The following is a 57,671-nucleotide window of genomic DNA, read 5'->3' on the forward strand; positions in this document are numbered from 1 at the left end:
GGCGGGTGGTATCCCCGCCGCCTTGGCGCGTGAAAGCGCCATCCTCACGCACCCGGTGTTCTCCAGCGTGCAGTCGGAAACCGACATGCTGCGCTACCTGCGCAAGCTGGCCGACAAGGACCTGGCGCTGGACCGCACCATGATCCCGCTGGGCTCGTGCACGATGAAGCTGAACGCCACGGCCGAGATGATCCCCATCACCTGGCCCGAGTTCGCGCTGGTGCATCCGTTCGCGCCCGCCTCGCAGAGCAAGGGCTACGACGAGCTGATCACGCGCCTGTCGGCCGCGCTGTGCGAGATCACCGGCTACGACAACATCAGCCTGCAGCCCAACTCGGGCGCGCAGGGCGAATACGCCGGCCTGCTGGCGATTCGCGGCTACCACCAGGCCAACGGCCAGCACCAGCGCAACGTCTGCCTGATCCCGTCGTCGGCCCACGGCACCAACCCCGCGTCGGCGCAACTGGCCGGCATGGACGTGGTGGTGGTGGCCTCCGACGCCAACGGCAACGTCGACCTGGTCGACCTGCGCGCCAAGATCGAACAGGTCGGCGACAAGCTGGCCGCGCTGATGATCACCTACCCGTCCACGCACGGCGTGTTCGAGGAAGCCGTGACCGAGATCTGCGACCAGGTGCACCAGGCCGGCGGCCAGGTGTACCTGGACGGCGCCAACATGAACGCCATGGTGGGCGTGGCCAAGCCGGGCAAGTTCGGCTCGGACGTGTCGCACCTGAACCTGCACAAGACCTTCTGCATCCCGCACGGCGGCGGCGGCCCGGGCGTCGGTCCGGTGGCGGTGCGCGCGCACCTGGCGCCGTACCTGCCGGGCGTGGTGAACGAGCAGGGCAAGCTGCCCGGCGAAGCCAAGGTTGGCCCGGTCTCGGCCGCGCCGTTCGGCTCGGCCGGCATCCTGCCGATCCCGTTCGTGTACATCGCGCTGATGGGCGCTGACGGCCTGCGCCGCGCCACCGAAGTCGCGATCCTGAACGCCAACTACATCGCCACCCGCCTGCGCGATCACTACCCGGTGCTGTACGCGGGCCGCAACGGCCGCGTGGCGCACGAGTGCATCCTGGACGTGCGTCCGCTCAAGGAAACCAGCGGCATCAGCGCCGAGGACATCGCCAAGCGACTGATGGACTACGGCTTCCATGCTCCCACCATGAGCTTCCCGGTGGCTGGCACGCTGATGGTCGAGCCAACCGAATCCGAAGGCGTGGCCGAGCTGGACCGCTTCATCGAGGCGATGATCTCGATCCGCGAGGAAATCGCCCAGGTCGAGCGCGGCGAACGCGACCGCGAGGACAACGTCCTGAAGAACGCGCCGCACACCGCGCAGATGCTGCTGGCCGAGGAATGGCTGCACGACTACCCGCGCCAGCAGGCCGCCTACCCGGTGGCGTCGCTGCGCGAGGCCAAGTACTGGCCGCCGGTGGCGCGCGTGGACAACGCCTATGGCGACCGCAACCTGGTGTGCGCCTGCCTGCCGGTCGAAGCCTACGCCTGATGCCGCGAGATGGCTCGCCCTTTGGGCGGGTCATCGAGGCCCGCCTGGCGACAGGCAAAAAAAACCCCCATCGCATGATGGGGGGTTTGCTTTTGCGCGGCCGTCTTACTTCCTGGCCGGCGCCGCCGACATCGCGGTGGCGAAGTCCTCGGTGATGCTGAAGTAAGTGTTCAGCAGGATCTGCAGGTTCTTCTTGCCGATGCCGCCTTCGGCATTCATGTCCATCTGCAGCACGGCCTGGTTCTTGTCGTCCAGGTAGGCGCGGGTCCAGCGGTATTCCTGGTTCCAGGCGTTGATGGCCTTGAGCGTGGCCGGCTTCTTGCTGGCGTAGGTCGCGGTGGCGACCAGGTCGTAGCACTTCTCGGAGAAGTCGTTGCACAGAAATTCCAGGCGCAGGTCGGTGGCGCCGGTGCTGCCTGCGTCCAGGATCAGGACCGGGCCTTCGTCGCCGTCGGTCTTGCGCGTGCTGTAGCCCATGTCCTCCAGCATGTGGACGACCGTGTCGACGTCGAACTCGTTCACGACGTCGGCGTTGCTGGTCGCGGCCATGTCGTCGTCCATGGCGGTGGCCCCGGCCGCCGGCTGCGCTTCGTACTCCTCGTCCATGCCTTCCTCGCCGGACATGTCGTCGTGCATCCCGGCTGCGCCCAGCAGGCCCGAGAACAGTTCCTCGGCGGGGATCTTCTTGCCGTTCAGGTCGCCCATGCCGTCGGCGAAGTGGAACTTGCCGACGATGTTGTCGCCGTCGTTCTTGCCGACGTTGAGCATCTCGGCCATGCCGGACATGCTGCGGATGTCGTCGGCGGCTTCGGCCTCGGCCTTGTCGGCGGTCAGGCCGTTTTTCTTGATGGCGTACTGCACCATCAGATCCTGCACCATCGGCTTGGAGATCACCAGGGTGGCGTCGATCTGCTTGATCGCCTTGACCAGGATTTCCTGCGGCGTCAGATCCTTGACGTCAGACGGATTGGCCAGGTCCAGCGTGAAGTTCAGCTTGCTTTCGCCTTTGGCCGTCTTCCAGCTGATCGGGTCGATGCTGAACGACGGGTTGCCGGCCAGGACCTTGCCCGCATTGTCCAGCAGCAACTGGAACTGTTCGTCGTTCAGGCCTTCGTCCTGGGTATCGGCCATGTATTGGCCCATGAACTGGTTGTAGGTATCCGACAGTTGCTTGACCGCGGCGCCGTCCAGCCTGGACAGCTTGATCACGGCCTGGCCATTGCCCAGCACCACGTCGTTGACGTTCAGGTCGCCGGTCTGGTAGGCGGCCTGGATGTTGATGTTCTTGTCGTCTTCGCTGAGCTTGACGGTGTAGCCGAAGTTGTCGAGCACGACCTTGACGTCGGCGTCGGGCTTGACGACTTCGGTGCGCTGGATCTTGATGCCCGAGTCGCCGACCGACAGGCCGAACTTGCCCATGCGGCTGTCCACATTCATGGAAAGACCCGACAGCACCATCTTGATGGGATCGTGGCTCTTGGTGCCGTCCACGGCCAGCGTCTCGGTCGTGGCGTTGGCGGTGACGGCCTGCAGGCCGCGGTCGAAGGTGCCGGTGATTTCCATGCCACTGAAATCGACCGAGTTGCCGTCGTGGGTGACCTTGACCGGCGCGATGCGCGAGGTCGAGGCGGTGTTGCCGCCAAAGCTGATGACCGCATCGGAAACCAGCGGCGGGACATCCTTGGTCAGCTCGAACACCGGCTTGACGTTGTCGGTCTTGGCCAGTTCGGCGTGGACGAAGGCCAGCTTGGGGGCGATGGCGCCGCGCGCCAGCGCGCTCTTGGGGAACGGGCCGTGTTCGATGCGGGTATCGAATTCGATCATGCCGACGGGCATGTCGCTGGGGGATTTGTCGTTCCTGACGAACGACAGTCCATAGCGCGCCTGGGTCGAGAACAGGCCGCGTTGATATTGGAGCTGGTCGATGCGCAGGCCGAACAGGGGCGTGATCCGGGCCAGTCTCTCATTGGTTTCGGCCAGGCGGCGCTGGGTACTTTCCTCGATACGTTTGCCGGTGTACCACGTGGCGCCTACCCAGCTTCCCGCTCCCACTATGACCACCGCAAGGGTGATCGCTACGCTCTTTTTCATCGTTTTGCTTTGTCGTTGATTGTCGAGTCTTGTCCGAGCGGCGCGGCGCCATGGCTAGGCACGGGCGGCTGGGACGCGTTCATCGGCCTGTCAGGACCCGCGGCGAGTATACCGAGGTGGGATGGCGTCTTACCGCGCGCCCAGTTACCGAAGATTTCAAAATGAAAGCCGGCGCCCTCGGGCGCCGGCCGTATTGTCGACAAAGCGGCGGTTAAAGCGGGTCCAGCGGGTAGATCGGCCGGCGCACGTGCTTGAAGTCCAGTTGGGCGTAGTCCGAAGTCGTCACGCCGACCCCCGTGCATTCGATGACCTCGGTGGCCATGGCGGAAAAGCCTGCGCGCCAATGCACCCGGCTCTTGAGCACCACGTAGCGCTTTTGCAGCGGGTCGATCCCCGCCGACAACAGGCAATTGATATCGAAGGGCTCCTGGTGGCGCGACACCACCACGATCTCGACCCGCCCGGTATCGATCACCACGGTCAGGCCGGTGTCGTTGCGTACGCCCCGGTACATGGGGCCGCGGTTCAGGTAGACCCCGTCGAACACCAGCTTGACCCGGCCAGTCACGGTCAGCGGTTCGCCGCGTCGATTGATGGCTGGCATGTCCACCTTGCCGCCCAGGGGCAGGGTAACGGTGCTGCCGACGCCCGCCGTGGCGGCTTCGCGCGCCGCCTGCGGATCGCAGATGGCGTAGAACACCACGTTGTCCAGTTCCTGGCGCAGCACTTCGGCCAGCACCGCGGTGGTGTCCATGGTGCCGCCGGAGCCGGTATTGTCGTAGTGGTCCAGCAGCACCACCGGTCCCTGCTCGATGGCCTTGGCCCGGGCAATGGTGGGCGCCAGCGGCTCGGAATGGAACACCCATTTCGCGCGGTCGTTCCAGGCGCGGTCCAGCAGCTCGTCGCGGTATTGCTCCGCCTGGGCCAGGTTGGCGTCCGTACAGACCACGGCGCTCAGGCCGGCCTCGCGGATGTCGGCGTGGGGGAAACCCACGAACACCGAGGCCGCCAGCACGCCGTCGGCCTCCAGCTGGCGGCAGCGTTCCTGCAGCGACTTGTTGGGATCGGCGTGGGTGCCCTGGCACATGACGTGCGGCAGCATGGGCTTGCCGCCCCAGGTCATCACGGGTTTGATCTCGCCCTTGAGCGTGCGCACGATGACGTTGGCCGCGCGCACGCCGGCCTCGCGGATGTCGACGTGCGGATAGGTATGGAAGCCGCTGATGACGGTGGCGTTGTCGACGATGTCGGCGTAGATGTTGGCGTGCATGTCCAGCGTCACCGCCACCGGCGTGTTGGGATCGATCTCGCGCAGGCGGCGCAGCAGGTCGCCTTCGGCGTCTTCCACGCCTTCGGCCACCATGGCGCCATGCAGGTCCAGCAGGATGGCGTCGTAGCCGCCCTTGCGGACCTCGTCCAGCACCCGCTTGCACAGCAGCTCGTGGGTCTCGGCGCTGGCCGGGCCGCTGGGCCAGGACTCGGCGGCCACCGGCACCACGATCTCGGCGCCGACGCGGCGCGCCACCTCGATGTAGCCGCCCAGGCCGCTGTCGGTGTTCTCGTAGGCGCGGATGGCGCGGTCGCCGGCCAGGATTTCAGGATTGCCGCGGAAAAAGCGCGCGAGCGGGGTCGGCACGGGCGAGAAGGTGTTCGTCTCGTGCTTGATCATTGCCAGAAGCCAACGCATGGAAATTCCTGTGGTTGCCAAAGGGGAAAGGATCAGGCGGCCTGGGGCGGCTGCGGCCAGGGATGCTGCGCCGGGCGCATGCGTTCCCAGGCGCGGGCCACGCGCAGCACGCCAAGGTCGTCGAAACGGGCGCCGGCGATCTGCAGGCCGATCGGCAGGCCGGCGCGCGTGTAGCCGCAATTGACCGACGCGGCCGGCTGCTCGCTCATGTTGTACGGCAGGGTGTAGCCGATGTGGTGCATGGTGGTGGCCACCTCGTTGGTGGGCGCGGCCCACTCGGCGTTGTAGGCCACCACCGGCGCCACCGGCGACAGCACGTAGTCGTAGGGGGCGGTGGCGGCAACGGTCCTGGCGCGCACGTTGAGGGTTTCGTAGTAGCTGCGGAACACGGCCTCGCCGGATTGGCCGCCGCCGCTTTCGGCCCAGGCGCGGATGAACGGCAGGATCTTGTCGCGGCGCGCTTGCGGCAGGGCCCTCAGGTCAATGGCCGAGCGGGTGCGCCAGAAACGGTCGACGCCGTCCAGCATCTCCGGCGTCATCCACGGCTTGAGCGGCGTGACGATGGCGCCGGCCGACTCGAACAGTCGGGCCGCGGCTTCGACGGCGGCGCGGATCTCCGGGTCCAGCGGCAGGCCGCAGCCGGCCTCCAGTTGCAGGCCGATGCGCAGGCCGCGCACGTCGGCATCCAGGTTGAGCCAGTCGAAGTCCTGGAACGGCAGGCTCATGTGGTCGCGCGCGTCGGGTTGCGACAGCACGCCCATCATCAGCGCGGCGTCAGCGATGTCGCGCGTCATGGGGCCGGCGCAGCGGCCCATGAAGGGCGGGTCGATGGGAATGCGGCCCAGGCTGGGCTTGAGCGTGGCGATGCCGCACCAGGCGGCCGGCAGACGCACCGAGCCGCCGATGTCGGTGCCGATGTGCAGCGGGCCGTAGCCCGCCGCCGCCGCCGCCCCGGCGCCGGCGCTGGAGCCGCCCGGGTTTTTGCTCAGGTCCCAGGGGTTGCGCGTCAGCGCATGGAAACTCGACAGTCCCGAGGACAGCATGCCGTAGTCGGGCATGGTGGTCTTGCCCAGCACCACGGCGCCGGCCTCGCGCATGCGCGCCGCCGGCGGCGCGTCGGCCGTGGCGGGCGTCAGGTCGGTGGCGGCCGTGCCCAGCGGCACCGGCACGCCGCGGGTGGCGATGTTTTCCTTGATGGTGGCGGGCACGCCGTCCAGCGAGTAGCCGCCGCAGGCCTGCGGCTCGCCCTTCATCCAGCGCGCCTCGGAGGCGCGCGCCTGCGCCAGTGCCTGGTCGGGATCGAGCGCGTAGGTGGCGTGGATGTGGGGTTCCCAGCGCGCGATGTGGTCGAGCACCGAGCGGGTCGCCTCGACCGGCGACAGGGTCTTGTTGCGATAGGCGGCCAGCAGTTCCTGGGCCGAGAGTTCATGCGGTTGCGACATGGCGGGTTCCGATTGCGTGGGATGCCTGGGTTGATTGGGACGCCTCAGGCGGCGGGGGCCGCCAGCCCGGCCGCCACGGGCCGGAAGTTGCGGAAGTCCCAGTCGCGCCCGGGTGCCGCGTCGATCAGGGCGCGGGTGTACTCGTGGCGGGGATCGGTCAGCACGGCCTGCGCGGCGCCGGTCTCGACGACCTTGCCGCGTTGCATGACCATGATGGTGTCGCAGATCTGCGCGGCAACGCGCAGGTCATGCGTGATGAACAGCACGCCCACGCCGGTGCGCTCGCGCACCTGCTCGAGCAGTTCCAGCACCTGCGCCTGCACCGACACGTCCAGCGCCGACACGGCTTCGTCGGCCACCAGGATCTCGGGGTCCATCACCAGCGCGCGGGCGATGCAGATGCGCTGGCGCTGGCCGCCGGAGAATTGGTGCGGATAGCGCCGCATGGCGTCGGGGCTGAGCCCGACCACCGTCAGGGTCTCGCCAGCGCGTTGCTCGGCCTTGTCGCGGGGCACGCCGAAATTGAGCAGGCCTTCGATGATCGACTCGCCCACGGTGCGGCGCGGGTTGAGCGAACGGTACGGGTCCTGGAACACGATCTGGATGCGCCGGCGCACCGGCCGCAGGGCCGCGCCGGACAGGGTGCTGAGGTCTTCGCCGCCCATCATCATGTGGCCGGCGGTGGGCTCGATCAGGCGCACGATGCAGCGCGCCACCGTCGATTTGCCCGAACCGGATTCGCCCACGATGCCCAGGATCTCGCCCTTGCGCAGCGTCAGGTTGACGTCGGCCGCGGCGATGACGTTCTGCGGCGCGCGGCGCGAGAACAGCGAGCCCTTGCCGCCGTAGGTGCGGCCCAGGCCCTTGACGTGCAGCACCGGCTGGCCGGCGGGCGCTTCGCGGTGCGAGGGCACCAGGCTGGGCACCGACGACACCAGGCGGCGCGTGTACGATTGCCTGGGTTCGGCCAGGATTTCGTTGCGCGTGCCGCTTTCGATCAGGTCGCCGCGGTTCATCACCACGATGCGATCGGCGATCTCGGCCACCACGCCAAAGTCGTGCGTGATGAACAGCACGGCGGTCCGGTGCTTGACCTGCAGTTCCTTGATCAGCAGCAGGATCTGCTTCTGCGTGGTGACGTCCAGCGCCGTGGTCGGCTCGTCGGCGATCAGCAGCTTGGGCTCCAGGATCAGCGCCATGGCGATCACGATGCGCTGGCGCTGGCCGCCCGAGAGCTGGTGCGGATAGGCATCGTAGATGCGCTCGACGTCGGGCAGGTGCACCGAGCGGAACATGTCCAGCACCTTGGCGCGGCGTTCGGCCGCCGACATGCGGCGATGCAGCCGCAACACTTCGTCGACCTGCTTGCCAACGGTGTGCACCGGGTTCAGGGCGGTCATGGGCTCCTGGAACACCATCGCCATGCGGGTGGCGCGCAGCTCGCGCAGGCGGCGCGGCGTGGCGTTGGCCACGTCTTCGCCTTCGACATGGATCGAGCCCGCGCTGATGCGCAGCACGCCCGGCGGCAGCAGGCCCATGACGGCCAGCGAGGTGACCGACTTGCCCGAGCCGGATTCGCCGACCACGCACACGGTTTCGCCGGCATGCACGTCCAGGCTCAGGTTGCGCACCACGCGATTGCCGGCGCCGCCGACTTCCACCGACAGGTTGCGAATGGCCAGGATGGCGGACGAGTTGTCGCCCGCGGGGGGAGTGGGAGAGTAAGTCATCGGCATCAGATCCTGCGCACCATTTTCGGGTCGAGGGCATCGCGCAGCGCGTCACCCAGGATGTTCACGCTGAGCACGGTCAGCGACAGGAACAGGCCCGGGAACAGGATCAGGCCGGGCAGCATGCGGAAGTACATGCGGCCCTCGGACATGATGTTGCCCCAGGAGGCGATCTCGGGCGGGATGCCCGCGCCCAGGAAGCTGAGGATTGCCTCTGTCAGCATGGCCGAAGCGAACACGTAGGTGCCCTGCACGGTCAGCGGCGCGATGGTGCTGGGCACCATGTGGCGCCACAGCAGCAGCGGCAGCGGCGTGCCCAGGGCCAGCGCGGCTTCGACGTACGGTTCGCCGCGCACGCTCAGGATCTGGCCGCGCACCAGCCGCACCACCCGCGGAATCTCGGGGATGGTGATGGCCACCAGCACTGTCGTCAGGCTGGCACCGGTGACCGATACCAGCGCGATCGCCAGCAGGATGCCAGGGATCGCCATGATGGCGTCCATGGTGCGCATGATGATGCCGTCGAGCGAGCGGAACCAGCCGGCGATGACGCCCACCACCAGCCCGATGGCGACACTGACGACTGCCGCGCCCAGGCCGGCGATCAGCGAGACGCGCGCGCCATAGGCCACGCGCGACCAGACATCGCGGCCGAACGCGTCGGTGCCGAACAGATAGTCGGTGAACGGCTGTTTGAGGCGCGCGCCGGGATCGATCAAGGTGGGGTCGACCGTGCCCAGCAGCGGCGCGAACACGGCGATGGCGATGATGGCGACCAGCACTACCAGGGCCAGCATGACCGGCCAGCTTCGCAGGCCCTGGCGGATCTGGCGCCAGGCGGTGACATGGGGCGTGCCGCCGCCGGGGAGGTCGGCGGCCGCTTGCGCGGCGGCGTCGGTTGGCGTTTGCATGGCGTGGCCTCAGTATCGGATACGGGGGTCGAACACCGTGTAGGCGCAATCGACAACCAGATTGATGAACACGTAGACGAAGGCGAAGAACAGGGTCAGGCCCTGGATCACCGGGTAGTCGCGCGCCAGCACGGCTTCCACCACCAGCCGGCCCAGGCCGGGGATGTTGAACACCGATTCGGTCACCACCACGCCGCTGATCAGCAGCGCGATGCCCAGCCCCACCACCGTGGCGATGGGCACGGCGGCATTGCGCAAAGCGTGGCCCAGCAGCACGCCGGTCTCGGTCAGGCCCTTGGAGCGGGCGGTGCGGATGAAGTCCTCGCCCATCACCTCGATGACGCTGGTGCGCGTGATGCGGGCGATCAACGCGATATAGACCGTGGACAGCGCCAGCGACGGCAGGATCAGCCGGTGCAGGAACAGCCAGAAGCCGTTGGCCAATGGCGTGTAGCCCTGCACGTTGAACCAGCCGAGCTTGATGGCGAAGGCCCAGATCAGCAGGTAGCCGGTGACGAACACCGGCACCGAGAAGCCCAGCACCGAAAAGCCCATGACGGCGCGATCCAGCAGCCGGCCCTGGCGCCATGCCGCCAGCACGCCCAGCGGAATCGCCACGAGCAGCGTGAAGACCAGCGTCAGTATGGCCAGGCTCAACGACGGTTCGAGGCGCTGGCCGATGAGCTGGGTGACCGGCACGCCGGACATCAGCGAGGTGCCGAGGTCGCCCTGCAGCAGCTTGCCGCCCCAGATGAAGAACTGCTTGGCCACCGGCTGGTCCAGGCCCATCGTCTGGCGTATCTGTTCGATGCGCTCGGGCGTGGCGCCGTCGCCCGCCATGATGATGGCCGGATCACCCGGGCTCAGACGCAATATCGCGAAGACCACCACCGCGACCATCACCAGCACGGGGATGGTCGCGAGGAGCCGGCGTGAGACGAATGCCAGCATGTATTTCCCCCTGAACTACCTGCCCGTCACGGGGCTTTTTTCACATTCCAGAACGCGAACACCGGCGCATGCACCAGGCCCGAGAGCTTGGTGGAGTAGACGGTGGGCACGGACATCTGGCCCAGCGGCACGTACAGGCCTTCGTCGATGCCGATGCGCTGCAATTCATCGGCGATCTTCTTCTGTTCGGCCGGGTCGGAGGTCAGCGCGAACTTGGTGCGCAGTTCCTCGACCTGCGGGAAGTCGGGCCAGCCGAACCAGGCATTGTCGCCGTTGGCCGCGGCCGGCGCCGAGCGCACCGGATCCATCACGTCGGTGGCGTACCAGTTGGTGTTGTGGATGTTCCAGCCGCCTTCGGCCGGCGCCGCCTTGGAGGCGCGGCGGGTCGCCACGCTCTGCCAGTCCATCGCCGCCAGGTTGACGTTGAAGCCGGCCTTGCGCAGCGCCTGGGCCATCACCACCGGCTGGGCCGACAGCGTGCCGACGTCGGTGGCGTGCATCATCAGGATGGGGGTGTTGTCGTAGCCGGCTTCCTTCAGCAGGGCCTTGGCCTTCTCGATGTTCGAGGGCACCACCACGTCCTTGCCGATGTCCGATTCCAGCGGCGTGCCGCAGCCCCACAGCGAGGCGCAGGTCTTCCAGTACTTGGGATTGCCGACCAGCGCCTTCATCACGTCTTCCTGGCCGATGGCATACATGGCGGCCTGGCGGATCTTCTTGTTGTTGAAGGGCGGGTATTTGAAGTTGAAACGGTACATCGTGAAGTAGCCGACCGGGCTGAGCGACTCCTCCTTCAGGTCCTTGTTGCCTTCGACCATCGGCAGCAGGTCGTAGGGGAACTGTTCGACGAAGTCGATCTCGCCGCCCAGCAGGGCGTTGGCGGTGGTCAGGGCGTCGGGCATCACGTCCCATTCGACCTTGTCCACATTGACCACCTTGCCGCCGGCCAGGCCGCTGGCGGGTTCCTTGCGCGGCACGTAGTCGGTGTTCTTGACGTAGACGGTCTTCACGCCCGGCTTGAATTCGGCCACCTTGAAAGGGCCCGAGCCGGTCATGTCGGTGATCGGTTTGCCGACCGGCTGTTCGGCGATGCGCTTGGGCATCATGAACGGCGCGGTGCCGGTGGGCTTGGACAGGGCGCGCAGCGCCAGGTCCGTGGGTTCCTTCATGACGATGCGAAAGCTCTTGTCGTCGATGACTTCGATCTTGTCGGTGAACTTCAGCAGCGTGCGGCCCATGCCGTCGCCGGCCGCCCAGCGCTTGATCGACGCGACGCAGTCCTCGGCCGTGACCGGCTTGCCGTCGTGCCATTTCTGGCCCGGACGCAGGGTCATGGTGTAGGTCTTGCCGTCGGCCGAGACATCCCATTTTTCCAGCATCTGCGGCTGGATCTTGTTGTCGGCATCGGTGGCCAGCAAGGTGTCGTAGATCATGTAGCCGTGCCACGTCGTGATGTACGCGGTGGTGGCGTGCGGATCGGTCAGGCGCAGCGGCGAATGCATCACCGCCTTGATGACGGTTTCGGCATAGGCGCCATGGGCCATCAGCAGGGTGGCGCCGGCGAATGCGGCCGCGCGGACGAACTTGAGCATGAAATTCCCCTTTTATGCGGAGTGAGCGGCGCGTCTGCCGCTACGTCGTTGACACGCCGCGCCTGCGGGCGGCATGTGAGGGTCAGTCGGCTGCGGCATCGGCAAAGACCGGGCCGCAAGGCGCCATTCTGATGCCGGGACGCAAGCGTGTCCATGGTTGTTTTGCCGCATCCATCAGCATCGAGCCCGGTGCGGCGCAAACCAGGATCGTGTGGGCGATCGGTGTGAAGTCGGCACGGAAATGCGCCGAGCTTTTCACCGCCAGGATGGCCGCGCGGCGCGGTTCGATGCCGGCGAAACGGAACATTTCCTGGTCGGCCATCTGGACCTTGTTGGAAGCCACCACGACGCGCACGCCGCCGATCCGCAGACAGGCGCTGGGCCCCAGGTCCATGTGAAAGCCGCGGTAGAACGCGCCGTGCGTGTCGAAGCGGCCATCGGAAGTTTTTTCCACGACGAACTCCGCGTCCAGCGGTTCGTCGTCGGGAATACCCGAGTGTCCACCTAGTGCAATGCGGACCGTTTTACCAACGCCGGCGCGATGCGCGGCCAGCGCCGCTTGCGGATCGACGATCAGGCCGATGGCGGCATCGCGCGCCTGGTGGCGGATCAGCGCGCGCAGCAGGCCAGTGGTGTCGGAACTGCCGCCCGCGCCGGGGTTGTCCTGCGCTTCGGCGATGACGACCGGCGCATTGGCCTCGCGCGCCAGGCGCAGGGCGGTCGTGACGGCGTCGTCGGGTGAATACAGGGTGCCGCCAAAGTCGCGTTCGGCTTCGAGCACTGCGCGCGCCAGCGTGTCGGCGGCCGCATCGGCCTCGGCCTGGGTAGCGCCGTAGGCCCACACCGCCGGCAGGCAGTCGGGGAAGTCCGCCGCGGGAAAACCGGTGGCCAGCGACGCGCTCTGGGCGCCGCGCGCCTCGATGTCGCCCACCATCTGGTACAGGCTGCGCGCCGGTTCGATGTCGGTCGATTGCCAGCACAGCGGAATCAGGTAGGGCAACTGCCGCAGCGCCACGCAGGGCCGCGGCGCGCCCGCCAGGCGCTGTGCCAGCAGGGCGGCGGCGCGCTGGCCGGTCTCGGCCATGTCGATGTGCGGATAGGTGCGGTAGCAGACCAGCGCGTCGGCGTAACGCACCATTGCCGCTGTCATGTTGGCGTGCAGGTCGAGGCTGGCCACCACCGGCACGTCGGGGCCGACCAGCGCGCGCACGCGCTTGAGCAGTTCGCCTTCGCCGTCGTCCAGGTGCTCGGTGACCATTGCGCCGTGCAGGTCCAGGTACACACCGTCCAGCGGCATGGCCGCTCGCAGGCCCTGCAGGATCAGCGCGCTGATGCGTTCGAACGCATCCTCGGTGACCGGGCCGGACGGGCTGGCCGCGGCCCAGGTTGCCGGCAGCAGCGTGTGCTGTCGCATGGCCTCGATGAAGCCGGCCACGGGAATGTTGGCGCCCGCCACGGCCTGGAACATCGCCGGACCGCTGACCAGCTTCGGCCAGCCGCCGCCCTTGTCGGCAAAGTCTTCCCAGGCCGCGCGCGAGGGCGCGAACGTATTGGTTTCATGCTGAAAGCCGCCGATCCCGATGCGCATCAGGATTCCCCTTGTTGTGTGTCTTTCGGCAAAACCCCGGCCGCCTGGCGGCTCGGGGCGGTGAGAGCGTCTACATGATTACTTGGCCACCGGCATGGTGAATTCCGCGCCCTTGGCGATGCTGTCCGGCCAGCGCTGCATCACGCTCTTGTAGCGCGAGTAGAAGCGGATGCCTTCCTCGCCATAGGCGTGGTGGTCGCCGAACAGCGAGCGCTTCCAGCCGCCGAACGAGTGCCAGGCCATCGGCACCGGGATCGGCACGTTGATGCCGACCATGCCCACCTTGATCTGGCGGGCGAAGGCGCGCGCCACGCCGCCGTCGGACGTGAAGCAGGCCACGCCGTTGCCGAATTCATGAGCGTTGATCAGTTCGACCGCGGCGGCGAAGTCGGGCACGCGCACCACGCACAGCACCGGTCCGAAGATCTCCTCGCGGTAGATGTTCATGGTGGGCTTGACCTTGTCGAACAGCGTGCCGCCCAGGAAGAAGCCCTTTTCGGCGCCCGGCACCGTCAGGCCGCGGCCATCGACCACCAGCTCGGCGCCGGCGGCGACGCCGTCCTCGATGTAGCCGATGACCTTGTTGCGGTGCTGGGCGGTGACCAGCGGGCCCATTTCGGCGTCGCCCTGCATGCCGTCCTTGACCACCAGGGCCTTGACGCGCGGGACCAGGCGTTCGATCACCTTGTCGGCCACGTCGCCCACCGCCACCGCCACCGAGATCGCCATGCAGCGCTCGCCGGCCGAGCCGTAGGCCGCGCCCATCAGCGCGTCGGTGACCTGTTCGAGGTCGGCGTCGGGCATCACCACGAGGTGGTTCTTGGCGCCGCCCAGGGCCTGCACGCGCTTGCCGCGGCGCGTGCCTTCGGCGTAGATGTATTCGGCGATCGGGGTCGAGCCGACGAACGACAGGGCCTCGACGTCGGGGTGCGCGATCAGCGCGTCCACGGCCTGCTTGTCGCCGTGCACCACGTTGAACACGCCCGGCGGCAGGCCGGCTTCGGTCAGCAGCTCGGCCAGGCGCAGCGAGGCCGAGGGATCGCGTTCGGACGGCTTGAGCACGAAGGTGTTGCCGCAGGCGATGGCCACCGGGAACATCCAGCACGGCACCATCATCGGGAAGTTGAACGGCGTGATGCCGGCCACCACGCCCAGCGCCTGGCGCATGCTCCAGTTGTCGATGCCGCCGCCGATCTGGTCGGAATACTGGCCCTTGAACAGTTGCGGAATGCCGCAGGCGAATTCGACCACTTCGATGCCGCGCATCACTTCGCCCTTGGCGTCCGAGAACACCTTGCCGTGCTCGCGCGTGATCAGTTCGGCCAGTTCGTCCTGGTGTTTGTCCAGCAGCGCCTTGAAGTTGAACAGCACGCGGGCGCGCTTGAGCGCGGGGGTTTCCGACCAGGCCGGAAAGGCGGCCTTGGCCGCGGCCACGGCCAGCGCCACTTCGTCGGTGGAGGCCAGCGGCACGGACGTGATGATCTCGCCCGTGGCCGGATTGAAACCGTCGGCGTAGCGGTTGCTGCGGCCATCGTAGGGCTGGCCGTTGATGTAGTGGGAGAGGTTCTTCTTCATGGGAAAGCTCGGAGCGGGGTTCTTTGAAAACGCCGGAGGGCGGCCCGGGGCCGCCCGCCGTGGTGTGCGATGCGCGGCGCCTGCGCCGCGCCGGGGGACTACGCGACTTCCTTGAGCACCTTGCCGATCTGCTCGAAGATCTGGCCGATCTGGGCCTCGTCGATGATCAGCGGGGGCGAGACGGCGATGATGTCGCCGGTGTAGCGCACCATCAGGCCGCTGTCGAAGCACTTCTGGAACACTTCGGCGGCGCGCGCGCCCGGCGCGCCGGCGCGCGGGGCCAGCTCGACGCCGGCCACCAGGCCCAGGTTGCGCACGTCGATGACGTGCGGCGCGCCCTTCAGGCTGTGGGCGGCCTGCTCGAAGGCGCCGGACAGCTTGCGGGCGCGGGCGAACAGGTCTTCGCGGCGGTAGATGTCCAGCGTCGCCAGGATGGCGGCGGCCGCCAGCGGGTGGGCCGAATAGGTGTAGCCGTGGAAGAACTCGATGCCGCCGGCCGGGCCGTTGACGATGGCGTCATGCACCTCGCGGCGCACCGCGACCGCGCCTGCCGGCACGGCGGCGTTGCTGACGCCCTTGGCCATGGCGATCAGGTCCGGCGTCACGCCGAAGAATTCCGACGCGGTGGCCGCGCCGAGGCGGCCGTAGGCGGTGATGACTTCGTCGAAGATCAGCAGGATGCCGTGCCTGGACGTGATCTCGCGCAGCTTTTCCAGGTAGCCCTTGGGCGGGATCAGCACGCCGGTGGAGCCGGCCATGGGTTCGACGATCACTGCCGCGATGGTCGAGGCGTCGTGCAGCGCGATGATGCGCTCGAGCTCGTCGGCCAGGTGCGCGCCCCAGGCCGGCTGGCCCTTGGAGTAGGCGTTCTGTTCCAGGTTGTGGGTGTGGGGCAGGTGATCCACGGCGGGCAGCAGCGCGCCGGAGAAGGTCTTGCGGTTGGTCGAGATGCCGCCGACCGAAATGCCGCCGAAGCCCACGCCGTGGTAGCCGCGCTCGCGGCCGATCAGGCGGGTGCGCTGGCCTTCGCCGCGGGCGCGGTGGTAGGCCAGGGCGATCTTCAGGGCGGTGTCGACCGATTCGGAACCCGAGTTGGTGAAGAACACGCGATCCAGGCCTTGCGGCATGAAGCTGGCGACGGCCGTGGCGGCCTCGAAGGCCAGCGGATGGCCGAGCTGGAAGCCTGGGGCGTAGTCCATGATGCCGGCCTGGCGCGAGATCGCCTCGACGATCTCCTGGCGGCCGTGGCCGGCATTGACGCACCACAGCCCGGCGGTGCCGTCCAGCACCTGGCGGCCGTCGGCCGAGGTGTAGTACATGCCCTTGGCCGACGCCAGCATGCGCGGGTGCGCCTTGAACTGCTTGTTGGCGGTGAAGGGCATCCACAGATGGGACAGGTCGGGCAACTCGGCGGGGGCGTTCATGGTGGCTCCAGGGCAAGGACAAACGCCGGGCCTGCGCCAAGTGGGGCGGGCGGCCGGCGGGATGCGATTGATTCTGGTCCGTCCCGGGAGGAATGAAAATATACAATCCGCGCAAACCGGGCTAACTGTATAGTTGCAGGCATGACAACTGTACAGATAGCGTAGCGCCGTGATCGATTTCCAGCCCGTCCGTGCCCGTGGCCAGGCGCCGACCCTGGTGGACCAGGTGGTGGCGGCCGTGCTGCGTGCCATCGAGGCGCAGTTGCTGCGTCCGGGTATGTCCCTACCTTCGGTGCGCGAGTTTGCCCGGCAACACCAGGTCAGCACCTTCACCGTGGCCAGCGCCTACAGCCGCCTGGTGTCGCTGGGCTGGCTGGCGGCCCGGCCTGGCGCTGGCTACCGGGTGGCCTCGCCCGACGCACCGGCGCGCCGTGGCGAGCCGCAGTCCTGGGAGCCGCCGCGCCTGAACGCGGCCTGGCTGCTGTCGGACATCTTCGCGGACCACTCCATCCCCATCAAGTCGGGCTGCGGCTGGCTGCCGGGCGAGTGGCTCAATGAAGAGGGGCTGCACATGGCGCTGCGGCACATGGGCCGGGTGCCGGCCATGCGCATCGCCAACTACGGCCATCCCTATGGTTACGCGCCGCTGCGCGAAACCATCGCCGCCGCGCTCGGTGCGCAGGGCATGGAGGTCGAGGTATCGCAGGTGCTGCTGACCCAGGGCGTGACGCACGGCCTCGACATGGTGATTCGCACGCTGCTGCGGCCGGGCGACACCGTGCTGGTCGAACAGCCGGCCTACGCCAACCTGCTGCAGATGCTGCGGCTGGCCGGGCTGCGGGTGGTGCCGGTGCCGCGCACCCTGGACGGCCTGGATTGCGAGGCGCTGGAGCAGGCCGCGTCGCAGCACCGGCCGCGGGCGCTGTTCGTCAACACCGCCCTGCAGAACCCGTCCGGCGCCAGCATCAGCATGGCCAACGCCTTCCGCATCCTGCAGTTGGCCGAGCGCCATGGGCTGTGGGTGGTCGAGGACGACATCTCGCGCGAACTGGCCCCGGGCGTGACGCCCATGCTGGCGGCGCTGGACGGGGGGCGGCGGGTGGTCTACCTGGGGGGGTACTCCAAGGTCATCAGCCCGTCGGTGCGGGTCGGCTACGTGGTGGCGCACCGCGACCTGACGCGCGACATCGCGCGCACCAAGATGGCGGTGGGGCTGACGTCGCCGGAGATCATGGAGCGCATCGTGCACCAGGTGATCCGCGAAGGCCGCTACCGGGCCCACATCGAGCGTACCCGCGAACGGCTGGCCCAGGCCCACGCGTCGGTGGCGGGGCTGATGGCGCAGCATGGCTTCGAGATCTATGCGCGGCCCCAGGCTGGATTGTTCCTGTGGGCCAAGGTGGCCGGCCAGTGGCGCGAACGCGGCGCCAACGGCCTGGCCGGATTGGCGCTGAAGGACGGTATCTGGCTGGCGCCGGGATCGTATTTCGAGGTCGACGAGGCCGATACGCCCTGGGTGCGCTTCAACGTGGCGTATTCGGAAGCGCCGGCGCTATGGCGTTTCATGCGCAATGAGGGCGCGGCCTGATCTTGTGGACCGGGTTCGGGCGGCGGGCGCCGCCCGGCGGTCTCAGGCGCGTTCGTACGTCACGAAGTCGTAGCGGTAGCCATTTTCCTCGGGTTGCGCCGCGCGCGCGGTTTCGCGCCACTGGAAGCCGGGCAGCAGCGGAAAGAAGGCATCGCCCTCGACCTCGGCGTGGACCTCGGTGGCCAGGATGCGGCTGGCCAGCGCCAGGGCCTGCGTGTAGATCTGCGCGCCGCCGATGACGAAGGCTTCGGCGCTGTCGCCACAGGCGGCGACGGCGGCCTCCAGCGTCGGCACCACGGTGGCGCCGGCGGCCTCGTAGGCGGGGTTGCGGCTGATCACGATGTTGGCGCGGCCAGGCAGGGGCCGGCCGAGCGATTCCCAGGTCTTGCGGCCCATGATGATCGGATGGCCCAGCGTGCTGCGCTTGAAATGCGCCAGGTCGCCCGGCAGTTTCCAGGGCAGGGCGTTGTCGCGGCCGATGGCGCGATTGGTGGAATAGGCGACGATCAGGGTCAGGCGGGCGGACATGCGGTCGGGGGCGCTCAGGCAAGGGAAGCCGGCGTGGCGGCGGGAAGGCTCCAAGCGTAGCAAATCTGGCGGGCCGGGGCGGGCCGCATTGCCGTGGCGGCGGCCCGCAAGGCGCCGGGAACGGCTCAGCCGGCGGCGTGCTCCAGGAATTTGTCGGCCGGCATCGGCTTGCCCAGCAGGAAGCCCTGCAGCGAATCGCAGCCCAGGCCGGTCAGGAACTTCTGCTGCGCCGAGGTCTCGACCCCCTCGGCCACGATGCGCAGGTTGAGCTGCTGCGCCAGTGCGACGATGGCCGAGACGATGGCGGCGTCCTCGTTGTCGTTGTCCAGTTGGTTGACGAAGCCGCGGTCGATCTTCAGTTCGGTGGCCGGCAGGCGCTTCAGGTACAGCAGACTGGAGTAGCCGGTGCCGAAATCATCGATCGAGATGGTCACGCCCAGCCCCGACAGGCGCTTGAGCACGGTCAGGCTGGCCTCGGCGTCGCGCATGGCGGTCGACTCGGTCACTTCCAGCGTCAGGCAGGAGGGCGGAACGTCGTGGCGAGCGAGCGCGCCGCGCACGGTTTCGACCAGCCCGGAATGGGCGAATTGCAGCGCCGAGATGTTGACGGCGATGGTCCAGTGCCCCTGTCCGGCATTGATCCATTCGCGCATCTGGCGGCAGGCCTCGTTGATGACCCATTCGCCGATCGACAGGATCAGCCCGGTCTTTTCCGCCGTCGGGATGAACTGGTCCGGACCCACCAGGCCGCGGGTGGGATGGTTCCAGCGCAGCAGCGCCTCGGCGCCAATGATGGGGCCGGACGGCGCTTCGTATTTGGGTTGGTAGTGCAGCACGAACTGGCCGCGTTCCTGCGCCAGGCGCAGGTCGTGCAGCAGTTCGATCTGCTCGTGCGCGTCGGCGTTCATCGACGGCTCGAAGAAGCTGTAGCCGGTGCCGCCCAGGCGCTTGGCGTGGTACATGGCGGCGTCGGCATTGGTCAGCAGGGCGTGGGTGTCCTCGCCGTCGTTGGGGTAGATGGCGATGCCGACACTGGAGGTCACCAGCACCTCGTGCCCGTACACCACCACCGGGCGCGCGATCGCCTCGATCAGGCGGTCCGCCACGTTGGCGGCGTCGGTGGGTTCCACCACTTCGCTGAGCACGATGAATTCGTCGCCGCCCAGGCGCGCCACCGTGTCCTGTGTGCGCAAGGTCTGGCGGATGCGCTGGGCCAGGTCGATCAGCAGGGCATCGCCGGTATGGTGGCCGTAGGCGTCGTTGACCGCCTTGAAGCCGTCCAGGTCGAAGAACAGCACGGCGAAATAGCCCTTGCGGCGGCTGGCGCTTTCGATGGCCTGTTCCAGCCGGTCTTCCAGCAGGATGCGATTGGGCAGCTTGGTCAGCGTGTCGTGCAGCGCCAGTTGCACCAGCTCTTCGTTGGCTTCGGCCAGCGAGGAGGCCAGCGCCGAGGTCCGGGCTTCCAGGCGATTGTCCAGCACCGCCACCACCAGGGCGATGGCCAGCACGCTGAGCGTCACGGCGGTCACGGCGATGGCCAGCCATCCAGCCGAGATGCCCGTGTTCGCTGCCATGCAGATGCTGCCTTCCGGGAACCCCGCTGCCTCCATGCCGGTATAGTGCATGCCGACGATGGCCAGCCCCATGACCACGGCCGCCAGCGGCCGCGACAGGGCCACGCGCGGACCGTCCTGGCGCAGGCGGTAGGTGATCCACAGCGCCGCGCCCGATGCCGCCACCGCGATCACGATGGATACGATGAACCAGGCCGGGTCGTAGACGATGCCGGGCGCCATGCGCATGGCGGCCATGCCGATATAGTGCATGGCGGCGATGCCAGCCCCCATCAGCAGGGCGCCGCTGACCAGGCGGCGCCAGGGCAGTTCGTCCTTGCAGACGATCCACAGCGCGAACGCGGAACAGCCCATGGCGATGGCCAGCGACAGCACCGTCAGCGGCAGGTCGTAGCCCATCGGGATGGGCAGGTTGAATGCCAGCATGCCGACGAAATGCATGGACCAGATGCCGATGCCCATGGCCAGCGCGCCGCCCGCCAGCCAGTAGCGCGCCGCCGGCAGCCCGCTCGCCGCCCGCACGCGGTTGGCCATACCCAGCGCCGTATACGACGCCAGGATGGCGACCCCTAGGGATACGAGGACGAGCGAAGGGTTATATGTTCCAACGAGCATTTTTGGGGTCCTGTCCTGAGCGCATACAGCCGCCGCGCCGGCCTCAATTCAAATCAATTAGTAGTCAACGGTTGCAACTTGGCCGCACGGGCATCCTGCTGTTGACGCTGGCGATTCACATACTCTCTTTTAGGGATGGGGGGGTGCGGCGCCGCCCTGCAGGCGGTCGGCGAAACCGGCGAATGATCCGGTGACGCGGCGAGTGGCAGGCACGGCGCGGCAAGGGCCGTTCAGCAGCGACGGCGCGCAGCGCTTGCAGGAAGCGCGTCCGAGGCTAAGGGATGGGTTATACCGAAAACGCGCCTCCAGATGCTCACCAATCTTCACCTGGGCGAGGCGCCGTCGAGCGGGAGCCGGCTCAGACCGCCATGGGAGCGGTCAGGGGGGCGTGATGGGTGTAACCGGCCAGCGAGAAATCGCCCGGTTCGACCTGTTCGAGCCATTGCGGTTCGTAGCGGCCGGTCTGGGCGAAATCGGGAATGCGGTCGGACAGCACCAACCGCGGCGCCTCGTGTGGCGTACGGGTCAGTTGCTCGCGCAGCATCGGCAGGTGGTTTTCGTAGATATGGGCATCGCCGATGAAATACGTGAACCAGCGCGGCGTGTAGCCGGTCAGCCGGCCGACCAGATGCAGCAGGGCCGCGCCTTCGGTCAGGTTGAACGGCGTGCCCAGGCCGACATCGTTCGAGCGGATGTACAGGCACAGCGAGATTTCGCGCGTGGTCGCGTTCGGCAGGAACTGGTAGAGCAAGTGGCAGGGGGGCAGCGCCATTTCCTCGATCTGCGCCCAGTTCCAGCCATGGAACAGGATGCGGCGGTCGCCTGGACGCTCGTGGATGGTGTCCAGGCACTGGCGCAATTGGTCGACCGCCTTGTACAGCAACACCTTGGGCGCGCCATCGGCCTGCAGGTCGGCCACTTTGGTGTAGCCGCGCGCCAGGGCGTCGGCGATCTGGCCCTCGCGGCCTGCGTCCAGCAATTTGTAGGCGGGCCATTCGCGCCATTGCACGCCATAGACCGGACCCAGGTCGTCGATGCCTTCTCGGTAGGGGTTGGCCAGCCACTGGGCATTTTCGTTGGCGTTCTGGTCCCAGACCTTGCAACCCAGTTCACGGAACGCGGCGGCGCTGCGCACGCCGCGCAGGAAGCCGACCATTTCGCCGATGGCGGACTTGAAGGCCAGTTTTTTGGTGGTGACGGCCGGAAAGCCCTGTTGCAGGTCGAAGCGCAGCGAGGCGCCCGGCATGCTCAGCGTGCGTATGCCCGTCCGGTTTTCCTGCCACGCGCCGGTGTCCAGGATGGATTGAACGAGGTCCAGGTATTGTTTCATGGGAACAGAATCAGAAAAGGCTGAAGTGGCGTCGGCGTCAGGCCGCCGCGGGGGCTTCCTGGATATCGACGATATCCACCGAAAAGGTCAGCTCGGCGGTTTTTTCGAGCATGGCGGAAGCCGAGCAGTATTTCTCGTGCGACAACTGCACCGCGCGTTCGACCGCCGCGCGCGGCAGGTTGCGGCCAGTGACGGTGAAAGCGAAATGGATGCGCGTGAACACCTTGGGGTCGACATCGGCGCGGTCGGCCCGCAGCTTGACGCTGCAGCCGGTCACGGCGTGGCGGCCGCGCTTGAGGATCAGCACGACATCATAGGCAGTGCAGCCGCCGGTGCCGGCCAGCAGCATTTCCATGGGGCGGGGCGCCAGGTTGTGGCCGCCGCCATCCACCGCGCCATCCATCACGGCTACGTGGCCGCTGCCGGTGCTGGCGGTAAAGAGCATGCCGTTGGGGCCGCCCCAGTCGATCGTGCATTCCATTTCTCGGATCCTTGTGCTTGAGCGCAGTCAATGGCCGATGATACCCGTTGCGTACAATTCCAGGCGTGAGAGCCCCGCCCCGCATCAGGGGTGTGTGCCGCAATCCAGGAGTTGTCCATGTTCCCCTCCCTGTCCCCCACCGCTTCCGCCAAATTCCCCCGCCGTGCGTCGCCGTTGGACGCACTGCTGGCCGAGGCCGATCGGGCCTTGCGCGTGCTGTCCGGCAGCGCCAGCGCCGGCCGGCCCAACCCGGCCACCGCCGAGGAGGCGCCGGGCACCCTGTCGACGCAGGAAAAGCGCCACGCGGCCGGGCTGATGCGGGTCAACCACGTAGGCGAGGTATGCGCCCAGGCCCTGTATCGTGGCCAGGCCGCGGTGTGCCGCGAACCCGGTCCGCGCAGCCTGTTGCTCGAGGCTGCTGGCGAGGAAGTAGACCACCTGGTGTGGTGCAACCAGCGCCTGACCGAACTGGGCAGCCGTCCAAGTCTGCTCAACCCGGTCTGGTATGCCGGTTCTTTCGCGCTCGGCCTGCTGGCCGGCTATGCGGGGGCGCCGCGCAACCTGGGCTTCATGGCCGAAACCGAGAAGCAGGTCGAGGCGCACCTGGAAGGGCACCTGCGTACCCTGCCCGAACAGGACGCGCGTTCACGCCAGATCGTGCAGAAGATGAAGGACGACGAGGCCCAGCACCGTGCCAGCGCCGAAGCCGCCGGCGGGGTGCCGTTGCCTGGCCCGGTCAAGGCCGCCATGCGCGCGATGTCCAAGGTCATGACGACGACGGCGTATTGGGTCTGAAGGTGGCGATGCGATGCCACGCCTCGGGGCATCAAAATGTTGCGATGCGCAATAATTGCCGCAACATGGTGCCGGGCGCACCTTTTTAGTGCAAATCATAGGGCGGGATTACCCGGTCCAGGCTAGGGTAAATCCGCAAGGGGTAAACCCGTTTGGCAATAACCCGCCTTTTTTGAAGGGCATTGCTGGGTGCGGCTTTGCGGGCGATGGCGGCAGGCGTTGCGGCAAAAATGCAACGCTCGCTCCGACGCCAAGCCGCGCGAAAAAAAATTCTTGCATCGCACAAAAAAACTCGATACTATGCATCTCATCGGATGTTGAAACGCAGTCGGCGCGGTGCAAAACCCCGACAGCGCAGCGAGCAAAACGGCTCCCAACATGCCACGGTTGTCTCCTCCACCCTCCTCCTTTGGTGGATTTAGCCCGAGATCTCACGATCTCGGGCTTTTTTTTAAGGAAAACAAATGCGTCCCCATTTATTGCGGAGCCGTTGCGGGACGCGGCCCGGCAAGGCGCGGGCGAGGATTTTTCCCCCCGGCTGCCGTCCTGATGGCGGACTCCGCGTTTTCCCTTGGATATTTCGCGTGCGCAGGGGCGGAAAGCTCTACAATCATTTGGTGAAATCCGTATTTCCGCAGGCCCGCGGTCGCGTTGCGGAGCCTCCCTTGAACCGGGGGCGCAAGCACACGTGCCAGCCCGGTCCGCGGTCGTTACGTTCTGTCCCGGTGAATTGCACTTCCTTATCCCTCCCATATATGGGCGTTACACCTGCCGCCGATAATGACCGGCCTGTCTCGATAGACCAACCAGAGGTGACCCTGTGACCTGGCTGTACATATGCGTGGTCGCGTTCATGGTGGGGGGACTCATCGTGGCGTCGGAGCGATGGCATGGCGCCTTCACCGGCGACAGCGATCTCAACAAGCCGCAAGCGAACCATTCGCGCGCCACGCCGCGCGTTGGCGGGCTGGCCGTGCTGGCGGGCACGCTCATGGGCCTGCTGGTGCTGGGGCCCGACAACATGACCCTGGCCTGGCTCTGGCCGGCATTGTTCGTTTCGGCGCTGCCGGTGTTCGTGGCGGGCTTGCTCGAAGACATCACCAAGGACATCGGCGCCAGCAAGCGCCTGCTGGCCGCCTTCGCGTCCGCCGCGATCGCCTGGTGGTTGCTGGGCGGTGTCAGCCGCGTCGGCATGGCGCCGGTGGACTACATCCTGTCGTATTGGCCGGTCTCCCTGGTTTTCACCATGTTCGCGGTGGGCGGCTGTACCCATGCGCTGAACATCGTCGACGGCATGAACGGCCTGGCCGGCATGGTGGCGACGCTGATGGCGGTATCCATCAGCCTGGTCGCGCTGCAAGTGGGCGACGTGCCGATCTTCCTGGTCGCCGCGGCCCTGGCATCGGCCACGCTCGGGTTCCTGGTATGGAACTTCCCCTTCGGGCGCGTGTTCCTGGGCGACGGGGGGGCGTACTTCCTGGGCTTCATGCTGGCCGAACTGGCCGTGCTGCTGGTGGTGCGCAATCCGTCGGTGTCGCCGTTCTACGCCTTGGCGGTGTTGTTCTATCCCGTCTTCGAAACCGGCTTCTCGATCTGGCGCCGCCGCTTCAAGCGCGGCGTGCCGGTGGACCAGCCGGACGCCCTGCATCTGCACCAACTGGTCTTCCGCCGCCTGGTGCGGGTGACCTTCAGCCGTGGACGCCGCCATGCAGTGCCGGCGCTATGCAACGCCCTGGCCTCGCCCTACATGTGGGTACTGGCCCTGATAGGCCTGGTGCCGGCCACCATCTGGTGGGACAACGCCTGGGCGCTGGGCGCCAGCCTGCTGGTCTTTGCCGGCGTTTACATCTGGCTGTATGCGCGCCTGGTGTCCTGGCGCCGGCCAGGATGGCTGCTGCTGCCGTCCGTCCTGCGGGCCGATTAAGTTTTTGGGTGCCCCGGTGATTCCCGCCGGGGGCCCGGTTATCCATCACCCCGACCATATTTAAAATGCCGTGATCGTTCTTACGGTAAAGGGAGAGTTATGTTGCGTATTCAGGATGTGAAACTCGCGGTCGTCGGCCTGGGCTACGTCGGCCTGCCGTTGGCGGTCGAGTTCGGCAAGAAGCGATCGGTTATCGGTTTCGACATCAATAGCCGCCGCATCGAGGCGCTGAAGGCTGGCCATGACCACACGCTGGAAGTCAGCGATGCCGAATTGGCGGACGCCAAGCAACTGAGCTACACCGCCGACCGCGCCGAGCTGGGCCAGGCCAACGTCTTCATCGTCACCGTGCCCACGCCGATCGACGAATACAAGCAGCCCGACCTGACGCCGCTGGTCAAGGCCAGCGAGACCATCGGCGCGGTGCTCAAGCGCGGCGACATCGTCATCTACGAATCCACCGTCTACCCCGGCGCCACCGAGGAAGACTGCGTGCCGGTGCTGGAACGCGTGTCGGGCCTGAAATTCAACGTCGATTTCTACGCCGGCTACAGCCCCGAGCGCATCAATCCGGGAGACAAGGCTCACCGCGTCAGCACCATCAAGAAGGTCACGTCGGGCTCGACGCCGGAAGTGGCCGAGCTGGTGGACCAGCTCTACAAGCAGATCATCACCGCGGGCACCCACAAGGCCTCCAGCATCCGCGTGGCCGAGGCCGCCAAGGTGATCGAGAACACCCAGCGCGACGTCAACATCGCGCTGATCAACGAACTGGCGCTGATCTTCAACAAGATGGGCATCGACACCGAAGCGGTGCTGCAGGCCGCCGGCACCAAATGGAACTTCCTGCCGTTCCGTCCGGGCCTGGTGGGCGGTCACTGCATCGGCGTCGACCCGTACTACCTGACGCACAAGGCGCAGTCGATCGGCTACCACCCCGAGATCATCCTGGCGGGCCGCCGCTTGAACGACTCGATGGGCGGCTACGTGGTGTCGCAACTGGTCAAGGCCATGACCAAGCGCCGCATCCACGTACAGGGCGCGCGCGTGCTGGTGATGGGCCTGACCTTCAAGGAAAACTGCCCGGACCTGCGCAATACCCGCATCGTGGACATCATCAAGGAATTGGGCGATTACAACGTGGCCGTCGATGTGTACGACCCTTGGGTGGACCCCGAAGAAGCCATGCACGAATACGGCATCGCTCCGGTCACCCAACTCGACGAAGGCAAGTACGACGCCGTGATCCTGGGCGTGGCGCACCAGCAGTTCGCAGATATGGGCGCCGAAGGCATCCGCAAGCTGGGCAAGCCGGAACACATCCTTTACGACCTGAAGTACGTGTTGTCGCCCGCCGAATCCGATCTGCGCCTGTAAGGAGGACGTCGCATGACCACACGCTTTGAATCCGTCACTCGGGAGCTGGCCGCCACGCCGCGCAAGTGGCTGGTGACCGGCTGCGCCGGCTTCATCGGTTCCAACCTGCTGGAGACCCTGTTGAAGCTGGACCAGACCGTCACCGGCCTGGACAACTTCGCCACCGGCCACCAGCACAACCTGGACGAGGTGAAGGCCTCCGTCACGCCCGAGCAATGGGCGCGGCTGACCTTCATCGAGGGTGATATCCGCGACCTCGAGGCTTGCCGTCGCGCGGTTCAAGGCGTGGACTTCGTGCTGCACCAGGCAGCGCTGGGTTCGGTGCCGCGTTCGCTGAAAGACCCGATCACCACCAACGAGGTGAACATCGGCGGCTTTCTGAACATGCTGGTGGCGGCGCGTGACGCCGGCGTGAAGTCGTTCGTGTACGCTGCCTCGAGCTCGACCTACGGCGACCATCCGGCCCTGCCCAAGGTCGAGGAAAACATCGGCAAGCCGCTGTCGCCCTACGCCGTCACCAAGTTCGTCAACGAGCTGTACGCCGACGTGTTCGCGCGTTCCTATGGTTTCGAGACGGTGGGCCTGCGTTATTTCAACGTATTCGGCAAGCGCCAGGATCCCAACGGCGCCTATGCCGCGGTCATCCCCAAGTGGACCGCCGCGATGATCCAGGGCGAGGACGTCACCATCAACGGCGATGGCGAGACCAGCCGCGACTTCTGCTTCGTCGAGAATGCGGTCCAGGCGAACATCCTGGCGGCCATGGCGCCGCCCGAAGCCCGCAACCACGTCTACAACGTGGCCGTCAGCGGCCGCAGCACCCTGAACGACCTGTTCGGTTTCCTGGTGCGGGCGCTGGGCAAGCAGGGCGTGGTCTACGACAAGCAACCGGTCTACGCCGATTTCCGGGCGGGCGACGTGCGCCATTCGCAGGCCGACGTCAGCAAGGCCGGCCGGCTGCTGGGCTATCAGCCCACGCATACCGTGCTGCAGGGCCTGGAAGTGGCGATGCCCTGGTACACGCAATTCCTGCGTTGATTTGAAAGCACTCATCCGCAAACTGGGCAGCATCCATCCGGACCACCAGCGCATTTTCAAAGGTGCGTTCCGGGTGGCGGTGTTTCTGCTGCTGGGCAAGGCCGCCGGCGCCATCAAGGAGATGGCGGTGGCATACCGATACGGCGTCAGCGACGCCGTGGACGCCTATCAGTTCACGATGACCATGGCCACCTGGCTGCCGGTCACGATCGTGGGCGTGCTGTCGGTGGTGCTGATTCCGGTGCTGGTACGGCTGCGCCGCGCCGAAGCCGCTGAACGCGAACAATTCATCCGTGAACTGCAGGGCTGGGTGGCGGCCGTGGGCGTCGCGCTGGCCTTGTTGACCTGGTTCGCCTGGCCGCAGGTGCTGGGCGCGTTGGGGCAGGGCCTGTCGGCGCGCGTTGGCGAGATGACCGGCGAACTGTTGCTGGCCTTCGCGCCCGTGTCGGCCTTGCTGCTGGTGGCGGGCATCAGCGCGGCGCGGCTGCGCTCGCATGAGCGTCACGTCAATACCCTGCTGGACAGCGTGCCGGCGGTGGCGACGCTGGCGTGGGTCATGCTGGCCGCCAGCGCCGAGAGCGTCGGACCGCTGTTGTGGGGCACGCTGGTGGGCTATGCGATCCAGACCGCATGGCTGGCCTGGCTGGCCGCGCGCGCTGACGGAGGCTTCTGGGGCGCACCGACGTTGACGCTGCGTTCGCCTCATTGGCCCGAGTTGATGGGCGCGGCGGGCGTGATGCTGATCGGCCAGGTGGCCATGAGTTTCGTCGGGCCGCTCGATCAATACGCGGCCGCCAATCTGGGCGCCAATGCCAACGCCACGCTGGGCTACGCCAGCCGGCTGTTGTCGCTGTTGCTGGGCATCGGCGCGGTGTCGGTCGGGCGCGCGGCGCTGCCGGTGCTGGCCGACGTGCAGGCGCGCGGCGATACCGCGCGGGCGCGGGCCATGGCATTGAAATGGTCGGTGCTGATGGTGGCGGCCGGCGCCGGGGCGGTGGCGGTGGGCTGGCTGCTGGCGCCATGGGGCGTATCTGTCCTGTTCCAGCGCGGCGCCTTCACCGCCGAGAATACCGCCGCCGTGGCGCATGTGCTGCGCTGGGGCCTGCTGCAATTGCCGTTCTATTTTGGCGTGCTGATCCTGGTGCAACTGCTGGCCAGCCAGAACCGCTATCGCATCATGGCCGCCATCGCGGTCGCCAATTTCGCGTTGAAGGCCGCCCTGAATACCGTACTGGCGCCGAGGATGGGGGCCGCGGGCATCATGCTGGCCACCAGCCTGATGTACCTGTTGTCGTATGTTTGCTATCTGGTGGTGGCCTTGCGCCGCGCCGAACCCAAGGAGGCCGACTGAATGCCTGCTGCTCCCGAGTCCGGCCGTCCGTTGCGCGTGCTGCTGTTCATCCATTCGCTGCATGGCGGTGGCGCCGAACGGGTCGCCGCCGACCTGAGCGCGCATTGGGCCGGCATGGGCCGCGAGGTCATGGTGGTGACGCAGGCGAGCGCGCAGGGCGACGTCTACACGCTGCATCCCCGGGTACGGCGCGAGGTGCTGCACACGGCGGGCGAGGGTGGCGGCCTGCGCGGCCTGTGGCGCAATGTGCAGCGCGTGCGCACCCTGCGCCGAGTGATCAAGGCGTTCCGGCCCGACATCGTGCTGGGCATGATGACCACCGCATCGGTGCTGTCGGTGCTGGCCTGCGCCGGGCTGGGATGCCGTGTCATCGCCACGGAACATACCCACCCGCCGTCGCAGACCCTGTCCGGATTCTGGCAGCGTTTGCGGCGCCTGACCTATCCGCGCGCCGCGCGGGTGGTGGCCCTGACCCGCGGCACCGCGCAATGGCTCGAACGGCATGTGCCGGGTTCGCGGCTGGCGGTGATTCCCAATCCGGTGCACTGGCCGCTGCCCCAGGGCGAACCCGTGCTGGCGCCGCCGGCCGGGGCCGGCCGCAAGCGCCTGCTGGCGGTTGGGCGGCTGCACGCGGACAAAGGCTTCGATCTGCTGCTGCAGGCCTATGCGCGGCTGGCGCAGTCGCATCCGGACTGGGATCTGGTTATCCTGGGCGAGGGCGACGAGCGCCGCGCCCTGGAGGCGCAGGTGCGCGAGGCCGGCTTGCAGGATCGTGTCCGCCTGCCGGGACGCGCCGGCAACGTGGGCGATTGGTATCACAGCGCCGACCTGTACGTGCTGACGTCGCGCTTCGAGGGGTTGTCCAATACCCTGCTGGAATCGATGGCCAGCGGCCTGGCCGCGGTGGCGTTCGATTGCGATACCGGCCCGCGTGAAATCGTGCGCGATGGCGTCGATGGCGTTTTGGTGCGGCCCAATGGCGATGTCGATGCGCTGTGCCGCGCGCTTGATGCGGTAATGGGCGACGAGGCCGGCCGCCTGCGCATGGCCGGGGCGGCCACGGCGGTGCGCGAGCGCTTTTCCGCCGAACGCGTGCTGGGCCTATGGCAAGAACTTTTTGACGGCGTGCGCGCGGCGGGCCGCTAGGCCGCGCGCCACACCGTTGCTGCGGTGACCACGAGAACCTGAAATCATGTGTGGAATTGTCGGAATTTGGGGCCCCCTGGGTGACAAGGCGCAAGTGCTGGCAGAGAGCTGCCGCCGCATCCGCCACCGCGGGCCCGACAGCAACGGCTTCTGGGAGGACGCCGATGCCGGCCTGGCCCTGGCGCACGTGCGCCTGGCGATCCAGGACCTGACCGAAGCCGGTCACCAGCCGATGGTGTCGGCCTGCGGCCGCTATGTCATGGTGTTCAACGGCGAGATCTACAACCACCTGGACATGCGCCGGCAGTTGGAAGCATCCGGCCTGGCGCCTTCCTGGCGCGGCCATTCCGATACCGAGACGCTGCTGGCCGGGTTCACGTCGCTGGGTATCGAGGCCACGCTGCAGGCCTCGGTCGGCATGTTCGCCATCGCGTTGTGGGACCGCGCCGCGCGCAAGCTGGTGCTGGCGCGCGACCGCATGGGCGAAAAACCCCTGTATTACGGCTATTCGGGCGCAGAGCTGGTGTTTGCCTCCGAACTCAAGGGCCTGATGCCCATTCCGGGTTTCGGCCGCAACCTGAACCGCAATGCGTTGGCGTCGTTCATGCGGCACAACTACATTCCCGCGCCGCAGTCGATCTACGAAGGCATCGCCAAGCTGCCGCCCGGCACCTGGATCGAATTCACCGCAGACGATTGCCGCAGCCGCCGCATGCCCGAACCGCGCGTCTACTGGTCGGCGCGCGAGGCCGCCGACACCGCGGCGCAATCGTTGCTATCGTTCGATTCCGACGCGCAGGCCACCGACGCGCTCGAGGGCGTGCTGTCCAAGGCCGTTGGCGGTCAGATGCTCTCCGATGTAGCGCTGGGGGCTTTCCTGTCGGGCGGCATCGATTCGTCGACGATTGTTTCGCTGATGCAGGCGCAAAGCACGCAGCCGGTGCGTACGTTCGCCATCGGCTTCCATGAAAAGGGCTACGACGAGGCGCAGCACGCCAAGGCGGTGGCCACGCACCTGGGCACCGATCATACCGAGCTGTACGTCACCGCCGCCGATGCGTTGGCGGTGGTGCCGGGCCTGGCCGACATGTACGACGAACCGTTCGCCGATTCGTCGCAGATCCCGACCTCGCTGGTGACGCGCATGGCGCGCCAGCACGTCACCGTGGCGTTGTCCGGCGACGGCGGCGACGAACTGTTCGGGGGGTACTCGCGTTACTTCCGTGTCAACAACTGGTGGCAGAAGTGCGAACGCATCCCGGCGCTGCTGCGCACGCCCGCCGGCGCGCTGCTGAGCGCCTCGACCCATCTGCCGGGCCGTGGCGCCTGGCGCGGCAAGGTCGGCAAGCTGGGCGAGTTGCTACGGGCCGACACGCGCGGTGATTTCTACCGCTTGTTCGTGTCGTACTGGTCGGACCCGGCCCGCGTGGTCAAGGGTGGGGTCGAGCCGGTGTCCGAGTTCGCGCGCGAGATGCGGGGATCGACTTTCGAAGCCATGATGAAGCTCGATACCGTGACCTATCTGCCGGACGATATCCTGGTCAAGGTGGACCGGGCCGCCATGGCGGTGAGCCTGGAGACCCGCGTCCCGCTGATCGACCACCGCGTTTACGAATTCGCCTGGAGCCTGCCGCATCGCTACAAGGTGCGCGGCGCCACCGGCAAGTGGCTGCTGCGCCAGGTGTTGTACCGCCATGTGCCGCAGGCACTGGTGGACCGCCCCAAGCGCGGCTTCGCCGTGCCGCTGGCGGCCTGGCTGCGCGGCCCGTTGCGCGACTGGGCCGAGGCCCTGCTGGACCCGTCGCGCCTGCGCCAGGAGGGTTGGTTCGAACCCGAGCCCATCCTGCGCAAGTGGCGCGAGCATGTGTCCGGCCATCGCAATTGGGATAGCCATCTTTGGGGCGTGCTGATGATGCAGGCCTGGCTGGATCGCTACCGCGCCGGTGGCGAACAGGGGGGAGCGCTTGGGAGTCGTTGACGTATGAAGATCCTGATGCTGGTCAGTTCCATGCATGCCGGCGGCGCCGAGCGCGTGGCCGCCACGCTGGTCAATGCGTGGGCCGAACGCGGCGACGACGTCGTGCTGACGCCGACCTATTCGTCCAAGGGCAGTTGCTTCTATCCGCTGTCGGACAAGGTCAAGCTGGAGTGGCTGGCGGATCTGGCGGGCACGCGCATGTCCGGCCCGATGGCCGCTTTCAAGCGCCTGCTGGCGCTGCGTCGGCATATCCGCGACAGCGCGCCGGACGTGGTGGTGTCGTTCCTGACCAATGTCAATGTGGCCGCCATTCTGGCAACGCGCGGCCTGCGCACGCCGCTGATCGTCTGCGAGCGCACCAATCCCGTGGCCGAGACCACCACGGGCACGGTCTGGCGCCGGCTGCGCCGCCTGCTGTATCCGCGCGCCGACATGGTGACGGTGCAGGCGGCCGATACGGCCGGCCCGTTCTCGCGCCAGGTGCCAGGCATCAAGCGCCTGGCCGTGATTCCCAACCCGCTGCCGGCGCCCTTGCTGGACGCGCCGCGGGTCGTCCAGCGAGAGGATGACGCGCCTCGCACGCTGCTGGCGATGGGGCGGCTGGTCACCGACAAGCAGTTCGACCTGCTGATCGACGTATTCGCTCAGTTGGCGCCTGAATTCCCCGACTGGAACCTGCGCATCTGGGGCGAAGGCCCCGAGCGTGGCGCGCTGGAGCGCCAGGTCGCGAACCTCGGCCTGGACGGGCGCGTCAGCTTGCCGGGCCGTACCGAGGCGCCCTGGGACGAACTGGCGCGGGGCCAGGCGTTCGTGCTCAGCTCGCTGGTCGAGGGTTTCCCCAATGTGCTGCTGGAAGCGATGGCGCTGGGCCTGCCCTGCGCCGCTTTCGATTGCCCCAGCGGCCCGCGCGAAATGACCCATGATGGCCAGGACGCCCTGCTGGTACCCGCCGGCGACCGCCAGGCGTTGCGCGAGGCGTTGCGCCGCCTGCTGGGCGACGTGGCATTGCGACGCCAACTGGGCGAGCGGGGCGCCGACGCGGTGCGCCAACGTTATGCGCTGGCCAGCGTGCTGGCGGAATGGGATGGACTGTTCGAGGCAGTGAGGGAAGGAAGATGACGGCCACCCTGCGCATCGTCCATGTGATCACCGGCCTGGGCCAGGGCGGCGCGGAGTCGGTGCTGTGGCGGCTGTCCACTTTTCCCGGGCAGGACGCCGAGCACATCGTCGTGTCGCTGACCGACGACGGTCTTTATGGCGAGCGGCTGCGCGCAGTCGGCGTTGCCGTGCACGCGCTGGGCATGCCGCGCGGACGCATCACGCTGGGCGGTTTCCTGGCCTTGCGGAGTCTCATCGCCGAGGCCAGGCCCGATGCGGTGCAGACCTGGATGTATCACGCCGACCTGATCGGCGGCCTGGCGGCGCGCCTGGCGGGCGTTCGCGCCATTGCCTGGGGCATCCGCAATTCCGGCGCGCATCTCGAGCGCAGCAGCCGTTCGGCCCGCATGGTGTTGCGCGCCTGCGCGCTGCTGTCGGGCGTGCTGCCGGGCGCCATCGTGTGCGCCGCGCAGAATGCCGCCGAACGGCACGCCGCCAAAGGCTATCGCCGCGACCGCATGGTGGTGATCGCCAACGGTTACGACCTGTCACGCTACGCGCCCGACGCGGCCGCGCGGGCGCGAGTGCGTGCCGAGTGGGGGCTGGATGGCGATGTGCCGGTGATCGGATGCGTGGCGCGCTGGGATCCGCTGAAGGACCATGCCAACCTGCTGCGCGCGGTGGCCGCGCTGGTGCGCGATGGCCGCGACGCGGGATTGCGCTGTGTGCTGGTGGGGCGCGGCATGACGGCCGACAATCCCGATCTGATGGCCTGGGTCGACAAGCTCGATCTGCGCGAGCGGCTGGTGCTGGCGGGGCCCAGCGACGATGTGCCTGCCGTGATGAACGGGCTCGACCTGCACGTATTGTCCAGTTGCGCCGAGGGCTTTCCCAACGTCGTGGCCGAGGCCATGGCCTGCGGTGTCTATTGTGTGGCGACGGACGTGGGCGATGCCGCCTACATCATCGGCGATACCGGCGTGGTTGTGCCGCCAGAACAGCCCGAGGCGCTGGCGCGGGGTATCGAGAGTGCATTGCGCGAGGTGGCCGCGCGCGGCCGTGGTCGTGCCGGCGAGGCCGGCCGCGCCCGCGTGCTGGAGCACTTCGACCTGGCGCGGATGGTACAGCGCTATATCGCGGTGTGGCGCCGTCTTGCCGGAGCCTCGGCATGAGTGCGGCGCGCCGACTGCTGTTCGTGGTCAATAATCCGGCGTTCTTCATGTCGCACCGGGTGCCGGTGGCGCTGGCCGCGCAGCGCGCCGGCTACGACGTGCACGTGGCCACGATGGACGGCCCGGCGGTGGCCGATATCGAGGCGTTGGGCATGACCCATCACGTGGTGCCGATGACGCGCAGCGGCAAGCATCCGATACAGGAATTGGGCACGCTGCTGGCGTTGCTGCGCCTGTTCCGCCGGCTGCGACCGCAGGTGGTTCACCTGGTGACCATCAAACCGGTGCTGTATGGCGGCATTGCCGCGCGCCTGGCGCGGGTGCCGGGCATGGTGGCGGCGATATCCGGGCTGGGCTTCGTGTTCCTGTCCAATTCGCTGAAGATGCGGTTGGTTCGCGCAGTGGTGGCGCGCCTCTACCGCCTGGCACTGGGCCATCGCAACAGCCGCGTGATCTTCCAGAATGCCAGCGACCGCGATCTGCTCAAATCGCTGGGCGCGGTGCGCGACGAACAGGTGGTGATGATCCGCGGTGCCGGGGTCGACCTGGACCAATACCGCGCACAGCCCGAGCCTCCGGCGCCGCCGGTGGTGGTGACGATGGTGGCGCGCCTGCTGCGCGACAAGGGTGTGCAGGAATTCGTGCAGGCTGCGCGCCTGCTGCGCGAACGCGGCGTGCCGGTGACAATGCGGCTGGTGGGCGGCGTGGATGCCGGCAATCCGGCCTCGGCCACGCCGGCCGAGGTCCAGGCCTGGCAGGAAGAGGGCTGCGTCGAGGCATTGGGCGAGCGCAACGATGTGCCGCGGTTGTACGCCGCTTCGCACATCGCGGTGCTGCCGTCCTACCGTGAAGGGCTGCCCAAGTCCTTGATCGAGGCCGCCGCCTGCGCGCGCGCCGTGGTCACCACCGACGTGCCGGGATGCCGCGATGCGATCGATCCGGACAGGACCGGACTGCTGGTGCCGGTGCGCGACCCGCAGGCGCTGGCCGATGCCATCGCCCGGCTGGCCGGCGACAGCGCCTTGCGCCAGGCCATGGGCGCGGCCGGCCGCGCCCTGGCCGAACGCGAATTCAACATCGAGCGCGTCGCCCGTATCCACGTCGACCTTTACGACACGCTCAGCGCCTGAGGCCTCAGCCGCCCAGCGCGGCGCCATCGCGGCGCGGATCGGCGGCGCCGTCCAGTCCTTGCGGCGTCACGCGGATCGCGGCGGCGCCGCTTTTCATTTCGACCTGCTCGACCTTGTGGCCCTGCGCGGCCAGTTGCGCCGCCGCCTGCGGCGGCACCCGGCCCTTTTCGACCTGGCTGCGGCCGGTATTGCCGGCGACGTGCGGCAGCGCCAGCGCGTCGGCCGGGCGCAGCCCCCAGGCCAGCGTGCCCACCACGGCCTGGGCGATGTAGTCGACGATATAGCCGCCGCCGGCCGAGCCGGTGACCAACGCCAGCTTGCCATCGCCATCGAACACCATGGTCGGCGCCATCGAGGTGACCGGCCGCTTGTTGGGCGCCATGGCGTTGGGCGCGTTCTTGCCGTGCGCCGACGAGAAGTTGGTCAGGGCGTTGTTCAGGAAGAAGCCGTGCGGCATCAGCCACGAACCGAAGTTCAGGTTGATGGTGGTGGTCATGGACAGGGCGTTGCCGTGCGCATCGACGATGGCGACCTGGCTGGTTTCTGTGGTGCCCGGGGCCTCGGCGCCGCCGGGCGCCGCTACGCCCGCGAACACGCCGGGACGCGGCTGCGCCACCGCCTTGCCGGACAGCAGGGTGGCGCGCTGGCGCACGTAGTCGGGCGCGATGAGTTGCCGGACCGGCGCCTTGACCTGGTCGGGATCGCCGATATAGGCCAGGCGATCGGCGCGGGCGATGCGGGCGCTGTCGATCAGCAGGTGATCGGCCTTGGCGGAGCCCGGCGCCAGCGTGTCGATGCGGCGCGCGGCCAGCATGCCCAACTGCTGCAGCACCGAAACGCCGCCGAAGCTCGGGGGCGGGAAGGTGCAGACCTTCCAGGACAGGAACGGGCCGCAGATCGGCGTGCGCTCGACCGGGCGGTAGGCGGCCAGGTCCTGTGCCTGGATCAGGCTGGGATGCTTGCCGGCGCCGATCACGGCGAGGACGTCGGCACTGAGCGCGCCGTGGTTGATGGCGTCGGGATCGGCCGCGACCTTGCGCAAGGCGTCGGCCAGCAACGGGTTGCGCACCGTGGCGCCCACCGGCAGCACCCGGCCCTGCGCGTCGTAGAACACCTTGCGGATCGCGGGGTTCTCCGCCAATTGCGGCAGCCGTTGCAGGCTGTCGTGCAGGTAGGGCGACATCGGGAAGCCTTCTTCGGCGCTGCGGATGCCTGCCTGGAACAGGCTGGCCCACGGCAGCTTGCCCTGGCGCTGGTGCGCCAGCGCCATCACGCGCACGGTGCCGGGCACGCCGACCGGGCGGCCCAGCCGGGCCACGTCCTGGAGCGGCAGGATGGCGCCGTCGACGTCGGTGCGCAGGCTGGCGGTGGTGCGCGCGGGTGCCGCCGCCAGCCCGTCCAGGGCGGACAGGGTGCCGCTGGCCTGGTCCCACACCAGCATCAGCGTGCCGCCGCCCAATCCGGACGATTGCGGCTCGACCACGGTCAGCACCATCTGCACGGCGATGGCGGCATCGACCACGCTGCCGCCGCGCTTGAGCGCGTCGAGCCCCGCGGCCGCGGCCAGGGGATTGGCCGCGGCGACCATGCCACGGGAGGGGGAGGACTGCGCCTGCGCGACGGTTGCCGCGCATAGCGCCAGGGCGGCCAGGATACGTGAGGTGCTGCGAACCGGCGTAGGCATGGGGCGCTCAGGTAAAGGACGACGGGCCATTATTCGCCCGTCATCGCGCCCTGTCCATAGCGGCCCCGCGGGGCGCTCAGTCGCGTCGCGCGATGGCGTCGATCCAGAAGCGCGTGGAGGGATCCTGGGGCGCGGCCTGCTGGGCGGGCGCGTCCAGCTCGCGGATGATGTTCTTGGCCAGGACCTTGCCGAACTCCACGCCCCATTGGTCGAACGGGTTGATGCCCCAGATCACGCCTTGCGTGAACACCTTGTGCTCGTACAGCGCCAGCAGCGCGCCCAGTGTGCTGGCCTCCAGGCGCGGCAGCACGATCAGCGAAGACGGCCGTCCACCCGGGTGGACCTTGTGCTGCGCCAGCAGGCGGGCACGCGCCGGATCGGATTCGACCTGCGAGGTTTCCGCCAGCGCCTCATCGAACGATTTGCCGCGCAGCAGCGCGGCGCGCTGGGCCAGGCAATTGGCGATCAGCAGCTCATGGTGGCGCGCGTAGGCATGGTCGGGCTGCTCGCACAGGATGAAATCGACCGGCGCGCCGGCGGTGTCCTGGTGCAGCCACTGGAAGAAAGTGTGCTGGCAATCGGTGCCCGACATGCCCCAGACGGCCGGCCCGGTCGGCACGCCCGCGGGGCTGCCATCGGCGGTCGCCACCTTGCCCAGCGATTCCATTTCGAGCTGCTGGGCCCACGGCACCACGTGATAGAGGCGCGAATCGTAGGGCGAGATGACCAGCGAATCGAAGCCCAGCACGCTGCGGTTGACCACCCCGGCCAGCGCCAGTTGCAGTGGCGCGTTCTCGGCCAGCGGGGCGTGGCGGAAGTGCTCGTCCATGGCCGCGGCGCCAGCCAGCAGTTGGTCGAAGGCATCGTTGCCCAGCGCCAGCGCGACCGGCAGGCCGATGGCGGACCAGAGCGAATAACGGCCGCCGACCCAGTCCCAGATCTGGAAGATGTGGTCGGGTGAAATGCCGAGATTGAGCGCGGCCTCGACGTTGGCGGTGATCGCCACCACCTGCTTGATCGGATCGGCCACGCCGGCCTCGCGCAGCCAGTTCATGGCGACTTCGGCATTCGCCAGCGGCTCGGTGGTGGTGAAGGATTTGGAGGCGACGATGACCAGCGTGTCGTGCGGGTCCAGCCGGCTCATGGCATCGGCCACCGAATGCGAGTCGACGTTCGAGGCGAAGCGCACTTCGCGCCGCATGCCGCCGTGGCGCAGGGCGCGCGTGACCAGCCTCGGCCCCCAATCGCTGCCGCCGATGCCCAGGTGCAGTACGCAGCTATAGCGGCCGGCCGCATCGGCGGCGCGCACGAACTGGCGCACGCGCTCGCGTTCGGCCAGTACCGCGGCGGCGACCATCGCCGGCGGCTGGGCGGCGCGCAGCGCCGTGTGCCAGGCCGGGCGCTGCTCGGTCCAGTTGGCGTTGCCGCCATCGAACAGCCGGGCGCGGGCGGCATCGAAGTCCTGTTGCGCCAGCAGCGCGGCGGCGGCCTGCCGCAGCGCGGGGGAATCGGCCTGGGCGCTCAGGTCCAGGCGCAGTCCCGGGGCTTGGATCAGGCGCAGTTGCTCGCCGCGCAGGGGGGCGGCGGCGGCAGCGGCGGCGAATGCGCGCCAGGCGGGGCTGTTGGGCAGGGACATGGGCAATCTAGAAGGGCAGGGACGCTTGGGGGGCCAGTTTAGCCAGTTCGCGCCGGAAGTCGGCCTGGATGCGGGCCAGCGCCTCGGCGGTCTGCGCCTCGAAGCGCAGCACCACCACCGGCGTGGTGTTGGAGGGGCGGGCCAGGCCGAAGCCGTCGGGATACTCGGCACGCACGCCATCGATGGTGATCACGCGTTCGGCGCCGGGGAACTGGCCTTGTTCCTGCAGCGCCCGCACCAGGGCGAACGGCTGGCCCTCTTCCATTTCCAGCTTCAGTTCAGGCGTCGAGACGTCCTGCGGCAGGGCTTCCAGCGGTGCGCCGGCATCGCTGCCGCGCGACACGATTTCCAGCAGGCGCGCGCCGGTATAGAGCCCGTCGTCAAAGCCGTACCAGCGTTCCTTGAAGAAGATGTGGCCACTCATTTCGCCGGCCAGCGGGGCGCCGGTTTCGGCCAGCTTGGCCTTGACCAGCGAGTGGCCGGTTTTCCACATCAATGCCTCGCCGCCGGCGGCCTCGACCGACAGGCCGACGTGCCGGCTGCACTTGACGTCATAGATGATGGTGGCGCCGGGGTTGCGCGCCAGCACGTCGCGGGCGAACAGCACCAGTTGGCGGTCGGGCCAGATGATCTGGCCCGACTTGGTGACCACGCCGAGGCGGTCGCCGTCGCCGTCGAAGGCCAGGCCGAGTTCACAATCGGTGGTGGCCAGGCAATGGATCAGATCCTGCAGGTTCTTGGGTTCGGCCGGGTCGGGATGGTGATTGGGAAAGGTGCCATCGACCTCGCAGAACAGCTCGGTGACTTCGCAGCCCAGGGCGCGGAACAGCCGCGGCGCGATCGCGCCGGCCACGCCGTTGCCGCAATCGATGGCGATCTTCATGGGGCGGGCCAGTTTCACGCCCGACGCGACGCGCGCGATGTAGGCCGCCACCAGATCCAGTTCGCGGCGCACGCCGGGGCGGGCGGCCGGGGCGTCGGTGGCGCCGTTCATGCGGCCCGCCAGGGCCTGGACGTCATCGCCATACAGGGCGCGGCCGCCCATCATCATCTTGAAGCCGTTGTACTTGGGCGGATTGTGGCTGCCGGTGATGGCGACGCCGGAACCGGTCTGCATGGTGTGCGCTGCGAAATACACCAGCGGCGTCGGGACCTGGCCGATATCCAGGGTGTCGACGCCGCCTTCGAGCATGCCTTCCTGCAGCGCCAGCGACAGCATTTCGCTGCTCAGACGTCCGTCGCGGCCCACCACCAGCGTCTGCACTCCCTGTTCGCGGGCGACGGCGGCCAGCGCCGCGCCCAGGGAGCGGGCGAAACGGGCGTCGATCAGGTCCGGGACGGTGCCGCGGATGTCATAGGCCTTGAAGACGGAGGCGGGAAATTGCGCAGGGTCGGCCACGACGGTTCCTCATTCTGTGGATGATAGGGCAATGCAATGGACAGGTCCGTCCGCGACGGCTCCTGCGGGGCAATCCCTGGCCGGCGCGGAGGGTCCGGCAGGAGTGCAGACTCGGATTATCCTCCATCGGCGACCGGGACAGGGTCCGGCCCTGCGTTGACCCGCCGCCCGTGGCGGGACGCCGGCCCCGGCTTGGTGCGCGCAGGCGCCCGTCCACGCCTTGTTCCGGTGCGTCCGGGCGGGGCACGGATGGGCGTTCACGGGGGAGGGGACGATGGCATGGAACTTGCTCGTCATCCGAAGGTGATACGCTTGTCATGCAAGCAGAAAGACCGGAGGGGCCCATGCGAGCCAAAGTATCCACAGTCACGTCATCGGGCGGCGCCAGGCGCAGGCGCGGGCCGCCCACGGACTTCGCCGCGCCGGCGCCCGGGCGCGAGCGCCGGCTCGACATCCACGTATTCGTCTCGCCCGGCGGCGAGCTGGCGACCAGCCAGGCCTGGGAGCGCTGCGTCTGGCGCGATGCCCGGGTGCTGATCGCGGAATGTCCGGCCCCGCACCTGCCGGCCTCGATCGAAAACGCCCTGCGCGCCATCGCCGCCGGCGTGGCGCGGGATCGCGCCTGGCAGGGCATGGGCACGGTGGCCTTTTCGCTGGACGACCGCAGCGGTGTGTTCCGCGTGATCCACGCCGCATCGCAGCCGCGCGCCGGGACCGCAGTGGCCGATCTCGAACCGGTCGCGGCGCATGCGCTGGAACTGCGCATCGATGGCTGCGCCGACCGGCATATGCCCTGCACCCATTTGCTGGTGTGCGGCGCCACCCGTGGCGAGGCCCTGCGGCGCGCCTATCGGGCGCTGTCAGAAATGCCAGGGCCGGCGGGCGTCGACCGGGCGTTTCTGATGAATCGCATCGCATCGCGCGCCTATTGCACCGGCCTGACCGGCATGCGCCTGGATCAGGCCGTGGGCTGATTGGCGCCGGCCCGGGCTGCCTGACCGGACGGCCCGGGCTGCCTCTACAATAGTCCGCACCATCCCTGAACAGTGCCCGGGCGCGGCCCGGCGCGACCTTTCCGTGCGGCGGCTATGACTTTGCTGAGTGAATTGCAGTCCCTCCTGGGCCAGGCCCATGTGTTGACCGGCGCCGATGCCGAACCCTATGCGCTGGATTGGCGGCGCCGTTATCGCGGCGTGGCGTTGGCGGTGCTGCGGCCCGGTTCGACGCAGGAAGTGGCCGATGCCATCAAGCTGTGCGCGCGCCATGGCGTGCCGGTCGTGCCCCAAGGCGGCAATACCGGCCTGTGCGGCGGCGCCACGCCCGACGATTCCGGCGGCGCCGTGGTGCTGTCGACCGCGCGCCTGAACCGGGTGCGCGCGCTGGATACCGACAACGACACCATCACGGTCGAGGCGGGTTGCATCCTGCAGGCGGTGCAACAGGCCGCGGCCGACGCCGGCCGGCTGTTTCCGCTGAGCCTGGCCGCCGAGGGCAGTTGCACCATTGGCGGCAATCTCGCCACCAATGCCGGCGGTACCCAGGTGCTGCGCTACGGCAATACCCGCGATCTCGCCCTGGGCCTGGAAGTGGTCACCGCCGAAGGCGAAATCTGGAACGGCCTGCGCGGCCTGCGCAAGGACAACACCGGCTACGATCTGCGTGACCTCTACATCGGCAGCGAAGGTACGTTGGGCATCATCACCGCCGTCACGCTCAAGTTGTTTCCGCGGCCGGTGGCCTCCTGCACCGCGCTGCTGACGCTCGACAGCATCGACAACGCGGTCGAGCTGCTGTCGCGCGCCCGCGCCGGTTTCGGCGCCGCGCTGACCGGGTTCGAGTTGATGGGCGGCGACTGCCTGCAGGCGGTGGTGCGCCTGTTCCCGCAGCAGCGCCTGCCGTTCGAGGGCGAGTCGGCCGCCTCGCCCTGGTTCGCGCTGCTGGAGCTGTCCGACAGCGAAAGCGAGGCGCACGCGCGCGAACGCTTCGAGACCGTGCTGGGCGAAGCCATCGAGGCCGGCCTGGTGAACGACGCGGCCATCGCCGCCAGCGTGGCGCAAAGCAAGGCGCTGTGGCACTTGCGCGAAAGCATCCCGCTGGCCGAGGCCGAACTGGGCAAGTCGGTCAAGCACGATGTGTCGATCCCGATCTCGGCCATCGCCGGCTTCGTGCACCAGACCAATGCGCTGCTGCAGGCGCGGTTTCCGGGCGTGCGCCATGTGATCTTCGGTCACCTGGGCGACGGCAACCTGCACTACAACGTGGCCAATGCGCCGGGCCAGAGCGAAGCCGAATTGCTGGCGCTGCAGAGCGACATCTATGGCGTGGTGCATGACAGCGTGCATGCGCATGCCGGTTCCATCAGCGCCGAGCATGGCGTCGGCCAGCTCAAGCGCGACGAACTGCCGCGCTACAAGAGTCCGGTCGAACTGGCCCTGATGCGCCGCATCAAGCGCGCGCTAGACCCCCAGGGCCTGATGAACCCGGGCAAGGTGCTGCAGGCCTGACGGGGGCCTATCCCTTCTTTCCACGAGGAACGAAACCATGGCGGCCAGTCCCGCGGCAGGCGCGAACCACCGGATCCTGATCGTCGAAGACGACCACATCATCGCCGGCAACCTGTATGCCTTCCTGGAAACGCGCGGCTTCCTGCCGGACGTGGCCTACACCGGCCCGGCGGCGCTGCAGCGGCTGGATGAACAGCATTTCGACGCGATGATCCTGGACCTCGGCCTGCCCGGCATGGACGGCAATGCGGTGCTGCATGCGCTGCGCACCCACAAGCGCCTGCCGTTGCCAGTGCTGATCCTGACCGCGCGCGACAGCCTAGACGACAAGCTGGCCGGCTTCTCGCACGGCGCCGATGATTATCTGACCAAGCCGTTCGCCCTGCTCGAGGTCGAGGCCCGGCTGCTGGCGCTGATCCAGCGCGCCAAGGGCGCGACCGTCGACACGGTGCGGGTGTTCGGCGACCTGGCCTACGACACCCGCAGCCGCGGCGTGTCGATCGGCGGCGAGCCCGTGCACCTGACGCGCAAGGCCACGCTCATCCTGGAAGCGTTGCTGCGCGATCCCGGCCGGGTGGTATCGCGCGAAGAACTGGAATCGCTGCTGTGGGGCAGCGAGCCGCCGTCGTCCGACGCCCTGCGCAGCCAGGTCCACCTGCTGCGCCGCGCGCTGGCGGACGCCGGGTTCGACGGCATCGAGACCATGCATGGCACCGGCTGGCGCCTGGCCGGGGCGCAGAAGGGGAGGCCGACATGAGCCGCATCCCGGGCGGAGGCACCCTGACGCAACGCGTGGTGTGGGCGCTGACCGGCACCGTGGCGCTGTTCGTGACGGCGCTGGCGTTGCTTGCCTATCTCACGTTCGACCAGATGGAAGACGACCTGGTCAACGACATCCTCAACACCGAGATGGACCGCCTGGTGCAGCATGCCCGCACCAGCGACCAGTTCCTGCCGCGCCGTGGCGCCCGCGAGCTGGGCGGTTCGATGCGGGCCTGGCTCAGTGCCGATGGCCATGCGCCGATCGGCATGCCCGAGGAAATCCGCGGGCTCGACAATGGCCTGCACCTGGTCGAACCCGGCGCCTATACCTGGCATGTGATGGTGGCCGACACCGGCACCGGCAAGGTCTACCTGCTCTACGACGCTACCGACAACGAAGAGCGTGTCCACGATTTCGGCTTGATCGTGCTGGGCGTCGGGGCGATCTGCGTGGTGGGCGCTTATGCCCTGTCGCGGCGGGTGGCGGCGGTGGCGGTGGGGCCGCTGCTGGAACTGACCGATCGCCTGTCGACCTGGGCCCCCGGTTCCCCGGACCTGGCGGTGACCCGCGACGACGAGGCCGGACGCTTGATCGAAGCGTTCAACCGCGTGCAGAACCAGGTCGACCGCTCGATCGCGCGCGAACGCGAATTCGCCGGCAACCTCAGCCATGAGGTGCGCACGCCGCTGGCGGCGATCCGTTCGGACAGCGAACTGATGCTGCTGACCCAGGACCTGACCGCCGACCAGCGCCAGCGGCTGACGCGCATGATGGACAACGTCGACGATGTCATCGTCTGCCTCGAAAGCGCCCGCGCCATGGCCCGCGACCAGATGCGCCCGCCCGAGCCGGTCGACCTGGCCGAGTGCATGCTGGACGCCTGGCGCGGCTACGAAACGCAGGCCGGCCTGGCCGAGTTGCGCTTCGACAACCACATTCCCGCCGATCAGATCCGGGTCCTGGACCGCTATGCCTTGCTGACGGTGCTGCGCAACCTGGTACGCAATGCCGTCGAGCATGCCGCGCCGGCCACCCTGACGGCCTCGCTGGGGCCCGATGGCGCGCTGCAATTGAGCGACGATGGCAAGGGCATCGCGGCCGACGATCTGCCATTCCTGTTCCGCCGCTACTACAGCGGCCGCCTGCGCGATTCGGGGGCGGCGGGCCGCGATGAAACCGCCCGCGGCCTGGGGCTGGCCATCGCCAAGCGGGTCTGCGACATGCAGGGCTGGACGCTGGCGGTGGACTCCTCCCGCGAAGGCCCGCGGCGGGGCACCCGCTTCACCTTGAGCCTGGAAAGGACGGCCTGACCGCCCTGACGGCGGCCGGGGCGGCGCCTTGCGCCGCGAGGGCGCATACCCTGCATTGTGGGAAAGTGGCCACGGCGCGCGGATTTGACGAATTTTCGACTATCCGCCGCCTAAGCTGTCCGCTTTGGCCGGTCGCCTCGTTCCCTGCCCTCTCATGTCGCCACCCCTTTCGTCCGCGGTCGCCCGGCCGACGCCTGTTTCGTACCTGTGCACGCACGTGCTGGGGGTGACGGCAATGCTGGCCTGCCTGGCCTGGTGGGTGAACGCGTCCGGCCTGGATCTGACCATCGCGCGCGCGCTGTTCAACCCGGCGCTGGACGACTTTCCCCTGCACGCCAATCGCTGGCTGGAGCTGGTCGGCCACCGCATGGTGCTGGCCCTGCCTATCGGCCTGGGACTGGGCGCTGTCGCCGTGGCCGCCGCCAGCTACCGCATTCCCGCCTGGCGTCCCTTGCGCGCACCGGCGCTGGCGTTGGCGCTCACCTGTATCGTGGGGCAACTGGCAATCACCCAGCTCAAGCACCACACCACCTTGCCGCGCCCCTACGACCTGGACACGCTGGGCGGCTACACGCCGTATCCACGGACATGGTGGACCTGGGACCGGGGCAAAGCGGGCGGCGCCCTGCCCAGCGGCCATGCCGGGGCCGGCTATTCGATGTTGACCCTGTATTTCGCGGGGTGGGCCGTGGGACGGTCCGGCTGGCGCTGGGGCGGGCTGGCGCTGGGTGTCCTGGCGGGGGGCGTGTTTTCCGCCGTGCGCATTCTGCAGGGGGCTCATTTCCTGAGTCAGACGTTGTGGTCGGCCGCGCTGATGTGGTTGCTGGCCGCGCTGTTCTTCTGGCCGGTGCTGCGCGCACGCACGCCCGGCGAACGGCCGTCGCCCGTTGCGTCGATCCGCTTCGGCAGCGCGCGCGGCGGCCATGGCGAGAAGGCCGGCTCCTGAGCGGACGGCGCCCTGGCCGCTGTCGGGCGCGTCGGATGACGTTGGTTGGCACGTTGTCGTACAACTGGCGCCCCGTATAATGGGCACGCACTTGCGCATGCAAGCGCTACGCCACCGCTTCCGGACAAGCCCTGATGAACGCTCCTGTCGATACTCCCGTCTTGCCGCAGCGTCGTCCCCGGAACCTGGCCCAGGGCCTGGTGGAGAACATCTCCGAGCGCATCCGTGGCGGCGACATCCGCCCGGGCGACAAACTGCCGACCGAATCCGAAATCATGCGGCAGTTCGGCGTCAGCCGCACGGTGGTGCGCGAGGCCTTGTCGCGCTTGCAGGCCTCGGGCCTGGTTGAAACCCATCATGGCGTCGGCACCTATGCGCTCGAGCCCAGCGGCGGCGGCGATTTCCGCGTCGATCCGGCCGATATCGCCACGGTGCGCGACGTGCTGGTGCTGCTGGAGTTGCGCATCTGCCTGGAAAGCGAGGCGGCCGGCCTGGCCGCGGCCCGACGCAGCCAGGCGCAACTGGCCGACATGCGCCGCGCGCTGGATGCGTTCAAGGCGGCGCTGGACGGCGGCGGCGATACCATCACACCGGACTTCCAGTTCCATCTGCTGGTGTCGCAGGCCACCGACAACCGCTACTTCGCCGATCTGATGTCGCACCTTGGGTCGGCCATCATTCCTCGTACCCGCATCAATTCGGCCAAGTTCGCGCACGAGGATCGCGCCGCCTATCTGGCGCGCGTCAACCTCGAGCATGAAGATATCTACAGTGCCATCGTGCGCCAGGACGCCGAGGCGGCCCGCGCCGCGATGCGTACCCACCTGAGCAACAGCCGCGAGCGCCTGCGCCGGGCGCAGTGAGACCGGGGGCCAGCGACAGGCCACGGCGCCCGGGCCGGCCGCGCGATCTTGCCCACCCAGGGCGGCGCCTCGTAATGGCGGCCCGATCCGCGTTAATCTTGGCCGGTTTCAATAATCGGATGGCAAGGCATGGCTAGGCTCGGCAAGCTCGGCGCGGCAACGACCGCGGGTTTCATTCACCGGGGGAGGGCCGCCGCATGCGCCGCCTGACGCTCCGTTTCATCCTGTCCGTGCTGGTGCTGCTGACGCTGAGCCGGCTGGGCCTGTCGCTGTGGATGTGGGACCGGGTCGAGGCGGCCGGCGGCCTGTGGCCGGTGCTGTTCGGCGGCCTGCGCATCGATGTCTGCCTGCTGTCCATGGTGATCGCGCTGCCGGCCGTGTTCTCGCCGTGGCTGGGGCACCGGCCTTGGGCCGCGCGCGTCACCGCCTGGTGGTTCCGCTTCTGGTGGATGCTGTACGTGCTGCTGGAAGTCTCCACGCCGCAGTTCATCGCCGAATACGACACGCGCCCGAACCGCCTGTATTTCATCTACCTGCTCAACCCCAGGGAAGTCGGCTCGATGCTGTGGCAGGGCTACAAGGGCGTGCTGCTGGCCGCCCTGGTTGTGTTGCTGGTGGCCGCGTGGTTGGCGGTCAGGTTGTTCCCGACGCGGGTGCGCGATCCGTTCCTGGCGTGGTGGAAGCGGCCGCTGGCGTCTTTGGCGATTCTGGCGCTGGTGGTGCTGGGCGCGCGCGGCACGCTGGAGCACCGCCCCATCAACCCGGCCAAGGTCGCGTTCAGCTCGGACGCGATGGTCAACTCGCTGGCCCTGAACTCGCTCTACAGCGTGTTCGATGCCGCCTACCGCATGCGCGACGAACGCTCGTCGGCCGCGATGTATCCGAAGATGCCGGTGGACGAGATGAACGCCATCGTGCGCGACAAGGCCGGCCTGACGGGCGCGCCGCTGGACCCGCGCTATCCCACCCTGCACCAGCAGAAGGCCTCGGTGCGGCGCGACAAGCCGCTCAACCTGGTGATCATCCTGCAGGAAAGCCTGGGCGCGCAGTACGTTGGCAGCCTGGGCGGCAAGGACCTCACGCCCAACATCGACCGGCTCGGCAAGGAAGGCTGGATGTTCCGCCGCGCCTACGCCACCGGCACGCGCTCGGTGCGCGGCATCGAGGCGGTCACCGCGGGCTTCCTGCCCAGCGTGGCCGATGCGGTGGTGAAGCTGCCGCGCTCGCAGACCGGCTTCTTCACGCTGGCGCAGGTGCTGGGCAAGCACGGCTACCACTCGCGCTTCGTGTATGGCGGCGAGTCGCACTTCGACAACATGCGCGCCTTCTTCCTGGGCAATGGCTTTGACGAGATCGTCGATCGCCCGAAGTTCGAGAACCCGGTGTTCGAAGGCTCGTGGGGGGCGTCCGACGAGGACATGTTCACCCAGGTCGACCGCCTGCTGCGCGCCGACGGCGACAAGCCGGTGTTCACGCTGGCGTTCTCGGTCAGCAACCATTCGCCGTGGGAGTACCCGGCGGGCCGCATCCAGCCGGTGGGCGATCCGGCCAGCGTCGACAACACCGTGCGTTACGCCGACTGGGCGCTGGGCCAGTTCTTCGACAAGGCGCGCAAGGCTCCGTACTGGGACAACACCGTGTTCCTGGTGATCGCGGACCACGATTCCCGCGTCTACGGCTCGATCCCGGTGCCGGTGCGGCACTTCCAGATCCCGGCCCTGATCCTGGGCGCGGGCATCGCGCCGCGCCAGGACGAGCGCATCGTCAGCCAGATCGACATGGCGCCCACGCTGCTGTCGCTGGTCGGGCTGGACAACGTCAACCCGATGCTGGGCGCGGACCTGACGCAACGCGATCCCAACCGCGCGCTGATGCAATACGCCGACAACTTCGGCTACCTGCAAGGCGACAAGCTGCTGGTACTGGAGCCGTCCAAGGCGCCGCGCGAATTCCGCTACCGCGCCGCGCCGGTCGGGCAGGACGAAACCTACGAGCCGGTCGAACCGGTGGACGAAGCCTTGAGCAAGGAGGCGCTGGCGCACGCCCTGTGGGCCAGTTGGGCCTACCGCGAAGAAAAATACCGCCTGCCTTGACTTCGCCCCGTGCGGGTCCGGGGTCGGTTTGATCCTGCTCAAACCGGCCCGCGGCCAGTCCTCGCACACTCGCGCTCATGACTTTTCCCGATCCGCTCGCCGGCCCGATCCGGCCCCCCGCCGCCGATGCAGGCGACGCGCCCGCATCCGCACCGGCCACGCGCTGGCGTGGCTGGCCGGTGCCGCGCGGCCGCCTGGCCTGGCTGACCGGCATGTTCAGCGTGATGATGATCGGCGTCAGCACGCTGTTCTGGTGCCTATTGCTGTTCCCGGTGGCGCTGCTGAAACTGGCGCTGCCGTTTGCCGCGGCCCGGCGCCGCCTCGATCCGCTCCTGAACGGCATCGCCACGGCCTGGATCAGTGTCAATACCGCCTGGTTCACCCGCATCCAGCGTACGCCCTGGGACGTGCGCGGCAACGCCGGATTGCGCTATGCCGACTGGTACCTGGTCAACTGCAATCACCAGTCCTGGGTCGATATCTTCGTGCTGCAAGGCGCGCTGAACCGCCGCATCCCGCTGTTGAAGTTCTTCCTCAAGCAGCAGTTGCTCTACGTGCCGGTGATCGGGCTGGCCTGGTGGGCGCTGGATTTTCCGTTCATGAAGCGCCACGGCAAGGCCGACCTGCGGCGCAATCCGGCGCTGGGGCGCCAGGACCAGGAAACCGCGCGCCGCGCCTGCCAGAAGTTTTCATTGGTGCCGACCAGCGTGATGGTGTTCGCCGAGGGCACGCGCTTCACCCCGGCCAAGCGCGACGCGCAGGGCTCGCCGTACCGCCACTTGCTCAAGCCCAAGGCGGGCGGTCTGGCGGTGTCGTTGAACGCGATGGGCACGCGCTTTCGCTCGATGATCGATGTCACCATCGCCTATCCGGCGGGCGTGCCCAGCTTCTGGGACATGGCCTGCGGCCGCATGGGCACGGTGCGCGTTCGCATGCGCCAGGTGCCGGTGCCGCCGGCCTTTTGCGAAGCCGACTACAGCCGCGACAAGGCCTTCCGCACCGAATTTCACCACTGGCTGGGCCGGCAGTGGCAGGCCAAGGACGACGAGATCGAGGCGTTGACGGCCGATGCGGCCGCCACGCCCCGATCCTGACCGGCGGCGCTTACATCCGCGCCGGCAGTACCGTGCCCGAGCATTCGCCGAAGCCGATGCGCGGGTAGCCGGCCTTGACGCATTCGGCGCGGATGATGACCTGGTCGCCATCCTGCAGGAAGGTGCGCTTCTCGCCCCAGGGCAGCTCGATCGGCTGCTTGCCGCCGTGGTTCAGTTCCAGCATCGAACCGGCTTCCGACGGTTGCGGGCCCGACAGCGTGCCGGTGCCGAGCATGTCGCCCGGTTGCAGGTTGCAGCCGTTGACCGTATGGTGCGTGATCAACTGCGCCACGTTCCAGTACGCATCGCGGAAATTGCTGCGCGACAACCGCGCCGGCGCCTGATTGCCGGCGCGCGATTGTTCGGTGGTCAGCAGCACCTCCATCTGCACGTCGTAGGCGCCCTTGGCGCGGTTGGCGTCGGAGGCCAGATACGGCAGCGGCTGCGGCTCGGACGGCCCGCGGTTCCACTGCGTGCGGAACGGCTCCAGCGCTTCCATGGTGACGATCCACGGCGAGATGGTCGAGGCGAAGTTCTTGGACAGGAACGGGCCCAGCGGCTGGTATTCCCAGGCCTGGATGTCGCGCGCCGACCAGTCGTTCAGGATGCACAGGCCGAATACGTGCGCATCGGCATCCGCCAGCGCGATGCGCTCACCCTGCGCATTGCCGGTACCGACGAAGATGCCCAATTCCAGCTCGTAGTCCAGCCGCGCGCACGGGCCGAACTGCGGCGTCTCGCCTTCGTTGGCGGGGCGGGTCTGGCCGACCGGACGCGGGAACTTCTGGTCCACGCCGATGCTGGAAGCGCGGCCGTGGTAGCCGATGGGCACCCATTTGTAGTTCGGCAGCAGGGGATTGTCGGGGCGGAACTGCTTGCCGATGGCGGTGGCATGGTGCACCGAGATGTAGAAGTCGGTGTAGTCGCCGATGCGGGCCGGCGTGGTGTATTCGGCGTCGGCCTGGGCCACCAGCACCGGCTCTACCGTGGCGCGCAGTGCGGCGCCTTCGCGCAGCGCGCGCGACAGCGCCAGGCGCAGCGCGCTCCAGTGGGCCTGGCCCAGGGCCATCAGCGCGTTCAGGCTGTCGCCCTGGCAGGCGGCCAGCGCCTCGGCGGCGGCGCCCTCGAACGGCTTGGCGGCGGCCAGCGCCGCCAGGTCGACGATCTGGTCGCCGATGGCCACGCCCGGGCGGAACGACTCCTGCGAGCCCTTGCGGCGGAACGCGGCGTAGGGCAGGTTCTGCACCGGGAAGTCCGACGCGCCGGTGTTGGCGCTGGCAATCCAGCTCTTGAGCGACGGGTCGTGGGTTTCGTTGATGGCGGTGGTCATGAGGAATGTCTCGTTCAATGTGTTTATAAGGGCGCGGCGGGCGCCGGAAAAATCCAAAGCCAAACGGCGATGCGCTTGCGCGCATCGCCGTGGGCGGGCGTGACGGGAAAGAAACCAGTCACGCCTTGGCGGGATCGAAATGCTTCTGCAGGCCCTGCCAGCACCGGTAATAGTCGCCCTGCAATTCTACCGAGGCCAAGGCTTGCGCCGTCGGGCGGATCACGCGCCGCGTCTCGAACATGAAGGCCATGGTGTCGCGGATGTAGTGCGCGGTGCTGGTATCGGCGCGCGAGGCCTTCTCGAAGGTCTCGGCGTCGGGGCCGTGGCCGCTCATGCAATTGTGCAGGCTGGCGCCGCCGGGGGCGAAGCCATCGGCCTTGGCGTCGTACACGCCCTGGATCAGGCCCATGAATTCGCTGGCGACGTTGCGGTGGAACCAGGGCGGACGGAAGGTGTTTTCCATGGCCAGGATGCGCGGCGGGAAGATGGCGAAGTCCATGTTGGCCGTGCCCGGGGTGTCGGACGGCGCGGTCAGCACCGTGAAGATCGACGGGTCCGGATGGTCGTAGCTGATTGAGCCGATGGTGTTGAAGTGGCGCAGGTCGTACTTGTACGGCGCGTGCGTGCCGTGCCAGGCCACCACGTCCAGCGGCGAATGGCCGATGGCGGCGCGCCAGAAGCCGCCGGTGAACTTGGCGATCAGTTCGAAGTCGCCTTCCACGTCTTCGTACCAGGCCACTGGCGTCTTGAAGTCGCGGGCGTTGGCCAGGCAGTTCGAGCCGATCGGGCCCAGTTCGGGCAGGCGCAGCGCGGCGCCGAAGTTCTCCAGCATGTAGCCGCGCGCGCTGTCGTCCAGCAGTTGCACGCTGAAGCGCACGCCGCGCGGAATCACGGCGATCTCCAGCGGCTCCAGGTCGATCAGGCCCAGTTCGGTGGCCAGGCGCAGGCGGCCCTGCTGCGGCACCAGCAGCAGTTCGCCGTCGGCGTTGTAGAAATAGCGGCCTTGCATCGAGCGGTTGGCGGCATACAGGTGGATGCCGACGCCGCTTTGCTCATCGGGGCCGCCGTTGCCGCCCCAGGTCTTCACGCCTTCGATGAAGTCGGTGGGCGCGGTGGGGATGGGCAGGGGACTCCAGCGCAGTTGGTTGGGCGTGACCGGGCCCTGGCCGAACGTGCTTTCCCAGCCCTTGACGCCGGCAAACGGCTCGAACGGCTTGTGCTGCGCGCCCGGGCGGATGCGGTAGAGCCAGGAGCGGCGGTTCTCGCTGCGCGGCGCGGTGAAGGCGGTGCCGGACAACTGCTCGGCATACAGGCCATAGGGACATTGCTGGGGCGAATTGCGGCCCAGCGGCAGCGCGCCGGGCAGGGCTTCGGTGGCACAGTCGTTGCCGAAACCGGTCTGGTAATGCAGTTCCATGGAATCCTCCTGGGTGGCGCGCGATGCGTGGCCGCGCGGTCTTGGTCGTGGCGCGCCGGGTGGAATGGTCCGGCGCCGATACGCCATTGTCGGAAAAATCCCCCGCCATGGCTACGGGAATGCAAAAATAGCAACTATAAATTTTGTGAATAGTAGGGGTGCCTGATGGCGGACTTGCGCGACGTCGACCTGAACCTTCTGATCCTGTTCCAGCATCTGCTGGAGGACCGCAACCTGTCCGCCGTGGCGCGGCGCCTGGACCTGTCGCAGCCGGCGGTCAGCAACGCCCTGCGCCGGCTGCGGCTCGCGTTCGGCGATGAGTTGTTCGTGCGCACGGCCCAGGGCATGTTGCCGACGCCGCGCGCGCAACGGCTGGCCGGTCCGGTCAGCGAGGCATTGGCGCTGTTGTCGCAGGCATTGCAGGACCAGGAGGCGTTCGACCCCGCCACCAGCACGCGGCGCTTCCGCGTGGCCATGACCGACGTCGGAGAGATCCATTTCATGCCTCGCCTGATGGAGGTCTGCGTGCAGGTCGCGCCGCAGGTGCGCATCGATTCGGTGCGGGTGCAGGGGGCGGATCTGCCGCGCGAGATGGAGGCGGGCCGGGTCGACCTGGCCATCGGCGCCTTCGACGAGATGGGGGCGGGCACCTTGCAGCGCATGTTGTTCCGGCAGGGGTACGCCACGCTCTTTCGCCAGGCGCATCCCACAGCCCACCCCGGCATGGGGCTGAAGGCGTTTCGCGCCGAGCGTCACCTCATCGTGTCGCGGGCGGCGCCCTACGGGCAGGTCAACCAGTCGATGGAGCGGGCCGGCGTGCCGTTGGCCGAGCACTTCAGCGTGCCGCATTTCTCGGCCGTGCCGTACATCGTCAGCGCCACCGATCTGCTGGCGACCGTGCCCGAAAAGCTGGCGGCGAGCGCCGCGCAGCCATTCGGCCTGCGCTACATGACACCGCCGGTGAAGGTGCCGGCGCTGCAGACCAATATGTACTGGCAGCGCCGCTACGACCGCGACGGCGGCAACCAGTGGTTGCGCGCCCTGATCGTCAATGCGTTTGCGGTGGGGGCGCCGCCGGGGTGACCGACGCGCGGGCCTGCGCCAGCGCCTCGCGCAGCACCGCCATATCGCCCAGGTGGTTGGCCAGCAGCAGGATCAGCGCCGCGTTCATTTCCTGGCTCTGTTCGTTGCTCAGGTCGCGGTGGGCGTCGATCAGCGCTTCGTAGAAGTCGTCCGGCGCGGCCAGGTTGGTTTCGGTAATCAGCATGGAAAGAGCCTCCGTATTCAGGCGCGGCCGATAGCGCGGTTGACGGCCGACGCCACCGCGTCGGGCTGAAAGGCGCGCCAGCGCGCGGCGATGTGCTGGTCGGGGCGGATCAGGTAGGCGGTGCCCGACAGCGCGTCATAGCGCTGGGCCAGCAGCCCCTCGACGTCGACGACCCGCGCCAGGTCATCCGGCCAGCCGGCGGTGTCGCAACCGGGGCTTGTCACCAGCACCGGCGAGACCGGCACGGCGGCCAGGCGTAGCGCGCGCAGGGCCTGCAGGGTCCGGGCGTCGGGTGGGGTGTCGCCGCAGAACAGCGCCAGCGTGAAACCCGCGCCCAACTGCGACAACCACCACGGCGAGTCGCCGGACCCGCGCACCGGCGCGTCCAGCGCCACCGCGCCGGGCCGCATGCGGCCCGCGAAGATGTCGCTGTCGGGGCTGTTCAGCGGAGAATCGACGTAGGTGGCGGGCAGCGACAGGCGGCCGCTGTTGACCAGCGTGCGCGCGAACGCATGGGTGCGGGCCAGGTTCAGCACCGCGTTGCGGAAACTGCGGCTGATGTCGCTCTTGGGCGTGATGAAATCGGTGGCGCGCGACGAATTCAGGATGTTCTCGTCGGCGGCATGCTCGCGTTCGACGGCGTAGCTGTCGATCAGCGATTCGGGCGCGTGGCCGGCCAGCACCAGGCGCAGTTTCCAGGCCAGGTTCTCGGCATCCTGCACGCCGCTGTTGGCGCCGCGCGCGCCGAACGGCGAGACGCGGTGCGCCGAGTCGCCGGCGAACACCACGCGGCCGTGTCGGAACTTGTCCATGCGCTCGCAGGCGAAGGTGTAGACGCTGACCCATTCCAGGTCGAATTGCGCGTCCGGTCCGAGCAGGGCGCGGATGCGCGGCAGCACGTTCTCGGGTTTGACGGCCTCGACCGGGTCGGCGTTCCAGCCCAGCTGGAAGTCGATGCGCCAGACGTTGTCGGGCTGCATGTGCAGCAGCACCGATTGATTGGGGTGGAAGGGCGGGTCGAACCAGAACCAGCGCTCGGCCGGGAAGTCCGCCTTCATCTTGACGTCGGCGATCAGGAAGCGGTCGCGGAAGATGCGGCCGTGGCTTTCCTGGCCGATCAGCTTGCGCACCGGCGAACGGGCGCCGTCACAGGCCACCAGCCAGTCGGCATGCAGCGCGTAGCCGCCTTCGGGCGTGTCGATCGACAGCACCACGCCGTCGTCGGCCTGTTCCAGGCCCACCACCTTGTTCTTCCAGCGCAGGTCGATGTTCGGTTCCTGGCGCGCCTGCTCGTACAGATAGCCTTCGGCGTAGTACTGCTGCAGGTTGATGAAAGCGGGGCGGCGGTGGCCGGGCTCGGGCAGCAGGTCGAAGCGCCACACTTCCTGGTCGCGGAAGAACACCTTGCCCACGTTCCACGACACGCCCTTGTCGACCATGCGCTGGCCGACGCCGAGGCGGTCCCAGATTTCCAGGGTGCGCTTGGAAAAGCAGATGGCGCGCGAGCCGGTGGACAGGCGGTAGTCGTCGTCCAGCACCACCACCCGCACGCCCTGGCGCGCCAGGTCCAGCGCCGTGGTCAGGCCGACCGGGCCGGCGCCCACCACCACCACCGGATGGCGCGCCTGCGTCGCGGCGGCCTGGTCGGCGTGTTTTTCATAGGCGAACTCCATCGCCTGAAAGTCGATGTCTCCCACGGTTGTCTCCTGTGTGGGTCATTTTGTTTTTATGCGCGGCGCCGCTCGCTGCCCGCGGCCGCTGGCCGGCGGGCCGTGCGGCGCCGTTTCAATCGGTGCAACCGCGGCCGGCGGACCGGCCGCGCGGGATCAGCCCTCCAGCTGGGCCCACATTTCCAGGTCGCGCTTGTCGGTCCAGATGCGCGGATGGACGTGGCCGGTGGCCTCGTCGTAGGCGCGCGACACGTCGAACGGCATGCAGTGGTCGAAGATGACCCAATCGCTGTAGCGCGGTTTCATGAAGTCGTAGACCTCGCGGTAGATCGTCTTCAGGTCCTTGCCCTCGGCCACGCCGCGGTTGACTGCGCCGTACAGGTCGGTCAGGAAAGCGCGCGTGCCGGCCAGGCCCTGGCGCACTTCGGTGGCATTCTTCAGCGCCGGGCCGCGGCCGGGCACCATCTTTTCGGCCTCGAAGCCCGACAGCGCATCCAGCGTGCTGGGCCAGTCGCGGAAGTAGGCGTCGCCGCAGTAGGGGGTGGACTGGTATTCGACCAGGTCGCCGGCGAACAGGATCTTCTGCTCGGGCAGCCAGGCGATGGTGTCGCCCTTGGTGTGACCGCGGCCGACCTGCAGCAGCTTGACTTCCAGGTTGCCCAGGTTGACGGTCATCTCGCCCTTGAACGTCATGGTGGGCCAGACCAGGCCGGGGGGAATCGATTCGGCGTTGCGGAACAGGCGCGGGAAGCGGCCGATCTCGCTGGCCTTGTCCTGCTCGCCGCGCTCGGCGATCAGGTCGTAGGTGTCGCGGCTGGCCAGGATCTCCTGGGCGTTGTAGGCCGAGGCGCCGAACACGCGCACCGCGTGGTAGTGCGACAGCAGGATGTACTTGATCGGCTTGTCGGTGACCTCGCGGATGCGGCGGATGACGTCCTGGGCCATCACCGGCGTGGCCTGGGTGTCGACCACCATGACGGCCTCGTCGCCGATGATCACGCCCGTGTTGGGGTCGCCTTCGGCGGTGTAGGCATAGGCGTTGTCGGACAGCTTTTCGAACGACACGACCTTGTCGGCCAGGTCGGCGTGCGAGGCGAATTGCTTGCTCATGGAGGCTCCTTCCACTTTTATAGGAATAGGGTATGTGGACGGACTATAGCTTGGCATTAGTGGTTGTGCAATACGTTTGCTATAAACGAATCGACCCTTTTTGCCAGGGATTTCCCTTGGATTCGCGGCGTCCGCCCAAACACAACCGGGCCGCGCAGGGCGGCCCGGAGGGGAACCTTTCAGGCCGGGGGCGGCCTCAGGGGATTGCGTATTCCGGCGTGCGTGTTCAGGTCTTCTGGCACTTCGGGCAGTAATAGGTGGCCCGCTGGCCCTGGACGATGCGCTTGATCGGCGTGCCGCAGACCCGGCAGGGCTGGCCGGCGCGCTCGTAGACCGCCGCGTGGATCTCGAAATACGCGCCAGGCTCGCCGGTGGCGCCGACGTAGTCGCGCAGGGTGCTGCCGCCCGAGGTCAGGGCGTCGGCCAGGGTGGCGCGCACCATGTCCGCCAGACGGTCGCAGCGGGCGCGCGACAGTTTATTGGCCGGGGTCTTGGGGTTGATGCGGGCGCGGAACAGGCTTTCGGAGGCGTAGATATTGCCCACGCCCACCACCGCCATGCCGGCCAGCAGCACCTGCTTGATCGCGGCGCCGTGGTTCTTGAAGTGGTGGTGCAGCCAGGCGCCGTCGAAGCGCGGGTCGAACGGCTCGATGCCGAGCTTGGCCAGCAGGGGATGGTTTTCAACCGGCCCGTCCGCATCGGGGTGCCACAGCACCGCGCCGAAGCGACGCGGGTCATGCAGCCGCAGCACGGCCTGGTCGAAGATCCATTCGACGTGGTCGTGCTTGCGCAGGAATTCACCGGGGGCGACGCTGCGCAGCGATCCCGACATGCCCAGGTGCACGATCTGGGTGCCGTGGTCGAAGCGCAGCAGCAGGTACTTGCCGCGGCGGCCGCATTCCAGCACGGTGCGGCCCCCCACCAGGGCGGGCAGGTCGGCCGGGATGGGCCAGCGCATC

Annotated in this window: 44 protein-coding genes (1 of these 44 running past the window's edge); 21 read left to right on the forward strand and 23 right to left on the reverse strand. The window is 68.0% G+C overall.

From position 1 onward, the window contains the following. Positions 1–1,510: aminomethyl-transferring glycine dehydrogenase subunit GcvPB (gcvPB, locus tag AC6LKG_RS08880; RefSeq protein WP_498163975.1), on the forward strand; the 1,510-nt coding region annotated here is incomplete at its 5' end. A gap of 105 nt (positions 1,511–1,615) precedes the next feature. Here the strand turns inward: gcvPB and AC6LKG_RS08885 are convergent. The 10 genes from AC6LKG_RS08885 to aptA all read right to left on the reverse strand — a co-directional run bounded on the left by AC6LKG_RS08885 (position 1,616) and on the right by aptA (position 16,501). After that, on the reverse strand, positions 1,616–3,601 hold the full coding sequence (locus AC6LKG_RS08885) for a DUF945 family protein (protein ID WP_498163976.1): 1,986 nt from the start codon (positions 3,599–3,601) through the stop codon (positions 1,616–1,618). Between the two features lie 211 nt (positions 3,602–3,812). Beyond that, the gene (locus tag AC6LKG_RS08890) at positions 3,813–5,288 is read right to left on the reverse strand and encodes a M81 family metallopeptidase (protein ID WP_498163977.1); all 1,476 of its coding nucleotides are present in this window, start codon (positions 5,286–5,288) and stop codon (positions 3,813–3,815) included. Between the two features lie 32 nt (positions 5,289–5,320). Continuing rightward, positions 5,321–6,730, reverse strand: coding sequence for an amidase (locus AC6LKG_RS08895; protein WP_498163978.1), 1,410 nt, complete (start codon positions 6,728–6,730; stop codon positions 5,321–5,323). 44 nt (positions 6,731–6,774) lie between these two features. Continuing rightward, a complete protein-coding gene (locus AC6LKG_RS08900) occupies positions 6,775–8,460 on the reverse strand; it encodes an ABC transporter ATP-binding protein (protein ID WP_498163979.1) in 1,686 nt (561 codons plus the stop codon). A gap of 5 nt (positions 8,461–8,465) precedes the next feature. Next, entirely contained in the window at positions 8,466–9,371 is a 906-nt protein-coding gene (locus AC6LKG_RS08905; protein ID WP_498163980.1) for an ABC transporter permease, read from the reverse strand. 9 nt (positions 9,372–9,380) lie between these two features. Next, positions 9,381–10,322, reverse strand: coding sequence for an ABC transporter permease (locus tag AC6LKG_RS08910; protein ID WP_498163981.1), 942 nt, complete (start codon positions 10,320–10,322; stop codon positions 9,381–9,383). 26 nt (positions 10,323–10,348) lie between these two features. Next, positions 10,349–11,914 (reverse strand): ABC transporter substrate-binding protein, encoded by a 1,566-nt coding sequence (locus tag AC6LKG_RS08915; RefSeq protein ID WP_498163982.1) that lies wholly within the window; start codon positions 11,912–11,914, stop codon positions 10,349–10,351. An 82-nt stretch (positions 11,915–11,996) separates the two neighbouring features. Then, positions 11,997–13,502, reverse strand: a complete 1,506-nt coding sequence (locus AC6LKG_RS08920) for a M81 family metallopeptidase (RefSeq protein WP_498163983.1) — start codon at positions 13,500–13,502, stop codon at positions 11,997–11,999. 78 nt (positions 13,503–13,580) lie between these two features. Continuing rightward, positions 13,581–15,077, reverse strand: a complete 1,497-nt coding sequence (locus AC6LKG_RS08925) for a CoA-acylating methylmalonate-semialdehyde dehydrogenase (RefSeq protein ID WP_498163984.1) — start codon at positions 15,075–15,077, stop codon at positions 13,581–13,583. A 98-nt stretch (positions 15,078–15,175) separates the two neighbouring features. Continuing rightward, a complete protein-coding gene (gene aptA, locus AC6LKG_RS08930; protein ID WP_498163985.1) occupies positions 15,176–16,501 on the reverse strand; it encodes an omega-aminotransferase AptA in 1,326 nt (441 codons plus the stop codon). 169 nt (positions 16,502–16,670) lie between these two features. Between aptA and AC6LKG_RS08935 the strand changes: the two genes are divergently transcribed. Then, a complete protein-coding gene (locus AC6LKG_RS08935) occupies positions 16,671–18,089 on the forward strand; it encodes an aminotransferase-like domain-containing protein (RefSeq protein WP_498163986.1) in 1,419 nt (472 codons plus the stop codon). A 42-nt stretch (positions 18,090–18,131) separates the two neighbouring features. On the opposite strand, the gene AC6LKG_RS08940 is transcribed toward AC6LKG_RS08935, so the two are convergent. The 4 genes from AC6LKG_RS08940 to AC6LKG_RS08955 form a co-directional block, all read right to left on the reverse strand. Continuing rightward, complete coding sequence (locus tag AC6LKG_RS08940; protein WP_498163987.1) at positions 18,132–18,617, reverse strand: dihydrofolate reductase; 486 nt, start codon at positions 18,615–18,617, stop codon at positions 18,132–18,134. Between the two features lie 125 nt (positions 18,618–18,742). Continuing rightward, positions 18,743–20,806 carry a putative bifunctional diguanylate cyclase/phosphodiesterase gene (locus AC6LKG_RS08945; protein ID WP_498163988.1) on the reverse strand — a complete coding sequence of 688 codons (2,064 nt, stop codon included), beginning with the start codon at positions 20,804–20,806 and terminating at the stop codon, positions 18,743–18,745. 358 nt (positions 20,807–21,164) lie between these two features. Further along, positions 21,165–22,136 (reverse strand): thymidylate synthase, encoded by a 972-nt coding sequence (locus tag AC6LKG_RS08950; RefSeq protein ID WP_498163989.1) that lies wholly within the window; start codon positions 22,134–22,136, stop codon positions 21,165–21,167. 37 nt (positions 22,137–22,173) lie between these two features. After that, the gene (locus AC6LKG_RS08955) at positions 22,174–22,617 is read right to left on the reverse strand and encodes an OsmC family protein (RefSeq protein WP_498163990.1); all 444 of its coding nucleotides are present in this window, start codon (positions 22,615–22,617) and stop codon (positions 22,174–22,176) included. A 117-nt stretch (positions 22,618–22,734) separates the two neighbouring features. On the opposite strand from AC6LKG_RS08955, the gene coq7 reads away from it, so the two are divergent. The 10 genes from coq7 to AC6LKG_RS09005 all read left to right on the forward strand — a co-directional run bounded on the left by coq7 (position 22,735) and on the right by AC6LKG_RS09005 (position 35,626). Continuing rightward, the gene (gene coq7, locus AC6LKG_RS08960; protein ID WP_498163991.1) at positions 22,735–23,412 is read left to right on the forward strand and encodes a 2-polyprenyl-3-methyl-6-methoxy-1,4-benzoquinone monooxygenase; all 678 of its coding nucleotides are present in this window, start codon (positions 22,735–22,737) and stop codon (positions 23,410–23,412) included. An 820-nt stretch (positions 23,413–24,232) separates the two neighbouring features. Next, entirely contained in the window at positions 24,233–25,336 is a 1,104-nt protein-coding gene (locus tag AC6LKG_RS08965) for an MraY family glycosyltransferase (protein WP_498163992.1), read from the forward strand. Between the two features lie 99 nt (positions 25,337–25,435). Further along, positions 25,436–26,713: a Vi polysaccharide biosynthesis UDP-N-acetylglucosamine C-6 dehydrogenase TviB gene (gene tviB / locus AC6LKG_RS08970; RefSeq protein WP_498163993.1), complete on the forward strand. Its 1,278-nt coding sequence runs from the start codon at positions 25,436–25,438 to the stop codon at positions 26,711–26,713. 12 nt (positions 26,714–26,725) lie between these two features. Then, positions 26,726–27,751 carry an SDR family oxidoreductase gene (locus AC6LKG_RS08975; protein WP_498163994.1) on the forward strand — a complete coding sequence of 342 codons (1,026 nt, stop codon included), beginning with the start codon at positions 26,726–26,728 and terminating at the stop codon, positions 27,749–27,751. A gap of 1 nt (position 27,752) precedes the next feature. Continuing rightward, positions 27,753–29,102 carry a murein biosynthesis integral membrane protein MurJ gene (gene murJ, locus AC6LKG_RS08980; protein ID WP_498163995.1) on the forward strand — a complete coding sequence of 450 codons (1,350 nt, stop codon included), beginning with the start codon at positions 27,753–27,755 and terminating at the stop codon, positions 29,100–29,102. Beyond that, complete coding sequence (locus tag AC6LKG_RS08985) at positions 29,103–30,248, forward strand: glycosyltransferase family 4 protein (RefSeq protein ID WP_498163996.1); 1,146 nt, start codon at positions 29,103–29,105, stop codon at positions 30,246–30,248. Between the two features lie 46 nt (positions 30,249–30,294). Continuing rightward, positions 30,295–32,226 (forward strand): asparagine synthase (glutamine-hydrolyzing), encoded by a 1,932-nt coding sequence (gene asnB / locus AC6LKG_RS08990; protein WP_498163997.1) that lies wholly within the window; start codon positions 30,295–30,297, stop codon positions 32,224–32,226. A gap of 3 nt (positions 32,227–32,229) precedes the next feature. Then, a complete protein-coding gene (locus AC6LKG_RS08995) occupies positions 32,230–33,345 on the forward strand; it encodes a glycosyltransferase family 4 protein (protein ID WP_498163998.1) in 1,116 nt (371 codons plus the stop codon). Further along, the gene (locus tag AC6LKG_RS09000; protein WP_498163999.1) at positions 33,342–34,496 is read left to right on the forward strand and encodes a glycosyltransferase family 4 protein; all 1,155 of its coding nucleotides are present in this window, start codon (positions 33,342–33,344) and stop codon (positions 34,494–34,496) included. Before AC6LKG_RS08995 ends, AC6LKG_RS09000 begins: the two co-directional genes overlap by 4 nt. Continuing rightward, positions 34,493–35,626, forward strand: coding sequence for a glycosyltransferase family 4 protein (locus AC6LKG_RS09005; protein WP_498164000.1), 1,134 nt, complete (start codon positions 34,493–34,495; stop codon positions 35,624–35,626). The genes AC6LKG_RS09000 and AC6LKG_RS09005 overlap by 4 nt, the downstream gene beginning before the upstream one ends. Positions 35,627–35,630: 4 nt before the next feature. Here the strand turns inward: AC6LKG_RS09005 and AC6LKG_RS09010 are convergent, their stop codons facing one another. The 3 genes from AC6LKG_RS09010 to AC6LKG_RS09020 form a co-directional block, all read right to left on the reverse strand. After that, the gene (locus AC6LKG_RS09010) at positions 35,631–37,310 is read right to left on the reverse strand and encodes a gamma-glutamyltransferase family protein (RefSeq protein WP_498164001.1); all 1,680 of its coding nucleotides are present in this window, start codon (positions 37,308–37,310) and stop codon (positions 35,631–35,633) included. Positions 37,311–37,386: 76 nt separating this feature from the next. Continuing rightward, complete coding sequence (gene pgi / locus AC6LKG_RS09015) at positions 37,387–38,946, reverse strand: glucose-6-phosphate isomerase (protein WP_498164002.1); 1,560 nt, start codon at positions 38,944–38,946, stop codon at positions 37,387–37,389. A gap of 7 nt (positions 38,947–38,953) precedes the next feature. Beyond that, the gene (locus AC6LKG_RS09020; protein ID WP_498164003.1) at positions 38,954–40,345 is read right to left on the reverse strand and encodes a phosphomannomutase/phosphoglucomutase; all 1,392 of its coding nucleotides are present in this window, start codon (positions 40,343–40,345) and stop codon (positions 38,954–38,956) included. Between the two features lie 344 nt (positions 40,346–40,689). Here AC6LKG_RS09020 and AC6LKG_RS09025 point away from each other — a divergent pair, with 344 nt between their 5' ends. The 8 genes from AC6LKG_RS09025 to yihG all read left to right on the forward strand — a co-directional run bounded on the left by AC6LKG_RS09025 (position 40,690) and on the right by yihG (position 49,918). Next, complete coding sequence (locus tag AC6LKG_RS09025; RefSeq protein WP_498164004.1) at positions 40,690–41,319, forward strand: BPTD_3102 family carboxylase-like protein; 630 nt, start codon at positions 40,690–40,692, stop codon at positions 41,317–41,319. 114 nt (positions 41,320–41,433) lie between these two features. Beyond that, the gene (locus AC6LKG_RS09030) at positions 41,434–42,849 is read left to right on the forward strand and encodes an FAD-binding oxidoreductase (RefSeq protein WP_498164005.1); all 1,416 of its coding nucleotides are present in this window, start codon (positions 41,434–41,436) and stop codon (positions 42,847–42,849) included. Between the two features lie 37 nt (positions 42,850–42,886). Further along, entirely contained in the window at positions 42,887–43,606 is a 720-nt protein-coding gene (locus tag AC6LKG_RS09035) for a response regulator transcription factor (protein ID WP_498164006.1), read from the forward strand. Next, positions 43,603–44,922, forward strand: a complete 1,320-nt coding sequence (locus AC6LKG_RS09040; protein ID WP_498164007.1) for a sensor histidine kinase — start codon at positions 43,603–43,605, stop codon at positions 44,920–44,922. The genes AC6LKG_RS09035 and AC6LKG_RS09040 overlap by 4 nt, the downstream gene beginning before the upstream one ends. 154 nt (positions 44,923–45,076) lie before the next feature. Then, the gene (locus AC6LKG_RS09045) at positions 45,077–45,868 is read left to right on the forward strand and encodes a phosphatase PAP2 family protein (RefSeq protein WP_498164008.1); all 792 of its coding nucleotides are present in this window, start codon (positions 45,077–45,079) and stop codon (positions 45,866–45,868) included. Between the two features lie 134 nt (positions 45,869–46,002). Further along, complete coding sequence (locus AC6LKG_RS09050) at positions 46,003–46,731, forward strand: FadR/GntR family transcriptional regulator (RefSeq protein WP_498164009.1); 729 nt, start codon at positions 46,003–46,005, stop codon at positions 46,729–46,731. Positions 46,732–46,928: 197 nt separating this feature from the next. After that, positions 46,929–48,824, forward strand: coding sequence for an LTA synthase family protein (locus tag AC6LKG_RS09055; protein WP_498164010.1), 1,896 nt, complete (start codon positions 46,929–46,931; stop codon positions 48,822–48,824). A 179-nt stretch (positions 48,825–49,003) separates the two neighbouring features. After that, on the forward strand, positions 49,004–49,918 hold the full coding sequence (gene yihG, locus AC6LKG_RS09060) for a 1-acylglycerol-3-phosphate O-acyltransferase, YihG family (protein ID WP_498164051.1): 915 nt from the start codon (positions 49,004–49,006) through the stop codon (positions 49,916–49,918). Between the two features lie 10 nt (positions 49,919–49,928). Here the strand turns inward: yihG and fahA are convergent, their stop codons facing one another. Continuing rightward, a complete protein-coding gene (gene fahA / locus AC6LKG_RS09065) occupies positions 49,929–51,248 on the reverse strand; it encodes a fumarylacetoacetase (protein ID WP_498164011.1) in 1,320 nt (439 codons plus the stop codon). A gap of 118 nt (positions 51,249–51,366) precedes the next feature. Next, a complete protein-coding gene (gene hmgA, locus AC6LKG_RS09070; RefSeq protein WP_498164012.1) occupies positions 51,367–52,665 on the reverse strand; it encodes a homogentisate 1,2-dioxygenase in 1,299 nt (432 codons plus the stop codon). Between the two features lie 165 nt (positions 52,666–52,830). On the opposite strand from hmgA, the gene AC6LKG_RS09075 reads away from it, so the two are divergent. Then, on the forward strand, positions 52,831–53,748 hold the full coding sequence (locus AC6LKG_RS09075; RefSeq protein ID WP_498164013.1) for a LysR family transcriptional regulator: 918 nt from the start codon (positions 52,831–52,833) through the stop codon (positions 53,746–53,748). Here the strand turns inward: AC6LKG_RS09075 and AC6LKG_RS09080 are convergent. From AC6LKG_RS09080 to mutM, 4 genes are all read right to left on the reverse strand, one after another. After that, the gene (locus tag AC6LKG_RS09080; protein WP_498164014.1) at positions 53,714–53,932 is read right to left on the reverse strand and encodes a DUF2783 domain-containing protein; all 219 of its coding nucleotides are present in this window, start codon (positions 53,930–53,932) and stop codon (positions 53,714–53,716) included. The two genes, AC6LKG_RS09075 and AC6LKG_RS09080, sit on opposite strands and share 35 nt — an antisense overlap. A gap of 17 nt (positions 53,933–53,949) precedes the next feature. Further along, entirely contained in the window at positions 53,950–55,629 is a 1,680-nt protein-coding gene (locus tag AC6LKG_RS09085; protein WP_498164015.1) for an FAD-dependent oxidoreductase, read from the reverse strand. Positions 55,630–55,758: 129 nt separating this feature from the next. Continuing rightward, complete coding sequence (locus AC6LKG_RS09090) at positions 55,759–56,712, reverse strand: MBL fold metallo-hydrolase (RefSeq protein WP_049076171.1); 954 nt, start codon at positions 56,710–56,712, stop codon at positions 55,759–55,761. Between the two features lie 226 nt (positions 56,713–56,938). Further along, on the reverse strand, positions 56,939–57,671 hold the 3' portion of the coding sequence (gene mutM, locus AC6LKG_RS09095; protein ID WP_054428959.1) for a bifunctional DNA-formamidopyrimidine glycosylase/DNA-(apurinic or apyrimidinic site) lyase. It continues 95 nt past the right edge of the window; only the last 733 of its 828 coding nucleotides appear in the window; its start codon lies off the right edge, out of view — the gene reads right to left on this strand; it ends in the stop codon at positions 56,939–56,941.

Source organism: Achromobacter sp. 46006 (genome assembly GCF_059761975.1).

What these genes read in the sequence shown, in the direction of transcription:
- AC6LKG_RS08985 (WP_498163996.1), top strand. Translation starts at nt 29,103, where the DNA reads ATGCCTGCTGCTCCCGAGTCCGGCCGTCCGTTGCGCGTGCTGCTGTTC.
- AC6LKG_RS09000 (WP_498163999.1), top strand. Translation starts at nt 33,342, where the DNA reads ATGACGGCCACCCTGCGCATCGTCCATGTGATCACCGGCCTGGGCCAG.
- AC6LKG_RS08915 (WP_498163982.1), bottom strand. Translation starts at nt 11,914, where the DNA reads ATGCTCAAGTTCGTCCGCGCGGCCGCATTCGCCGGCGCCACCCTGCTG.
- fahA (WP_498164011.1), bottom strand. Translation starts at nt 51,248, where the DNA reads ATGACCACCGCCATCAACGAAACCCACGACCCGTCGCTCAAGAGCTGG.
- AC6LKG_RS08920 (WP_498163983.1), bottom strand. Translation starts at nt 13,502, where the DNA reads ATGCGCATCGGGATCGGCGGCTTTCAGCATGAAACCAATACGTTCGCG.
- AC6LKG_RS08940 (WP_498163987.1), bottom strand. Translation starts at nt 18,617, where the DNA reads ATGTCCGCCCGCCTGACCCTGATCGTCGCCTATTCCACCAATCGCGCC.
- AC6LKG_RS09055 (WP_498164010.1), top strand. Translation starts at nt 46,929, where the DNA reads ATGCGCCGCCTGACGCTCCGTTTCATCCTGTCCGTGCTGGTGCTGCTG.
- AC6LKG_RS09040 (WP_498164007.1), top strand. Translation starts at nt 43,603, where the DNA reads ATGAGCCGCATCCCGGGCGGAGGCACCCTGACGCAACGCGTGGTGTGG.
- AC6LKG_RS09080 (WP_498164014.1), bottom strand. Translation starts at nt 53,932, where the DNA reads ATGCTGATTACCGAAACCAACCTGGCCGCGCCGGACGACTTCTACGAA.
- AC6LKG_RS09005 (WP_498164000.1), top strand. Translation starts at nt 34,493, where the DNA reads ATGAGTGCGGCGCGCCGACTGCTGTTCGTGGTCAATAATCCGGCGTTC.
- tviB (WP_498163993.1), top strand. Translation starts at nt 25,436, where the DNA reads ATGTTGCGTATTCAGGATGTGAAACTCGCGGTCGTCGGCCTGGGCTAC.
- aptA (WP_498163985.1), bottom strand. Translation starts at nt 16,501, where the DNA reads ATGAACGCCCCCGCCGAGTTGCCCGACCTGTCCCATCTGTGGATGCCC.
- AC6LKG_RS08895 (WP_498163978.1), bottom strand. Translation starts at nt 6,730, where the DNA reads ATGTCGCAACCGCATGAACTCTCGGCCCAGGAACTGCTGGCCGCCTAT.
- AC6LKG_RS08950 (WP_498163989.1), bottom strand. Translation starts at nt 22,136, where the DNA reads ATGAAACAATACCTGGACCTCGTTCAATCCATCCTGGACACCGGCGCG.
- AC6LKG_RS09035 (WP_498164006.1), top strand. Translation starts at nt 42,887, where the DNA reads ATGGCGGCCAGTCCCGCGGCAGGCGCGAACCACCGGATCCTGATCGTC.
- AC6LKG_RS08975 (WP_498163994.1), top strand. Translation starts at nt 26,726, where the DNA reads ATGACCACACGCTTTGAATCCGTCACTCGGGAGCTGGCCGCCACGCCG.
- AC6LKG_RS09090 (WP_049076171.1), bottom strand. Translation starts at nt 56,712, where the DNA reads ATGAGCAAGCAATTCGCCTCGCACGCCGACCTGGCCGACAAGGTCGTG.
- AC6LKG_RS09050 (WP_498164009.1), top strand. Translation starts at nt 46,003, where the DNA reads ATGAACGCTCCTGTCGATACTCCCGTCTTGCCGCAGCGTCGTCCCCGG.
- AC6LKG_RS08890 (WP_498163977.1), bottom strand. Translation starts at nt 5,288, where the DNA reads ATGCGTTGGCTTCTGGCAATGATCAAGCACGAGACGAACACCTTCTCG.
- AC6LKG_RS08910 (WP_498163981.1), bottom strand. Translation starts at nt 10,322, where the DNA reads ATGCTGGCATTCGTCTCACGCCGGCTCCTCGCGACCATCCCCGTGCTG.
- AC6LKG_RS08885 (WP_498163976.1), bottom strand. Translation starts at nt 3,601, where the DNA reads ATGAAAAAGAGCGTAGCGATCACCCTTGCGGTGGTCATAGTGGGAGCG.
- AC6LKG_RS08925 (WP_498163984.1), bottom strand. Translation starts at nt 15,077, where the DNA reads ATGAAGAAGAACCTCTCCCACTACATCAACGGCCAGCCCTACGATGGC.
- AC6LKG_RS08945 (WP_498163988.1), bottom strand. Translation starts at nt 20,806, where the DNA reads ATGCTCGTTGGAACATATAACCCTTCGCTCGTCCTCGTATCCCTAGGG.
- AC6LKG_RS09045 (WP_498164008.1), top strand. Translation starts at nt 45,077, where the DNA reads ATGTCGCCACCCCTTTCGTCCGCGGTCGCCCGGCCGACGCCTGTTTCG.
- asnB (WP_498163997.1), top strand. Translation starts at nt 30,295, where the DNA reads ATGTGTGGAATTGTCGGAATTTGGGGCCCCCTGGGTGACAAGGCGCAA.
- AC6LKG_RS08905 (WP_498163980.1), bottom strand. Translation starts at nt 9,371, where the DNA reads ATGCAAACGCCAACCGACGCCGCCGCGCAAGCGGCCGCCGACCTCCCC.
- AC6LKG_RS09030 (WP_498164005.1), top strand. Translation starts at nt 41,434, where the DNA reads ATGACTTTGCTGAGTGAATTGCAGTCCCTCCTGGGCCAGGCCCATGTG.
- AC6LKG_RS09075 (WP_498164013.1), top strand. Translation starts at nt 52,831, where the DNA reads ATGGCGGACTTGCGCGACGTCGACCTGAACCTTCTGATCCTGTTCCAG.
- coq7 (WP_498163991.1), top strand. Translation starts at nt 22,735, where the DNA reads ATGTTCCCCTCCCTGTCCCCCACCGCTTCCGCCAAATTCCCCCGCCGT.
- AC6LKG_RS09025 (WP_498164004.1), top strand. Translation starts at nt 40,690, where the DNA reads ATGCGAGCCAAAGTATCCACAGTCACGTCATCGGGCGGCGCCAGGCGC.
- AC6LKG_RS08900 (WP_498163979.1), bottom strand. Translation starts at nt 8,460, where the DNA reads ATGACTTACTCTCCCACTCCCCCCGCGGGCGACAACTCGTCCGCCATC.
- AC6LKG_RS08955 (WP_498163990.1), bottom strand. Translation starts at nt 22,617, where the DNA reads ATGGAATGCACGATCGACTGGGGCGGCCCCAACGGCATGCTCTTTACC.
- AC6LKG_RS09010 (WP_498164001.1), bottom strand. Translation starts at nt 37,310, where the DNA reads ATGCCTACGCCGGTTCGCAGCACCTCACGTATCCTGGCCGCCCTGGCG.
- hmgA (WP_498164012.1), bottom strand. Translation starts at nt 52,665, where the DNA reads ATGGAACTGCATTACCAGACCGGTTTCGGCAACGACTGTGCCACCGAA.
- AC6LKG_RS08995 (WP_498163998.1), top strand. Translation starts at nt 32,230, where the DNA reads ATGAAGATCCTGATGCTGGTCAGTTCCATGCATGCCGGCGGCGCCGAG.
- pgi (WP_498164002.1), bottom strand. Translation starts at nt 38,946, where the DNA reads ATGTCCCTGCCCAACAGCCCCGCCTGGCGCGCATTCGCCGCCGCTGCC.